The following is a 55,398-nucleotide window of genomic DNA, read 5'->3' as shown; positions in this document are numbered from 1 at the left end:
AGCACCTCCGGGAAGGCCCGGCAGGACAGCGCCGGCGCGGATTCGGGTGCGGACGGCGTGAGTGACGCGCGTAACTCCTGCGCCGCGGGCGAGCCGGCCGGTACGGGTGTCTCGCCGCGCCGGATCCGGCCGCGGATGGTGTGCGCGGTCCCCACCGAGACGCCCGCGTCCCGGGCGATCTCCCGCAGTGGCGCGTCCGGCCGCTCGGCGATGAGCTGCACGGCGAGCAGCCGGCCCCGGGTGCCGTCCAGCGGGTAGCTGCGGCCGTCGGCGCCGATCCGGGTGTTCAGGTGCGCGGATTCCGCGCCTGAAAGCCTGCGCAGGGCGGCCACGGTCTTGCCGGACAGCCCGACGCACGCCGCCACCGCCCGGTCGGAGATCTGCGGGTCGGCGGCCAGGATGCGCCGGGCCGCCGCCTTGCGGTCGGAGAGGGACAGGGGCAGGCCGTGCGCGACGTTCTCCTGCACGGCCCGCCGGAAGGCCTCGTCCGGGCTGCCGTCGAAGTACAGGGCCTCGATGTCGTGACGGCCGCGCAGGACGGCCGCGTGCAGGCGGTGCATGCCGTCGATGACGCGCATGGTGGCGCGGTGCACCAGGATCGGCGGGAGGGCGTCGGACGTCTCCGTCAGCCGGCGGACGTGTTCGGCGTCGATTCCGGCCAGCCGCGGGGAGTCGGCGGGCCGCAGCCGTGTCACGGAGACCCGGTGTACCTGCGGCAGCGGGACGGCGTGGAGAAGGTGCGCAGCACGCGGCGGATCAGCGGTTGTCACGTGGGAACCCCCGATGGCATGTGCGATGGAACGTCGGTATGGCAGGACCGAAACGCAAGCAGTTGTGCCGTGTTCGTGGTTGTTCTGTGACGTTGCCAGGAGCGTAATCGTCCGACGGTCTTTGGCCAAGACTTGGCGGGGATTTTCTGACGGGGGGTTCGCAACCTGTGAGTTGCTTGAAAGGACTAACTGCTCATAAATTGCTGAAGCCTAAAACAGAATGAGCTGGCGGGAGGAGCTGCCGTGGAGCCGGAAAGCGCTCTCAGGTCACCCCGGACGCCGACATTGGAGGCTTATGCAGACACGATTGTTCCCGGTGAAAAGCGCTGGCCCGGCGATGCGGCGATCGCCGGCGCGGCCGACGGCGGCGGAGCCGTCGCGGCCGGTGCGATCCAACTGCTGGAGTGGGACGCCACCGGTCTGACCGAGGGCCTGGACGACCTCGCCGATCTGCTCAACCGGCACGCGCGCACGTACGCGGACGGACGCGGACTCGCTCTGGACACGGCACTCCCGCCGTTCGTGGCCCTGGACTTCGGGCACAGGACAGCCTTGGTGGCGGAGCTGACAGCGCCGGGCCACCCCGAGAAGGAATTCTGGGTGCTTCTGGCCCTCTTCAGCAACATGGCTTACGACTCCGCTGCGCATATGCACACCGCAGACGCCATCGCCCAGGGCCACCCCGGCCTGGCCGCGATGGGGGTCGTACCGCCCGGCCCGGACCGCCTCTGGCGCTTTGACCAGCACTCCTACGGCCGTCGGCTGGCCCGCGTCCACCCCGACACCACCCCCTCAGGGAGCCCGGCATGAACAGTGCGGAGCAGACCGACGTCCTCGTGGTCGGCAGCGGCTTCGGCGGCGCGATCGCCGCCTACCACCTTGCCGCCGGAGGGGCCTCGGTGACCGTGCTCGAACGCGGCCCCTGGCTCACCGCCGAGGACGCCGAGCACGACTACAAGCTCGGCTCCTCCTACACGCGCGGCTTCGACTTCACCGTCGGGGACGGCATGAGCATCCTCGGCGGCAACTGCGTGGGCGGCGGCAGCGTCGTCTACTTCGCCTCCATGCCCCGAGCCCCCCGGTTCGTCTTCGAACGCCGCGGCAGCATCGGCCGCCGGATGTGGCCGGCCGCAGTCAGCCGTGACACCCTGGAGCCCTGGTACGACCGGGTCGCCGAGGCCCTGCCCGTCACTCCGCAGGACTGGCACGACGTCACCTACGCGGGCGGTCTGTGGGCCGCAGCCTGCGACCACGCGGGCCGGACCGCCAACCCGCTGCCCGTCGCCATCGACACCGCCGCCTGCGTCAACTGCAACTGGATGATGGCCGGCTGCCGCTTCGACGCCAAGCGGTCCCTGCTCCTGAACTACCTGCCCGCCGCCGTCGCCCACGGCGCCGTGATCCGCCCGCTGCACGAGGTGCAGGCCATCTCCCGTACGGACGGCGGCGGTTACCGCATCCGCTACCACGTCATCGACGACGAGGACTACCGGATCACCACCGGATCCGGTGCGATCGACGCCAAGATCGTCGTACTCGCCGCCGGGGCCGGCGCCACCCCCGTCATCCTCCAGCGCAGCGAGGCCGGCCTCGGCCCCATGCCGCACGCCGTCGGCCGGTACTTCTCCGGCAACGGCGAACGGCTCAACACCGCGGTCGTGAACGAGGACCGGGTCGCCGAAGTCCTCGGCCTGTCCCGCGGCGAGGGCGCACCCGCCTACGGCGCCAACCCGATCGGCCGCGGCCCCACCGTTGCCAGCTGGGACCGCCTCGACGGCTCGCTGCCCGAGTACTCCCGCTACTCCCTGGAACAGCTCTACTTCCCGCCCGGCCTCGGCACCATCCTCGCCCAGGCCCCGGACGCCGGCGACGGACCCACCTGGTTCGGCCGGGACAAGAAGCGGATGCTCTCCCGCTGGAACTCCTGGCTGACCATCTTCACCATGAGCGAGGACGACAACGAGGGCGTGTTCGGCCCGCCGCCCGCCACCGGAAACGCCATGCGCATCTCCCAGCAGATGCTGGGCCGCGGCAACCTGAGATACGAGCCCACCGCCAACACCCGGCACGGCTGGGCCGCCTCGGACGCCGAGGTCAAGGACATCCTCGAACGCGACGGCATCGCCCGGGTCCGGCCCTGGACCAACGACGTCGTCGGCGCCTACACGGTGCACCCCCTCGCCTCCTGCCGGATGGGCGACGACCCCGCGACGTCCGCCCTCGACGACCGCAACGAACTCCGCGGCCACCCGGGCATCTTCGTCACCGACGGCTCCGCCGTCCCCGGCGCCCTCACCGTCAACCCCGCCATGACCATCGCTGCGGTCGCCGAGCGCGCCGTCCCCGGCATCGTCCGGGCCGCCCGGGAGCGCGGCGTGGCCGTCCGCTACGGGGCACCGGCCCCGGACGGCTCCACCAGCGGACGACGGGGCGTGCTGCCCCTGATCCGGACGTGAACCACCGCACCGGGCTCGACCTGCTCCCCGTACGACGGCTCGTCCGCACCGCGCTGCGCGGGGCCCTGGCCCGGACCCGGTACGTCGCCGTGGTCCGGCCGGAGCACGCCGAAGGCACCGTGGCCGCCGTCTACACGCAGGCGGAACGCGACTTCGGCGTGCTCGCCCCGCCCATCGCCCTGCACGCGGCGGCCCCCGACATCCTGGCCGCGGCCTGGGCGCTGCTGCGCGAGACGCTGCTCGTGCCCGGCCGGGTGGACCGGGCGGCCAGGGAGGCGGTGGCCGCCGCCGTGTCCGAGGCCAACGCCTGCCCGTACTGCGTGGAGGTGCACGGGGCGATGGTGCGCACCATGGCGGGCCGTCAGGGGCCGCCCGGGGGCCCAGGCGCCGCAGGCCAGGACGGACGGATCGGGCGCTGGGTGCGGGGGAGCGGCGGCGGCCCCCCGGCCGGCCCGCCCGGAACCCCGGAGGAACTCCCGGAGTACGCCGGGGTCGCGGTCGCCTTCCACTACCTCAACCGGATGGTGAGCGTCTTCCTCGACGACTCGCCCCTGCCTGCGGCGACCCCGGCGGCCGCCCGCGGCACCGTCATGCGCATGGTCACCGAGGCGATGCGGCCCCGCGACCCGGCCGGCCCGCTGCCCGGCGCCGCCCTGGAGCTGCTGCCGGCGGCGCCGCTGCCCGCCGATCTGGCCTGGGCGGCAGGAAGCCCGTCCGTCGCCGGTGCGTTCGCCCGCGCGGCGGCGGCCGTCGAGGCCGGCGGCGCCCGGGCGCTGTCGCCGGACGCCCGAGAGCTGGTGCGCGCCCGGCTGGCCGCGGCGGACGGCACGGCCCCGGGCCCGAGCCGGGCCTGGGCCCTGGCCGCGGTACGCGACCTGCCCGCGGCGGACCGCCCGGCCGCCCGGCTGGCCCTGCTCACGGGGCTGGCCGCCTACCAGGTCGTACCGGACGACATCACCGAGTTCCGGGCGGCGGCGGACCCGGCCGACGACCGGGCGCTGATCGAACTCACCGCCTGGGCCGCCCTCACCGCGGCCCGCCTCGCCGGCCGGCGCCTGACCCGCTCCGCAACAGGCGAGAAGACACCGCGCTCCCCGTGACCCAGGCTGGACCAGGCCGAGCGGGCCGCCCCCACCCACAGCAGAGAGCGAGAGACGCATGTCCGATCTGCAGAACGTGCTCAAGGACCTGACCACCGCGGCCGACGACACCGAGCGGATGGTGGCCGACCTCACTGAGGAGCAGTGGGCGCTGCCGACCCCGGCGAGCGGCTGGACGGTCGCCGACCAGGTCGCCCACATGTCCTTCATCTTCCGCCTCGCCGGCACGGCGGCCTCGGACCCGGCTGCCTTCGCCGCCATGACCGAGCAGGCCAAGGGCGACTTCGACGGCGCCGTGAACGCCGCCCTGCACGCCTACCCGCGCCACGACCCCGCCGCGCTGCTGGCACGCTGGCGGGCGGAGCGCACCGCCTGCATCGACGCGCTCGCTGTCGTCCCGCCCGGCCAGGTCGTGCCCTGGCTGGTCAACCCGCTGCCGCCGGTCGTGCTCGCCTGCGCCGGGATCATGGAGACCTTCGCGCACGGACAGGACATCGCCGACGCCCTCCGCATCCGCCGGGAGCCCGCCGAGTGGCTGCGCCACCTCGTCGGATTCGCCGTGCTCACCCGGGACTTCGGCTACCAGGCGCGCGGCCTGACGCCGCCCGCCGAGCCGTTCCGGTTCGAGATCACCGGGCCGTCGGGTGAGCTGTGGGAGCACGGTCCGGCCGACGCCGCCGAGCGGGTCTCCGGTCCGGCCCACGACTTCTGCCTGCTGGTCACCCGCCGCCGGCACCGCGCCGACCTGGCGGTGACCGCCGCCGGCCCGGCCGCCGAGCACTGGCTGGACATCGCCCAGGCGTACCGCGGCCCGGCGGGCGAGGGCAGGAAGCCCGGCCAGTTCGCCGACCTCCCCGCCTGAGCTGCCGGACAGCGTCGAGGGCCGAGCCCAACGGGCTCGGCCCTCGACGTTCCGCGGACAGGGGCGCCCCCGCGGGGGATCGAGTGGGCGCCCCTGCCGGTCGTGGGCCCGGTCAGGACGGCAGGTTGACCGGGCTGTTCTGGTAGGCCGCGATGAACCACTGGCCGTCCTGCCTGGCCAGTACCCAGGTCGCCCGGATCTCGCGTTCGGGGGCGACGGTCGTCTCGCCGGGCGCGAGCACCCCGCCCTGAGTGATCAGCACCGCCGTGTCGGCACCCATGAAGCGGAGGTCCTTCGGCGCCCCCACCACCCTGGTGCCCTTGAACGGCCCCGCGTACCCGAAGTCCATGAACCCCTTGACCTCGGCGCGGCCCTTCTTGTAGACGTCCCCGGGGAGGATCATCGTGGCGTCCTCGGTGAACAGGGCGGCGACGGCCGCCGCGTCCTGCGCGGCCCAGGCCGCCATCATGCGCTCGGGGACCTCCGCGATGGCCGCCCGGTCCTTGTCCCTGTTCATGTCCGTCATGCTGTCCTCCACTCAGTCAGACGCTGCCAGTTCGATGATCGAGAGGTGTCCGGCCGGGTGTACGCCGCGTACCGCGAGGCCGGCCCGCTCGCCCAGTACGCGGATCTCGGCCAGGCCGCGCTCCTTGCCGCCGTTGTAGGCGAGCATGCGCAGATCCATTGCGGTGTTCGGCGACTCGCCGTCCCGGCCGATCGCCTCGATGACAAGTACGGCGCCCTTGGCGCCGGCAGCCTCGGCGCACCGGCACAGCAGGGCCGTGGCCGGGTCGTCGCTCCAGTCGTGGAGGACCGCGGACAGGACGTACCCGCCCGCTCCGGCGGGCAGCCGCTCGAAGAAGCTGCCCGGTGCCACGTCTGCCCGGCCGGACAGGCCGCGGTCCGCGAACAGCCGCCGCGCGGCAGCCGCGGGCCCGGGCAGGTCGACGACCGTGCCCCGCAGTTCCGGATGCGCGGCCAGCAGGTGCGCGAGCAGGCCGCCGCTGCCGCCCCCGACGTCCACCACGTGCCCCAGCGCGGCCCAGTCGTACGCCTGCGGGAGCCGCGCGTGCTCCACGGCGACGTGATGGCTCATCAGGGCATCGAAGGAAGCGGACCGTTCCGGGTCGGAGGCCAGGTCTTCCCACAATGCGGCGCCGTGCCGCACCGGATAGGCCGGCTCGCCCGTGCGCACCGAGTGCAGCAGCTCCACGAAGCTCAGGTCCCCCCGGCCGACCGCGCCGGTCAGGTCGAGCCACCGCCGCTTCCCGGCCGGATGGTCGTCGCGCAGCTGCTCCCCGAGCGCGGTCAGGCCGTACCGGCCGGAGCCGGTGTCCCGGGTGAACAGCCCGACGCCCACCAGGTGCCGCAACAGGCGGTCCAGGGCGTCCGGGTGGGCCCCGGCGGCCGCCGCCAGCTCCGCAGCGGTGCGCCGCCCGGCCACGAGGTGGTCCGCCACTCCGAGCGTGGCCGCCACCCGCACGGCCATGGGCGTGGCCAGATCTGCCAGCGTCGTCAGTCCCACGCGCCCTCCCTTCGGCTTTCGTGAGCATAGGGTGAAAGCCGACGGTGGATTTATTCCGGAATGCTGAGGCCGACCGGGACCGCCCTGGCCGTCCCGGCGCGGCGGCATTCTCTGTCCCATGGACGAACCCCGCGTGCTCGACCTCCGCCACCCGCCCCGGACGCCACCGCTGCCCTCGTGCTGGCTGGTGACACCCGATGCCCAGTCGATCGGCGAACTCCTCGCGCCGCGCACCCTGGACGCGGCCGAACAGCGGACGGCCGCCGCCTTCCACAGCGAACAGGAGGGGCTGGGCTACATGACCGCACACGTCGCGCTGCGCACCCTGCTCGGTGCCGCGCTGGGCCGGGCGCCCGAGGCGATCAGGCTGGTGCGCCGGCCCTGCCCGGACTGCGGGGGCCCGCACGGCCGCCCCGCCGTCGGCGGCAGCGCGCTGCACTTCTCCCTGGCCCGTACCGGCGGCCTGGCGCTGATCGCCCTCGCCGCCCGCCCGGTCGGCGTCGACATCGAGCGGGTCCCCGACCCCGACACCGCCGAGCGCCTCGCCTCCGAGCTGCACCCCCGGGAGCGGCACGAGCTGGCCGCCCTTCCGGCCGGCTCCCGCCCCGGCGCCGTGGCCCGGATCTGGGTACGCAAGGAGGCGCACTCCAAGGGCCTGGGGATCGGGCTGGCCCGCCCGCTGGACCTGGACTACGTGGGCGCCGGCCCCCCGCCGCGCCTCGCGGAATGGCAGCTCCACGACCTCGCGGCACCCGCCGGCCACCGCGCAGCCCTGGCCTCGGCCACGCCGTGACGCCGTCCCCGCCCGGACCCGCCGCGTCGGCGACCGGGCGGGCCGGCAGTACGCGGCGCCGGGGCTCAGGGGTGCTGGTGGAGGAACTGCGCGACGGCCTCGTTCACGCGCTCTGGTTCCTGCTCTGCCGGGTAGTGACCGGACTGTTCGCAGACGAGCGGGGTGACGTCGGCCGCGAGGCCGGCCAGCCCTGCTGCGACAGCCGTCCCCATCGCGTGGCGGCCTCCGATCGCCAGGACGGGTGTGGAGACCGGCCGCCGGGCGAGTGCCCCGATGTCGTCGACGTCTTCCGCCCGGGTGCGGTAGTAGGCGAGCCCGGCGTCCAGGACGCCCGGAGCGCTGTACGCCTCGACGTAGGCGTGCAGGACGTCCGGGGCGAGGCCGGCCGGTCCGGCGCTCTGTTGCAGGAAGGCTCCGTAGTACGCCCCTTCCCGCCCGGGTACGAGCTGCTCGGCGAGGCCGGGTGCCCGGTTGAAGGGGCCGTGCCACGCCGGATAGTGGCTTCGGCCGGCCGGGGGGATCTCGACGTCGACCCCGGGAAGGATCTCCTCCTCGACGACGAGCGCACTGACCGACTCGGGAGCTGCGGCGGCCATGAGGTATCCGACCGTCGCACCCCAGTCGTGACCGACGACTGCGTAGCGGGTGACGCCCTCCCGCGCCAGCCGCGTCCTGACCCGTTCCGCAAGTGCCGCCTTGCGGTAGTCGTTCACGTCGGGGGCGGGGGCGGCGCCGAGTCCGGGAAGCGTGACGGGGATCGTGGTGACACCGGCTGCCTCGAGGGCCGGCACCAGGTGTCGCCAGTGACCGGTCGTCACCGGCCAGCCGTGCAGGAGTACCGCCGTCGGGGTTCGGTCGTGGTGCGTCATGATGCCCTTCGCTATGGGTGATGGCTGTGGCGAGAACGCGGTCCCGGCTCCGAGCCCGGTGGTCACCGCCGTCCGGACGGAGTCGGCACGGGTGGTTGCGGGCGGAGCGGGGCCGCGGAGGGTGCAGAGTCCGCGGGCTCGGCATGGCCTCAGTCCCGGTCTCCGTCTGTGAGGAAGGCGAGCAGGACGTGACGCAGATGGGCGTCCGTCCCTGCGCTGCGCCGCCCGGCGACGCCGGAGCGGAACAAGGAGGCTCCTTCCATGAGCATCACGAAGACCTCGGCCCGCCGGCGGGCGGCGTCCGCGGACAGCATGGGGGCGTGGTCGCGGAGGAAGCCGGCCACATGGGTGGCGTACTGATCGTAGAAGGCCCGGACGGCCGCGGCGGCCTCCGGGTCGTGTGCGGCCATGGCCCAGACCTCGGTGAACAGCCTTACGAGAGCCGGGTCGTCGTGGTCGGAGAGGACGCCGTCGAGGAGCGCGTCGACGCTGTTGCCGTCCGGGCGGCCGGTGAGGAGTGCGACCCGTTCCAGTGAGGAGGTGAGGACGCGGTCGAGGAGAGCGGACAGGAGGGCGGAGCGCGACGCGAAGTAGTACTGGAGGTGCCCGAGTCGTACGCCGGCCTCGTCCGCGACCGCCCGCAGTGTGAGTTCGGAGCCTCCGGACGAGGCGAGGATGCGCTCGGCCGCGTCCAGCAGGGCCGTGCGTCGCTGCCTGCCCTTGGGTGTCGGCCGGGAGGTCACGCGGCGACCTCGCCGTGAGCCCGGCCGGCTCCCTCGCCGCAGGCGAGCTCGACGCCGAGGGCCGTGAGAGAACCGATCGCCTGCGCGGGGGAGGGGTGTTGTTCGGGGAAGACCGGTCCTCGGGGGGCGGGGAAGCCGTCGGTGCCGAGGACGCGGCGCAGGCCCAGCACGGCACCGACCGCGGTCAGGTGGTGCTGTCCGAGGGGGTCGGTGACGGTCGTGGTGCGGGTGCGCCCCCGGTGGGAGACGTCGACGCGCACCTGGGCCGTGCCGCCCTCGCCGGGCGCGTGGAGGACAGCCCGGCGCACCGGAGTCCATCGGTCACCGGATGCCCAGCGGAAGAACCCCGTCCTGCGCAGTGCGAGGAGTGCGCGGGTCGTGGCCGGGGAGCTGAAGCCGATGCGGGTGGCAGCCGTGGTGGCCCCGAGGGTCATGGGGAGGGTGAACTGTTCCGGGGTGTCGATGCGCGCGACGCGTACCGGCGCACCGCCGATGCCCACGGTCCGTGTGTCCGTGAGCGGCGTTGCCGGCCGGCGTACACCCCCCTCGACCACCTCGAAGTCCACGCCCAGCCGGTCCATGAACTCGACGGAATCCGCACCTGCCCGGTCGGCCGTGTCCCAGCGCACCGCGATCTCGATCCGTTCGGCGCCGCCCAGGTCCGCCGCGAGCGCCGCCGCCACCAGACTGCTCACCCCGCCCATCCATGCGGAGGAGAACAGGACGGGCGACTCCGGGCGGAGCAGCGCGGTGAGGGCGGCGGCCCGCTGCAGCCGGCTCGTCCAGCGCGTGATGTCGACGTAGGGGACGCCCCCCGCCACCGCCGCGCGCAGCACTCGGTCGTCAGGGTCGTTGACCGAGCTGATGACGGCCCGTACGGCCGCCCGGAAGGGGGCCGGGTCCGCCAGGTCCCAGGCGCGCGCCTCGCCCCCGAGGGCAGCCGCCAGGGACCGGCCCTTGTCGGGGGAACGCCCCGTGAGCAGGACCGGAGTGTCCACGGCGGCCATCCGGGCGATCTCGGCCCCCACGGTGCCGTACCCGCCGGTGATCAGTACGGGGCCTGAGGGGTCCAGGCGTACTTCGTCCATCGATTCAGTGATCATGTCCGTCATTATAGGTCGTGCGACCTAGAAAATTGCGCGGCGATGCCGGGTGGCCGCGGGGCAGTCCCGGATTCCCGCCGGGTTCCCTCTTACGACGCCTCCCGCCTGGCGGATCGTCCGCCGAGGGTGCGTGCCGGGCGTCGCGACGCCGTCGGGGCAACTCAGTACAGGCCCTGGGAGGTCCAGACGGTGCCGCGGGCCTCGTACTCCAGCATGGCTTCCAGGCCGAGCGCGGCGTCGACGCCCAGTTCGCGGCGGACCAGCCACAGGGCGAGGTCCAGGCCGGAGGTGACGCCGCCGGCGGTGACCAGGTCGCCGTCGTCGACGACCCGGGCCTTCTTCAGCACGCCGCCCTGCTCGGCGAGGTCGGGCTGCGCCCTGTGGTGGGTGGTGGAGGGGCGGCCGCGGGTGAGACCGGCGGCGGAGAGGAGCATCACGCCGGTGCACAGGCCGGCGATGGTCAGTCCCGGTCGGCGGGCGGCGGCCAGGGCCCGGGGCAGGGCGCCCCGGCGGATCTCGGCCCAGACGCCCGGGTCCTCGCGGCGGGCGTAGCCGCCGCCGGGCACGACCAGGAAGTCTGCCTCCTCAGGGGCCCAGCGGTGGTCGGCGCGGAGCCTGGTGCCGAAAGCGGCGGTGACGGTCCTGGGGCCGTCGAGGGCGACATAACGCACCTGGACGTCGCGTTCGGTGAAGTGGTCGGAGGCCGAGAGCACCTCGTAGGGTGCGGCGAGGTCGAGTTCCTCGACGCCTTCGAACAGGACGACCTGGGCGCGCAAGGGGGCGCGGTGGCCGGATCCGGACGACGCGGCGGTTCCGGTCGCGGTGGTCGCGGCCGTGGTCGTGGCGGTGGGGACGCCGGTCGCGAGGCCCGCGGCGGAGAGGGCGGTCGCGGTGCGCAGCAGGGTGCGTCGGTTCACGTGAAGCTCCTGGGCAGGTGGTCTGCGGTCGATCGAAGGGGTCAGCCGGCGAGCGGTTCGTCGGCGAGATAGGGCGGGGCGGGGTCGTACTGGATCTCCCGGCGCACCGCCCGGGCGTGCTCGCGGCCGTGCAGGCGCCCCGCGAGCCACAGCGTGCTGTCGATGCCGGCGGACACTCCCTGGCTGGTCAGCAACCGGTCGTCCACGACGTACCGGGCGTCGGAGACGACGGTGACGTCGCCGCGGGCCCTCAGCGCCTCCTCGTACTGCCGGTGGGTGGCGACCCGGCGGCCGCGCGCCGGGCCTGCCGCATGCAGGAGGAAGGCGCCGGTGCAGACGCCGACGACCCATTCGGCCCGCGCGGCCTGGGCGCCGATCCATGTGGTGACGCGCGCATTGTGCGGTTCGGTCTCGCGGGCGCCGGATCCGCCGGGGACCAGCAGCACGTCGAGCGGGGGGTGGTCGTCCAGCGTGTGGTCCGGCAGGACGCGCATCCCCTTGGCGCAGTGGACGGGATCGGGGCGTTCGGCGAGGAGCAGGGCGCGGTCCGCCCCTTCCCGGAGGAGGGCGGAGGTGGTGAGGACCTCCCAGGGGCCGGCGAAGTCGAGTTCCTCGGCGGTGTCGAAGAGAAGGATGCCGTAGGTGGCCATGGAGAAGCCGTTCGTGTCGGGTGCGGTGCGTACCGGTGGAGGCAAGCGGGGGAGGGGGCGAGGGCGTGACCGGACGCGGCACCGGTCAGGCGGTGTTCACGATGCCCCGGCGCTGGTACTCGAGGACTTCCTCGGCGAACAGGGCCGTGTCGGCTCCGAAGAACCGCTCGATCAGCCAGATGCCCAGGTCGATGCCCGAGGTGACGCCTCCGCAGGTGACGAGGTCACCGTCGTCGACGACCCGGCCGCCGACCACACGGCCGCCCTGCGCCCGCAGATCGTCCAGGGCTGTGTGGTGCGTCGTGCAGCGGCGCCCGGCCGTCAGGCCCGCGGCGGACAGCAGCAGGGTGCCGGTGCACACCGCGCCCAGGACGAGGCCGTCCCGCCGGGCGGCCGCGAGTGCCCGGGGCAGGGTGCCGCGGCGGATCTCTCGCTGGATGCCGGAGCCCTCGCCGTACCCTCCGCCGGGCACGATGATCACGTCGGCGGATCGCGGCGACCAGGCGGCCCGGCAGACGATCTCCATCCCGGAAGACGTCGTCACCCGGCGGGTTCCGTCCGCGGTGACGAACGACTGTGCGAGGCGTTCCTCGCCGACGATGCCGAACACCTCGATGTGACCGGCGAAGTCCTGTTCCTCCACGCCGTCGTAGAGCACGGTGTGGACGCGCAGGGGGCGCGGGCGCCGGGGAGTTGCGGACGGGGAAGGCATGCAGGGGCCTCCGTGGCAGGGGAACGTGGTGGGCTCCCGGCTCGGGCCGGGAAGCGAGAACACGTCCAGTCTTCCGACGGGCGCCGACCGGCGACACCGGCGCGCGTGCCCATGGTGCGCAAGATACGGCCAGGCCCAGGCCCAGGCCCAGGCCCCGGCCCAGGCCCCGGCCCAGGTCCGGTGCCGTCAGTGGCGGAAGGCGGCCCGGTACGCGGACGGGGTCGTGCCGACCTGGCGGGTGAAATGGTGGCGGAGGGTCTCGAGCGAGCCGAAGCCGGTCGCCTCCGCGATACGTGTCAGGGGCAGCCCCGTCGTCTCCAGGAGCTCCCTCGCGCGCTGGACGCGCTGGGCGAGCAGCCAGCGCAGCGGCGTCGTACCGGTCTGGGCGCGGAAGTGGCGGGCGAGACTGCGCCTGCTCATCATGGCGTGCGCGGCGATGTCGGCCAGGGAGAGCGGTTCGCCGAGCTTGCCGCGCATCCACTGAAGGGTCTCGCCGAGGTCGGCGGAATCCGTCCCGGGCGCACGGTACTCGATGAACTGCGCCTGCCCGCCCGTGCGCTGGGGTGGCATCACCAGCATCCGGGCGGCCGCCGCCGCGGCCGCCGCGCCGTGGTCGCGGCGGACCATGTGGAGGCACAGGTCCAGGCCCGCGGCGATGCCGGCCGACGTGAGCACCGCACCCTCGTCCACGTACAGCACGGAAGGGTCGACGCTGGTCCCCGGGAACCGCTCGGCCAGGGCGTCGGCGAACCGCCAGTGTGTGGTCGCCCTGCGTCCTTCCAGGAGTCCGGCGTGCGCGAGGGCGAAGGCCCCGGTGCAGATGGAGGCGACACGGGCTCCGCCGGCCGCCGCCTCCCGCAGCAGTCGTACCGCCCGGGGATCCGGCGTGCCGTCCGCGGGGATGCCGGGCACGACGACCGTGTCCGCGGCCGGCACCTCGTCCCACCCGTACGAGGAGGAGACCCGGAACGGTGCCGTGGGCCCGGCCGTTGCCACGGTGTCGCGGTCGACGCACACGCGGACGTCGTAGGAGGGTGATCCGTCGGGACCGGTGACGAGCGCGAACACCTGGCAGGGGATGGCGAGATCGAAGGCCGACACCCCGTCGAGCGCGAGAATCGCAACAATGTGCATGCGTCCGAGGCTATGTGTGCCCCGCACGCTTCGGCGTCGCCCCGTGAGAGGGAGCAACTCCGCTGTGCCGCGCCCTTGCCGCTCGGCAGCCGGCGCAGACCCCGGTGAGCTCCAGGGTGTGTTCGACGTCCGCGAAGTCCGACGAACGCACGACGGCTGCGACCCATTCCTCGACGGCATCCGTGTCGAGCGGCTCGTGGCGGCGGCAGCGGCGGCACAGGAGGTAGTGGCAGTGGCCGGCGTCGGGGCGGCGGTACCGGTAGAGCCGCTCGCCGGCCTCGTCGCGGACGACGTCGGCGGCACCGGACCGCTCCAGGGCCTGGAGTGCGCGGTACACGGTGGTGAGGCCGACGCGGACCCCCGACTCGCTCATCGTCCCGTGGAGCTCCTGTGCCGAGACGAACACGGCGTGGCCGGCCAGCGCCTTCTCCACGGCTGCGCGCCGGCGCGTCGTGCGCCGGTTCGTCCCCGGTGGTGTGACGGTCATGGCCGACCCCCTGCTGGAGCTGTTCCGGTTCGGTGGAGCCCACCGCGTGCCGGGCCCTCGGCTCGCGGTGGGCCTCCCGCTCAGTCCCCGTCGGGTGCCGGGGAGCGGGCCGCGAGGCGGGCGAGGACGAGGGCCACGAGGGTCAGTCCGCCGAGGGCCGCCGCCGTTCCCGGGAAGCCGCCGAGGGCCAGGCCGACGCCACCCAGTCCGGCGCCGAGGAAGACGCCGAAGCTCATCCCGGCGGCGTTGACGCTCAGCGCCGTGCCGCGCATGGAGCCGCAGCGCCGTACCAGCAGGGTGGTGACACAGGCCGCGGCCGTCGCGTGGCCGGCGCCGACCAGAGCGGTGAGGGGCAGGGCCAGCCACAGGGTACGGGTGAAGAAGACCCCGACGAGTGCGGCCAGTGCCACGAGCAGCCCGAGCGTCATCAGGCGTTCCGCCGGGATCGTCGCTCTGCCGGAGCTGAGCAGTCGTCCGGCGAGCAGGTTGCCGAGGAAGAAGGCGGTACCGCTGAGCGTCCACACGATCGCGAAGGGCTCGGGTGCGAGTCCGAACCGCTCGTCGTAGAAGGCGGCGAGGTAGGCGAGGTAGCCCATGAACGCGGCCGTCCGCAGCAGGGCGACGAGGATGAGCGGCACCACGCCCGGCAGGGCGCCGAGAAGTCGGAAGGACTCCAGGTAGCCGGGCCGCTCCGTCTTCTCGGCGGCCTCCGTCCCGGTCTTCCGGCGGCCGCGCAGGAGGAAGTAGAGGGCGAGGGCGGCGCAGATCGCGGCGATGGCCCACAGGTCGCCCTGCCAGCCCCACACCAGGGCGGGCAGGGCCACGAGCGGCGCCGCGAGCAGCGCGGTCAGCGACTGGGTGGCGGTGATGAGGGTGGCGGCGCGGCCGGCGGCCGCGTCGTTGTCGAACCGGTCCGCCGCGGCGGCGGTCAGCGCCGGGTTGAGGACGGCCGTGCCGGCGCCGACCAACAGGCAGAACGCCGCCAGCAGCAGGAACTCGCCGCTCGCACCGAGCGCCGCCGAGACCGCGAGCACCGCGAGACCGCCCGCGGCAGCCCGTTCCCGGCGTACGCGGTCGATCAGCGGCGCGAGGGCGGTGCCCACCGCGAGGGCGGCCAGGCCGCCGAGCCCGCGCAGCTGCCCCAGCGCGGCGACGCCGCCGCCGGAGGCTTCGGCCATGGGGACGAGGAAGGTGCTGTAGACGGTGAAGGGCACCAGGCCGATGGCGGAGGCCAGCATGAAGGGCCACAGGACGCGGGTCATCGCCAGGTCACCGGGTACGGACGCGGTCTCCGTGTCCGTACCCGGGCCGCTCTCGTTCTCCGGTTGCGCTCCGTCGGTCGGCGCCGCCGCTTCCGGGGATTCGGTCTCGCTGTTCATGCCCGCTCCGTCCGGTACCGGTACAGCGTGGTGGTGTCGGCGCTGAACTGGGAGAAGGGGAACGGTTCGGCGGACAGCGCGGTCACACCGGTGCCCAGGAAGGCGCGCGCGACGGCGCTGCCGGTCTGGGCGTACACCACCAGCGGGAGGTCCTGCTTGCGGCAGTGCTCGGTGATCCGGTCGAAGCTGCCGTTGACGAGGGTCATGCCGGTGGCGACGACTGCGTCGGCCTCCGCCAGCACCTGGTCCATGTCGTCGGTGACGGGGTCGCCCCAGTTGGTGGTGCGCAGGTTGAAGTCGCAGGGCAGCGGGACGCCGCCCCGCTCACGTATCGCGGCGACCAGCGGGTTGACGACGCCGATCAGGGCGACCTTGGATCGCGGCGCGATGTCGAGGAGCCCGGCGACGGCCGCGTCCCTCGCCTCGGCCCGCACCTCCGGCGTGCCGGTCGGCAGAGTGACGGCCTCGGCGTCCTCCGCATCGCGGTGCGGGCGTACGCGTCCGAGGTAGGCGTCGAGGGCGGCGATGCGCACCGGTGCCGACTCGTGGCGTATCAGGGTGTCGAGGGTGTGTCCGGAGGCGTTGGCGCAGAAGTCCGGGGCGATGTCGCCGGCCTCGAAGGAGCAGGCGCCGTAGGAGTCCCCGGAACGAAGGAGCACGTACTGGTTGCGGTAGGTGACCTGGCTGCCGGCCAGGCGGGTGGTGTGGTGGACCCAGAAGGCGCTGGTGACGGCCAGCCGGCCGGGGAGCGGCCCGAAGGCCCCGTCCAGGACGGCCTGCTGGAGTTCCGGTACGGACCGCGGGGGTGCGGGAGACATGGCTGTTTCCTTCTCGGATGGGTACGGCGGGGAGGGGGCGGCACGCGATGCGGGCGCCCGGGGGCAATGGGGGGCATCAGCACCGAGCCGGCCGGGGCCTCGACGGACACCGCACCACGGACGCCGGTGCGCGCGGCGCCGGCCAGGAGACCGGTGGGCTCGGCCCGCGGGGCCGGACCGGCGCGATGGCTGCCCGGCACGGTCTGGGGCGCGTGCGCGAGTGGTGAGAGTGAGGCGGGGGGCTGTAGCCCCCTCGCCGTGGACGCTAGGCCCTGTCGTCAAACTCCCGTCTGCCCCACGGCGTCTGGCACGCACTCTCGCCGCACCGGGCGAAAACCGACGTACGTCCAGTACGACGGCTTCCGCCCGGCACGCCGAGAGCACGCACCAGACGCCGCAGGGCCGCCCTTCGGGCGACGACGCGAGTTTGACGACAGGGCCTAGGCCGACTCGGCCGTGAGGACGGGCGCGCCACGCAGCAGCCCGCTGTCGGCCGGGGGCCAGTCCATGGCGGACCACGGGTGCTTGAGCTCCCCCTGTACCGCCACCTCGTGGGGCCGCATGGCGCCGAGCCCCCGCGCTTCCGCGTGGTTGGCGTAGGCGCTGTCGACGTAGCGGTGCCCCGTGTCGGCGGCGAGGAAGACGTACGTACGATCGGCGTCCCGCTCTCGCTCCCAGAGCGTCGCCAGATACGCGGCGCCCGCGGAGAGACCGGCGAAGATGCCGCTGGCCCGGAGGAGTTCGACGGCGCCGGACATGGCGTAGTCGAAGTTGACCCAGTGGACGCGGTCGTACAGGTCGTGTCGGACGTTCTGGAAGGGGATGGAGCTGCCGATTCCGGCGATGATCATGTCGGGGTCCGAGACGTGCTCGGCGCCGAAGGTGACGCTGCCGAAGGGCTGGACGCCGACGAGGGTGACGTCGCGGCCGGCCTCGCGCAGGCAGGTGGCGATGGCGCCGGTGGACGCGCCGGTGCCGACGCCGCCGACGAGCGACAGGGGGCCCTCCGGAACTTCCTTGCGGACGAGGTCGGCGATGTCGCGGTAGCCGAGGTAGTGGATGGCGTCGTGGTACTGCCGCATCCAGTGGTAGTGCGGATTCTCCTGGAGCAGTTCTCTGATCCGCTGGACACGGAGGTTCTGGTCGAGGCGGAGGTTCTTTGAGGGGCGGACCTGTTCGAGGGTGGCGCCGAGGATCTCCAGCTGGACGCGGAGCGTGCGGTCGACGGTGGTGGAGCCGACGATGTGGCAGTTGAGGCCGTACCGGTGGCAGGCCAGGGCGAGGGCGTGGGCGTAGATGCCGCTGGAGCTGTCCACGAGGGTGTCACCGGGTTTGACCTGTCCGGTCTCCAACAGGTGGCGCACCGCACCCAGGGCCGAGTACAGCTTCATGGTCTCGAAGCGTAGGCAGATCGCGCCCGGCGGGACGGTGACGACGTCCGGTTCCTTGACAGCCTCGGCTATGTGCTCGTGCATGTCCTTGTCCTCCCGGTCAGGCGGCGGCGTGGCGGATGAGCTTGAACAGGTACGCCTGGCAGTCGTCGCCCTCCCAGGTCTGGCGGTGCAGCACCGCGGGGCGGAATCCCGCGTCGATGCCGTGTCCGACGATCCGCTTCAGCTCGGCGGTGTTGGACACGATCAGGTAGATCTCGCCGTCCGGGGCGAGCAGGTCGCGGGTGGCGATCTGGTCGAAGAAGCGCAGGACGATCTCGGCGCCCACGCACACGTTCCGGACCACGGTCGGGTCGTCGCTCGTCCGCGCGCTGACGGCGGGAGGGTTGAAGGTGATCACGTCCAGCCGCGCGGAGTCCGGGAACTCCTCGAAGAGGTTGGACACCAGCGGCCGGAAGACGGTGTCGGTCCGGTCCCCGACGATGCGCCCGTAGTGGGCGGCGGCGGTGGCCACGCTGTCCGGATGGACGTCGACCGCGTAGACCTCGCGCGCCCCGAGGGTGCCGGCGATCACGGCCTCGACGCCGAGACCGACGCCCATCGCCGCGTAGGCGCGGCCCTTGACCGGGATCGTGCCGTCCAGGAGGCGGTCGTGGACGATGCGGCTGGTGTCGCCCGGCTTGAAGACCCCCGGCGGCAGGGTGAAGGTCCAGCCGTTGTACGCGTACGCCCGCTCGGTGTGGATGTCGGACTTGGAGCCGCTGTTGATGGCCAGGATCTCGTCCCGGGACAGGGTGTCGGGCAGGGAGTCCAGCAGCGCGCGCACGTCGTCCTGGGACGCGGCGGTGCCGCCGGTGGTCCGGTCGGTCATGGCTCCTCCATGGGTCGGATGGGAAGGGAATTCGGGGGCTGAGAACGCGGTGCGGTCGGAGTGGCCAGGCCGTTCGCGGCCGACGGCGTACCGCTCTCGCTCGTACGCGGCGCCGTCCGGGACCGTCGTACGCCATGGCAGCGAGCGGTGCGGAGCCCCCGGCGAGCCGATCGCACCGGCACGCGTTCGGCTGGACCGGCAAGGCTGCGTGTCGTGCGGGGCGCAGCGGTCGCGGCTGCGGGATGTGCGGGGGCGGAGAAACCTTTCGCTGTGCCCGAACCGACCGCGGGGGAGGCTGGTTCGGACCACTCTGGCGGCGCGGCGTCAGCGAGAGGGCCGACGGCTCGCCGGCATCGGCCGACGGCGCCTGATGCCGACAGCCCCGGTGCGGGCGGGTGGGGCTCGGCGGCTGCGAAGGGCGGACATGCTGCTCCCGGGAGATCACGAGGTGGCCCCGCACCACGCCGCTGGACGGAGCGGAACGGTGCGGGGCCCGAGCAGCATGAAGCATTATGAAAATGATTGTCAACATCAGCTGATGGCCCCTCATGGAGTGTGGGTGTCCGCGCCCGGTCGCCATGCGTGCGCGACGGCTTCGGTGCAGTAGGTCTAGTAGTGATTATCGTTTTCATATACGCTCCCGCTGTCATTCCGCTGTCAGCCGGGACCGGAGCCCGTACGGAACCGCACGACGCGGCCGCCAGATCGGCAGGAGGCGAGGAGGATCCCAACCGACTTCTCCAAGTCCGAGTGGGGCCGCGGACACCGGCGTGTGTGCGTTCCGTGTTCCGTCGCGCTCCGACGCCTCGGCCGGAACGGAGCGACTGCTGGGACCGGTACGGCCCGGCGGTCGGATGACCGCGGCGGTCTGGGCCCGGGACGCGCTCGTTCCGCTGACCTGCGGTCCTCAAGGTCTTCGCCGAGAACACCCGCCGTCTGCGCCGCATCGCGCTCGACGCCATCGGACGGCTCCCCGAGGACGACAAGCCCCTCCGCCCGCGCACTCGACGGCATGACCCCGCCGATCGACCTGCCTTGAGCGGGCCACCCCCACAGGCGGCTGCCACCCGCCCCATCAGCACGTTCCGTTCGATCTGGAAGGCCGAGTCCTATGTCACCGCCAGCAATCACCGCGCCATCGGCGGGCAGCGCCGCCGATACGCCGGCCGGCGAGGCGCCCCCCGAACCCGCGAGGGGGGTGAGGGGCCGGCTCGCCTCCCGCAAGGGCCTGGCGCTTGCCTGCGCCGTCCTGTTCGCCCTTCTCCTCGTCTCGATCGTGGTGGCCATCGGTCTGGGCGCCGCCGTCATCACGCCGGGTGAGACCGCCCGTTACCTGTGGGCGGCCGTGAGCGGCGGCCGCATCGCCGCGGACGAGGTGACCACGTACCAGATCATCTGGGAGATCCGTACGCCGCGGGTGCTGCTCGCGGCGCTCGTGGGGGCCGGGCTGAGTGCCATCGGCGTGGCCATCCAGGCCATGGTGCGCAACGCGCTCGCCGACCCCTTCGTGCTGGGCGTCTCCTCGGGAGCCTCCGCCGGGGCCGTTGCCGTCACCGTCACCGGAGGACTGGCGGCGCTGGGCATCTACGCGGTGTCGGCCGGTGCCTTCATCGGGGCCCTGGTCGCGTCCCTCCTCGTCTACGCGGCCTCCTCCAGCCGGGGCTCGCTCTCGCCGCTGCGTCTCGTCCTGACGGGCGTCGCCATGTCATTGGGCCTTCAAGCGGTGATGAGCCTGCTGATCTACTTCGCGCCGGACAGCGAGGCGACCAGCATGGTCCTGTACTGGACCATGGGCAGCTTCGGCGCCGCGAACTGGGGTGCGCTCCCGGTCGTCTCGGTGGTCGTCCTTCTCGGCCTGGTCGCGCTGTACCGGTACGGCCGGGCGCTGGACGTCCTGGCCCTCGGAGACGAGACGGCCGCCAGCCTGGGCGTCAGCCCCGACCGGCACCGCAAGGCCCTGCTCGTCCTGGTCTCGCTCGTGACCGGAGTGATGGTCGCCGTCAGCGGCGCCATCGCCTTCGTCGGACTGGTCATGCCCCACGTGGTGCGCATGGTCGTCGGCGCCACCCACGCGCGCGTGCTGGCCGTCGCACCCCTGGCCGGAGCGATCTTCATGGTCTGGGTCGACCTGGTGTCCCGGACGCTGGTCGCGCCGCGCGAACTGCCCCTGGGCGTCATCACCGCCCTCGTGGGGGTGCCGGTCTTCGTCACGCTGATGCGGCGCAAGGGCTACCTGTTCGGAGGCCGCTGAGATGGACCTCAGACTCGACGGGCTCTCCGTCGTCACCGACGGCCGCAGCCTGGTGCGCGACCTGTCCCTGAACGTGGCGAGCGGCCGGGTCGTGGGCCTGGTCGGGCCCAACGGAAGCGGCAAGTCCACCGCCCTCCGGTGCGTGTACCGCGCGCTCCGACCCAGCTCCGGCACCGTCTGGGTGGGCGAGGAGGACCTCTCCCGCCTGACGGTGCGCCGCTCCGCGCAGGTCATCGCGGCCATGACCCAGGACGGCGCTGTCGATCTCGACTTCACGGTCGAAGAGGTCATCGCCCTCGGACGTACTCCGCACCTTCAGGGCAACCAGGCGCTCAGCCCCCGGGAACGGGAGCTGTGCGAACGCGCGATGGACCGGCTCGACATCCGCCACCTCGCCCGGCGCGGAGTCCTGACGCTCTCGGGCGGGGAGCGCCAGCGTGTCCTGCTGGCCCGGGCTCTCGTCCAGGAGCCGGAGATCCTGGTGCTGGACGAGCCGACCAACCACCTCGACGTACGCCACCAGGTCGAACTGCTCTCGCTCCTGCGCGGCTCGGGACTCACCGTCCTGGTCGTGCTGCACGACCTCAACCTCGCCGCGGCCGCCTGCGACCGCATCGGGGTCCTCCGCGAGGGCCGCCTCGTCACCGCCGGCACGCCCGGGGACGTGCTCACCCCCGAGCTCGTCCACGAGGTCTTCGGCGTCAAGGCCAGCATCGTCTCCCACCCGCTGACGGGTGATCCCCAGCTGTTGTACTCGCTCAACCCCTCCCCGTGAAAGGCACCACAAGCATGTCCATGACCCGATCTCCCCGCTCGGTGCGGCAGCGCGCCGTCCTGGGCTCCGCGCTCGCGGCCGCGCTGCTGCTCAGCGGCTGCGGCGCCGAAGTGGAGACAGACGCCAAGGCGCCCGAGACGGTCACCGTCAACAGGTGCGGTGAACCGGTCGAATACACCGTCCCCAAGCGCGCCGTGGCGTACGAAGGCGGAAGCGCCGACAAGCTGTTCAGCCTCGGCCTGGTCGATCACGTGCACGGCTACGTGATGCCGCCGGCGAACCCGCCGGTAACGGAGTCTCCGTGGGCGAGCGACTACGCCAAGGTGAAGATGCTCAGCGACGACCTCCTCAACAAGGAGATCGTGGTCGAGGCCAAGTCCGACTTCGTCCTGGCCGGCTGGAAGTCGGGCTTCAAGGACGAGCGGGGCATCACCCCGGAGATCCTGGACAAGCTCGGCATCCAGAGCTTCATGCACAGCGAGAGCTGCTTCAACTACCCCAATTACCCCGAAAAGCACACGCCGTTCGAGGCGCTTTACACGGACCTCGAACGACTGGGCAAGATCTTCCGAGTCGAGAAGAAAGCGGAAGAGGTCATCGGCGGACTGAAGAAGCGGGTGGAGGCCGTCAAGGCGAAGGCGCCCAAGGGCGATCCGGTCCCGGTCTTCCTCTACGACTCGGGCACCGACCAGCCCTTCACCGCGGGCAACCAGGTCCCGCCCGACGACATCATCAAGACCGCCGGCGGCAGGAACGTCTTCGACGGCCTCGACCAGCGGTGGACCCAGGTGAACTGGGAGGCCGTCGCCAAGTCCGAGCCGGAGGTCATCATGATCCTCGACTACGGGGACCTGCCCGCCGAGAAGAAGATCGACTTCCTGAAGAACTCCCCGCACACGAAGGGGCTGCCCGCCGTCAAGAAGAACAACTTCTTCATCCTCGACTACAACGAGGGCATCAGCGGGCCGCGCAACATGGACGGTCTGGAGAAGTTCGCGAAGTACCTGGGTGGGCTGAAGAGCTGACCGAGTTGCGGTGCGCCTGGGCCGTGTCCGATCCGCACGGCCCCGGTTCTCCGGGCGGCAGGGCTGCGGCCCCGCAACCCGGCGACCGCCCACCGCACCGGACACGCGCCCCCGGCGCGTGAGCGCGTTGCCGCGGTGGACGTACAGGCGTGCCCCCGGAGCGGCCGGGGGCACGCGCTGGTTTCCGCTTGTCAGAAGAGCGAGTACAGCAGCTTGTCGGGAGATCCGCTGCCGGCGCTGTCCATGACTGCGCTGGTGGCGTTGGCGGTGAGGGCGCCGCCGGCCTGGGCCGGGCCGGCCTCGGGGTCGGCGGCGAGTGATGGACGTGGGTGAGGCCGGCGTCGTGCGCGGCGGCGAGATCGCGCGCGGGGCTGTCGGCGGACGCCGCCGGCCTCTCAGGCGTCCGCGTGCGGCCTCTGCGGCCCCTCGCGGGCCCGCAGGGTGCCGCACGCGGACGGAGCGACCCTGAAGGGTCATGGCATTCGTTCCCGATTGCCGGGCAGCGGTTCGTGTGCGCGAGGGCTGCCCGCTCGGGTCGAACGGCCGGTGGAGCGGGCTGCTACCAGGAGGACTTGGTCACTCCCGGCAGGAAGCCGGCGTGCGCCTGCTGTCGCACCCGTACCCGTGAGAGGCCGAACTTGCGCAGGTGGCCGCGGGGCCGGCCGTCGACGCTGTCGCGGTTGCGTACGCGGGTGGCACTGGCGTTGCGGGGCTGTCGGCGCAGCTCCGCCTGGGCGGCCTCACGCTCGGCCGTGGTGGAGGAGGGGCGGCGGATGATCTCCTTGAGTTCCGCCCGCCGGGCGGCGTACCGCTCGACGGTCTCCTTGCGCTTCTCGTTCTGCGCGATCTTGCTCTTCTTCGCCATCAGACCTTTCCTCCCCGCGCGCGGATCCGGGCCACGGCGGCCTCGATGCCGATCGTGTCCACCGTTTTGACCGCCCTGGCGCTCAGGGTGAGGCGGACGTGCCTCCCCTCGCTGGGCAGCCAGTAGCGCTTGCGCTGGATGTTCGGGTCGAAGCGGCGCGAGGTGCGCCGGTGGGAGTGGGAGATGTTGTTGCCGAAACCCGGCTTGGCGCCGGTCAGTTGGCAGTGGGCCGACATGGGTGCAGCCGCCTTTCTCGCAGGGGGCGAGTGTTGGTAATGGAAATCATTGCCATATAGTACCTGTCATGGCACGCAACGAGATCCGCCCGGTCATCAAGCTCCGCTCCACGGCGGGCACCGGGTTCACCTACGTCACCCGCAAGAACCGCCGGAACAACCCGGACCGCCTCACCCTGCGCAAGTACGACCCGGTCGTCGGCCGGCACGTCGACTTTCGCGAAGAGCGCTGACCCTGCCCGCCCACGGCCCCACCTGCCCCTACGCCGCCTGAAAGGCCCTGCCATGAAGCCCGGAATCCACCCCGCCTACGAGCCCGTCGTCTTCCGCGACTCCGCCTCCGGCACTGCTTTCCTCACCCGCTCCACGATGACCAGCGACAAGACGATCGAGTGGGAGGACGGCCGCACCTACCCGGTCGTCGACGTGGAGATCTCCTCCGCGAGCCACCCCTTCTACACCGGCACCGCCCGCGTCCTCGACACGGCCGGCCGCGTCGAGAAGTTCCAGCGCCGCTACGGGGCCCGCTGATGGGCCGGGAACCCGGACTGCCCGTCGTCATCGTCGCCGGCCTGCACGCCGAGGCACGGGCCGAGGTCGTCGACCGCCTCCTGAACGCCGTCCCCGGGAGCGTGGCGTTGCACCACGACCTGGCGGGCGCCTCCGACGGCACCGTGCTCCGGCTGATCCGCGATGCCGCAGGTACGGTCTCCCGCGGTGAGACACCGCTGGTGAACGACTGCGCGTGCTGTGCCCTGCGCGAGGACCTCGTCCCTGAACTCGAGCGCCTGGCTGACGGCGGCCTGACCCGCCTCGCCGTCGTCGAGCTGTGGGACTCCGTCGAACCGAAGGCCATGGCCGAGGTGATCGCCGGGCATGGCGGAGACCGCCTGACCCTCACGAACGTGATCACCGCCGTCGATCCCGCACTCGTCCTGCCCTGCCTCGTCAACGGCGACGACCTGTCGGAAGCCGGCCTCGCGGCCGCCGCCACCGACCAGAGGACCGTCGGGGACACCTGGGCCCGCCAGCTGGAGTACGCGCCCGTCCTCGCCGTCGTCGACAACGACGAGGCCGACGACGAGGACCGCGCCCTCCTCGCGCAGCTCCACCCCACCGCCCGGCGCGTGCCGGCCGACTCCGGCGAACTCGCCGAGGCCGCCCTCGCCGGCTTCGACGTCGAGGCCGCGGCCGCCGCCCAGCACCCCGCGTGCGCGCTGCTGCCCCAGGAGGCCGACGAGGCCGGAGTCACCACCTTCGTCTGGCGCCGCCACCGGCCCTTCCACCCGGAACGGCTCTACCAGGCGCTCGAGGACCTGTGCTGCGCCGCCGCCCGCAGCCGCGGCCGGTTCTGGCTCGCCGACCGGCCCGACACCCTGCTCGCCTGGGACGCGGCCGGCGGAGCGCTCTGCGTGGAGAACGCGGGCCCGTGGCTGGCGTCCCTGCCCGACGCGGCCTGGGAGATGGTCCCGCCCATGCGCCGGGCGGCCGCCGCGCTCGACTGGCACCCCGACCACGGCGACTGCTGCCAGCACCTCGTCTTCACCTCGCCCGGCCTTGACCGCGACGGCCTGGGGCGCCTCCTCGACTCCTGCCTCCTGACGGATGCCGAGTACGCCTCGGGGCGGGAGGCGTGGAAGCACCTGCCCGCCGCGTTCGACGCCCTCCTCGACGCAGCCTGACACCCACCCGAACACGCCCCGTCCACGGCCGCTGCTGCCGGGACGGAAACCTTCCTGCAAGGAGACGCCGCCATGGCCCGACGAACCGACCCCCGCAAGCCCGTCAAGTCCCGCCCCAACCCGCTCGACGCGGCCGGGATCACGTACATCGACTACAAGGACACCGACCTGCTGCGGAAGTTCATCTCCGACCGCGGCAAGATCCGCAGCCGGCGCGTCACCCGCGTGACCGCCCAGCAGCAGCGTGCCCTCGCCGCCGCCATCAAGAACGCCCGCGAGATGGCCCTCCTGCCGTACGCCGGCCGCTGACCGGCGTACGAGAGGTCCGGTGGAAGGACCGCCCGCCCCGGGGGGGCGATCAACGTGATCGCCCTTCCGCAGAAGTGGCGCACGGCCCCTCCCTCGCCTGCTGCCCCCGCTGCGCCGGTCATGGCGTCACGTCGACCTCGACCAAGGCCGAGCACGGACCACACCCGGAGCTCGGAGTCCCGGTCGGGTGCGTGTGCGCAGCGCACCCGGCGAGAGCAGCGAGGGCAGTCGGCGCATCACACGGGTCGCTGCGATGCCGTAGGCGATGCCGAAGACCAGGGAGGCGAGAAAGGCCACGTGCCTGGAGAACCCGTCGATCAACGGGAAGATCTGCCAGTGGGTCAGGTAGATGTACAGGGAATGGGTGGCCAGGAGGCCGGCGACCTGGTTGACGCGTTCGCGGCTGGGGAGGGACGGTACCCAGACGAGCAGGGCGAACGTGGTGATGATGATCGCTTCTCGCCCGGGGTCGCCGGGGAAGAAGCCGGGCACCGTGCCCAGGGCGGCGGCCGTGACCACGATCCTCTGGTTTCTGGACCCGGCTTTCGCCGCAGCCCAGCCGAGCGCGAACAGCCAGAAGACGGTGACCGCGTCGGGCATGTGGGTGCGGTCGGGGAGCCCGAGCAGGTCGTAGCGGGTCAGCAGCCCGAGAGCGGCGAGCGCCAGGGGCAGGCCGTAGGGGAATCGGCGTTCTGCCCGGTCCGCCAGGGGGAGCGCCAGGAGGGCCACGGCGACGACGAGGATGTAGACCAGTGCCTCGACGAACCAGAAGTGCATGCCCGTTTTGCTGTCCTCGGGCCCCAGCACGCTGTCGAGGAGGGCGAGGTTGGCCAGGGTGTAGTCGTTGTTGAGGAGGAGTACGAAGCCGATCCAGATCATGGTCGGCACCGCGACCCGCGCGATGCTGAGGCAGGCGCGCCGGACGCGTTCGCCGCGTTCGGCGGTGGTGAGGTGGAAGCGGGCGAAGTTGTAGCCCGCGATGGCGAGCAGCAGGTGTGCTCCGCCCTTGATGCCGAAGACGTGGATGTGCGATCCGACGATGCAGAAGATCGCCACGGCGCGCAGGGCGACGCTGGTGTCGAGTGTCCGCCTGCGTGCGGGGATCTCTCCCTCCGGCGGCCTGAGTTCCCGGATCGGAGTGGTGTGCCAGTCGGTCGGCAGGTGGCCGAGCCGCTCTTCGAGGTGGAGAGACATCTCGACGTACGAGAGGGAGTCGCCGCCCAGGCTGACGAAGGTGCTGTCCTGCGTCACATCGGCCCGGTCGAGTATGCGTGCGTAGAGCCGGCACAGGTCTTCCGGGCCGCTGCCCGGGCCCTGTGCAGACGGGCCGGGGTCGGCCGGGTGGGCCAGTTCCCGTACGGCGCGGTAGTCGGGCTTGCCCGTCGGCAGGCGGGGAAGGTCCGCCAGGACGTGGACCCGGACCGCCCGGGCCGGGAGGCCGCACTCGCTCGTCACCAGGTTCCGTATCCGCCGCGCGTCGGAGGCGTGGGCACCCGCAGCACCGGCACCGACGGCGGCCACGGACAGCGCGGTGTCGTCGCCGGTGCACAGCGCGGTGACCCCGTGCCGTGCGAGCATCGCCTCGACCTGGGCGGGGTCGATGCGCAGGCCGAGGATCTTTACGAACCGGCTGCGTCGGCCGACGATCTCGTACATGCCTTCGGGGGTGCGCCGCGCGATGTCGCCGGTGTGCAGCTCCTCCGTGGTCCGGCCCAGAGCGAGGTCGTCGGGGGTACGGGCGTAGCCGAGCATGACGTTCGGCCCTGTGTAGACGAGCTCTCCGGTGTCCTCTTCGGGCCAGTCGGGCAGCGGTTCGAGGCGGAAGGAGCCACCGGGAATCGGGACTCCGGCCGCCCCGGGGTGGGTTTCCGCGAGGTCGGGCGGCAGGTAGGCCATGCGGGCCGTCGCCTCGGTCTGCCCGTACATCGCGAACAGCTCCCAGCCGGCGGCGCGGCCGAGAGCCGCGTAGTGCCGGACCCGGTCGGGTGCGAGCCTGCCGCCGGCCTGGGTGACGTAGCGCAGGTGGGGCAGGTCCATCGAGGCGAAGCCGACCCGGTCGAGCAGGTCGAAGGTGTACGGGACCCCTGCGAAGGTCGTCCCGCGGGCGCTGCGGAACAGTTCCCAGAAACAGCTGTCGGCGACCGAGAGATCGGTGAGGATCAGTGCGGCGCCGCGCAGCAGATGGCTGTGGATGACGGACAAGCCGTAGCAGTAGTGCATCGGCAGAGTTGTCGCCGCGCGGTCGGTGTCCCGGATTCCCAGGTACTCGGCTATGGATTCCGCGTTGGCCTGAAGATTTCCGTGCGACAGCCGCACGAGTTTCGGTGAACCCGTCGATCCGGAAGTGCTCAGCAGCAGAGCGAGATCCGGGTGCAGGTCATGCGCCGAGACGGGGCGCCGCTCGTCGAGTGCCCACTGTCCGCCGTCCGGGTGTGCCACGACGTCCGGGTCGTAGGCGTCGATGAGTGACTGCACGGCTTCCGGGTGGTCGCCCGGCACCAGCAGGACCGGATGCCCCGCCGAGAGTGCCGCCAGGTGGACGACGAGCGCCTCGACGGTGTTGGCGCCGACCACCAGGACCAGGCGGCGCGCAGGACCCAGGCGATCGGCTGTCGCCTCCACCCGGGCGGCGAGCTCGCGGTAGGTCACCGGGCCGTCGGCGGTGATCACCGCGGTGCGGTCGTGATGGGCCGCGAGAGCGCGGGCGAACGGAACGGTCTTGGTGCCGGGGAGCAGGGCGGGAGGGGCTGTCACGAGCGCATCTTAGGAAAGCCTTACCTCATGGGGTAGTCACAGGAAAGTCACGGCCGGGGGCGTGGAAGATCCATAAGGAATTCCCAGGTAGGGTCGGCTCCGCCGAACCCCCGCCGAGGCCGAAACGTTGCGTGCGTCACTCTTGACCTTTAGGTTAGCTTTACCTTACTTATAGGACGTTCATAGATTCTCACTGCACGTGCAGGAAGGCTTCCCATGCGACGCCCCTCGGTTCGACGTCTGACCGCGCTCCTCGCGGCAGCGCTTCTCCTCCCCGCCGTCGCCGCCTGCGGCGTCGACGAGGACGACGCCGGGCTCGTGATCTACTCCGGCCGCAACGAGAAGCTGGTCAAACCGCTCCTCGACGACCTCGAGAAGGCCGTCGGCACCACGGTCGCCGTCCGCTACGGCGAGAGCGCCGAACTCGCCGCCCAGATCCAGGAGGAGGGCGACAAGACCAAGGCGGGCCTGTTCTTCTCCCAGGACGCCGGCGCCCTCGGCGCCCTCTCCGCCAAGGGCCTGCTGGAGAAGCTGCCGCAGGCGTCGCTCGACAAGGTCGACCCGGCCTTCCGCGGCAGCGCGGGCGACTGGGTGGGCACCTCCGGGCGCGTCCGCGTCCTCGCGTACAACCCCGGCCAGGTGTCCAAGGTTCCTGACACCGTGCACGACCTGGTCAAGCCGGAGTGGAAGGGCAAGATCGGCTACGCCCCGACCAACGCGTCCTTCCAGGCCTTCGTCACCGGCATGCGCGTCCTGGAGGGAGACGACGCAACCCGCGCCTGGCTCAAGGGGCTGAAGGCCAACGAGCCGAAGGTCTACGAGAACAACCTCAAGGTCCTCGACGCTGTCGGCAAGGGCGAGGTCTCACTCGGCCTCGTCAACCACTACTACTGGTACGAGCAGGTCGCCGAGAAGGGCGAGAGCAAGGTCAAGGCGAAGATCCACTTCCTGCCGGGCGGTGACCCGGGCGCCCTCGTCAACGCGGCCGGAGTCGGCATCCTCAAGGGCAGCGACCAGGCCCCGGTGGCGCAGAAGGCCGCCGACTTCCTGCTCTCGGAGAAGGCGCAGAAGTACTTCGCCGAGGAGACCAAGGAATACCCGCTGGCCGCCGGCGTCACCAGCACCGTCAAGGACCTGCCTCCGCTGGCCTCCCTCGACGCCCCCAAGATCGACCTGGGCAAGCTGGAATCGCTGCAGGAGACCCTGAAGATGCTTCAGGAAGCCGGGATGGTCTGACCCGCATGCACTCCACGGATCCCGTCGCAGCGGCGGATCCCGCAGTGCGCCCGGCAGGCGCCACCGCGCCGGCCGGGCGGCTGCGTGCCGGGCGCCGCCCGCCCGCCGCCCTGCTCCTTCCCGCGGCCCTCGCCGCGGTGTTCGCGCTGCTGCCGCTCGGCTACCTCGCCGTCCGCTCCCTGGAGCGCGGTCCCGCCTTCGCCTGGGACGCCATCGCCGACGAGCGCACCGCCCAACTGCTCGGCCGCAGTCTCGGGCTGGCCGCCGTCGTCGTGTCGGCCTCCCTGGTGCTGGGCGTGTCCCTGGCCTGGCTCACCGCACGGACCGACCTGCCCGGCGCCCGGACCTGGGCGGTCCTGGTGACGCTGCCCCTGGCCGTGCCGAGCTACGTCGCCGCCTTCACCTGGCTGTCGGTCTTCCCCGGCCTCGCGGGCTTCGGCGGCTCCGCCCTCGCGCTGACACTGGTGAGCTTCCCGTACGTCTACCTGCCCGTCACCGCCGTACTGCGCGGGGCCGATCCGGCACTGGAGGAGGTCTCCCGCTCGCTCGGCCACGGGCCGCTGCGGACCTTCCTGCGCGTCACGCTGCCGCAGGTGCGTCCCGCCGCGGCCGGGGGATCCGTACTGGTCGCGCTCTACGTGTTCTCCGACTTCGGCGCCGTCTCCCTGATGCGCTACGACACCTTCACCCGCGGCATCTACACCTCCTACCGGGCCAGCTTCGACCGCACCCCGGCCGCCGCCCTCAGCGTCGTCCTCGTGGTGATGACGATCCTGCTCGTGGCTGCCGAGGCCCGTACACGAGGCCGCGCGGGACAGGCCAGGACCGGGACCGGCACGGCACGCCCCGCCGCCCCCGCGCCGCTCGGCCGGTGGCGGATGCCGGCCCTGACCTGGTGCACGGCGGTCGCAGCCATCGCCGTCCTCATGCCGCTGGCCACCCTCGGGTACTGGCTCGCCGTCGGCAATTCCGCCACGTGGGACCCTGCCGCGCTCCTCGACACCGCCGGCACGACCCTCGGCGTCGCCGCCGCGGGAGCCGTGCTCACGACCCTCCTCGCCCTGCCCGTCGGGGTGATCGCCGCGCGGCACCGGGGCCGGACGGCGCACCTGCTGGAGCAGTCCGCCTACGCCGGACACGCCCTCCCCGGCATCACCGTCGCGCTGTCCCTGGTCTTCTTCGCGGTCCGCTACGCCGACCCGCTCTACCAGGAACTCCCGCTGCTGGTCTGCGCGTACGCCGTGCTCTTCCTGCCCGTCTCGGTGGCAGCGACCCGGGCCGCCGTACTGCAGTCCCCGCCGGTGCTGGAGGACGTCGCACGCTCGCTCGGCCGCAGCCCCCTGCGCGTGCTGCGCGAGATCACCGTGCCGCTCGCCGCACCCGGGGTCGCCGCCGGCGCCGCCCTGACCTTCGTCGTGTGCATGAAGGAACTCCCCGCGACCCTCCTGCTGCGGCCGACCGGAATGGACACCCTGGCCACCCGGCTCTGGACCGAGACCGGCACCGGATCCTTCGCCGCCGCGGCCCCCTACGCCGCGGCGCTGATCCTGCTGGCGGCCATCCCCTCCTACCTCCTCGGACGGCACCGCACATGACCGACGTACAGATCACAGGAGTATCGAAGTCCTACGGCCCGGACGCTCCTGTCCTGCGCGGACTCGACCTCACCGTCCCCGCCGGCACCCTGGCCGCCCTCCTCGGCCCCTCCGGCTGCGGCAAGACCACCCTGCTCCGCATCGTCGCCGGCTTCCTGCGCGCCGACGCGGGTACCGTCACCGTCGGCGGACGCACCCTGTCCGGCCCCGGTGTCCACCTTCCCCCCGAGCGCCGCCGTATCGGCATCGTCCCCCAGGAGGGCGCGCTCTTCCCGCACTTGAGCGTCGCCCGCAACGTCGCCTTCGGGCTGACCGGCCACGACCGCGCCGCACGCCGAGGCCGCACCGAGGAGATGCTCGAACTCGTCGGCCTCGGCGGCCACGGCGACCGCATGCCGCATGAACTGTCCGGCGGCCAGCAGCAGCGCATAGCGCTCGCCCGGGCCCTGGCGCCGGAACCCGCACTGGTCCTGCTGGACGAACCGTTCAACGCCCTCGACAGCGCTCTGCGCGCCGGTGTCCGGGCAGATGTCCGAGCCGCCCTGCGCGCCACCGGAGCCACCGCCCTGCTGGTCACCCACGACCAGCAGGAAGCCCTCTCCACCGCTGACCTGGTCGCGGTCGTCCGCGAAGGCCGCGTGGCCCAGTGCGACACACCGCAGGAGGTCTACCGCCGGCCGGCCGACCCCTGGGTGGCCCGATTCGTCGGCGATGCCGTGCTCATCCCCGGCACCACCGACCACGGCACCGCGACGACGGTGCTCGGCCGCCTTCCCCTCGCATCGCCCCCCGCGGGCCGGAGCGAGGGAACCGTCCTGCTGCGGCCCGAGCAGCTCCAGCTCACCGGAACCGCGACAGCTGCCCAGGGAACCGTGACCGACGTGACCTTCTACGGCCACGACGCCATGGTCACCATCTCCGTCGACGGCCTGGAGAGCCCGGTCGACATCCGGGTCGCCGGTCCCGTCGCCGTACGGCCGGGTCAGCGCACCGGCATCCTCGTCAAGGGCGAGGCCACACTGCATCCATGAACCGGAGGGGCTCCGTCGCCGGGGCGCACGCGGGTGGTCAGTGTGATCAAGGGCGCCCCTGTGCGCCCTCGGCCGGGAGCAGCGCTGCCCAGTGCGTGGTCGGCATGGGCCGGGGAGCATGTCCTCCTCATGCGCGGAAGCCTCCGGCCTCGGCTCCCGGACATGTCGCCAGCGGGTGAGATCCACGAGGTACCGGCAGTGCGGATCGTCCGCGCCGTCGGGTGTCCGCCACTCCTCCCCGAGCAATGAGGGAAGTGCGGGGAGGAGGGCGGTCAGTGCACCGCCCGGCCGGACACCGGCGGCGATCACGCCGGCTGCCTCGTCGCTGTCCATGTAGAGGCGCAGAAGACCTCCTTCCCGGAACAGGAATCCGCGCAGCCGTGCCGGGGGCTGTTCCTCGGACGGACGGGCCAGGCATCGCAGGAGGGCGGCAGCCCAGTCGTCCTTGGTGAAGGGTGCTTCCACCACCTGTGCCGGGTCGACGAGACAGAGGTCCATTCCCATGACGGAGGCGACCCTGTCGGAGGCGTGTACGGAATGGTGCCCGCTTGCGCCTCGTGACCGGGGGTGTCGGCGGTGGTGCGCGCGCCGAAAGCCCTCACGTGGGCGCCTGGCGATGCGTCGGAAATGTCGGCCATCGGTCAGCATGAGTCCTGAAAGAGCTGGGGGAAGCTGACCGAAGACGCGAATCGTTGTAGGCTCCGGGGACCGCCCTTGACCTGCGGAAAGCGGGCAGGGAGCAGACATTTCGGGAGTTTTCTCATGCTTCGCACCATGTTCAAGTCCAAGATTCACCGGGCTACGGTCACGCAGGCCGACCTGCACTATGTCGGGTCCGTGACCATAGACGCCGATCTGCTCGACGCCGCCGATCTGCTGCCCGGGGAGCTCGTGCACATCGTTGACATCACCAACGGTGCCCGGCTGGAGACCTACGTCATCGAGGGGGAGCGCGGGTCCGGCGTGATCGGGATCAACGGGGCTGCCGCGCATCTCGTGCATCCCGGCGATCTCGTCATTCTGATCAGCTACGCCCAGGTCGACGACGCCGAGGCGCGGGCGATGCGGCCGCGCGTCGTGCACGTCGATGCCGACAACCGGATCGTCGAGCTGGGAGCGGATCCCTCCGCGCCCGTGCCGGGCAGTGACCAGCAGCGCAGCCCCCACGCCGTGGCGGCCGGCTGAGGCGGTCGGCGCCTTTGGCGGCTCCGTCACGCCGGACGGCCGTGTCCGGAGGCGTGGGTCCGTGAATCGGGGGAAGGTGGGGCGTATGCCGATCCACGTCCCTGCCGAGCAGACGCAGCCGCCCGTCCCGGAGCCGACTCCGGTGCCGCCGCCGCCCACGCCCGGGCCGGGGCCCGGGCCGTTCCCCGATCCGGAGCCCGTGCCGCGGCCGGATCCGCCGGTGCCGCCGCCGTTCCCCGAGCCGGATCCGGTGCCCCCGCCGCCCGGGCCCGCGCCGGTTCCGCAGCCCCCGCCGCCCAGCTGACCTGCGCCGAGCCGCGGCGGAGCCCTTCCGGCTCCGCCGCGGCAGCCGCGCGTCAGGCGGTGGTCTCCGTGCGGTCACCGCTCCAGAGGGTGTGGAACGACCCCTCGCGGTCCGTGCGCCGGTAGGTGTGCGCCCCGAAGAAGTCCCGCTGCCCCTGCGTCAGCGCCGCAGGCAGCCGCTCCGCGCGCAGCGCGTCGTAGTACGAGAGCGACGCCGCGAACGCCGGGACCGGGATGCCGCCGGCCACCGCGGCCGCCACCACCGCACGCCAGTCGTCCTGCGCCGCGCCGATCTCCTGGGCGAACCCGGCGTCGGCGAGCAGGCCCGGCAGGTCCGGCCGGGCGTCGTACGCGGCGCGGATCCGGTCGAGGAACGCCGCCCGGATGATGCAGCCGCCGCGCCACAGCGAGGCCACCGCCCCCAGGTCGATGCCCCAGCCGTACTCCTCGCTGCCCGCCCGGATCTGGTGGAAGCCCTGCGTGTAGGAGACGATCTTCGAGGCGTACAGCGCCTGCTCGACCTTGGCTGCGAACGCGTCCGCGGCCTCCCCGGCCAGCGGCTGCGCGGACGGGCCCGCCAGCCCCCGCGAGGCCGCCCGCAGCCCGGCGTGGCCCGAGACGGCGCGGGCGAAGACCGCCTCCGCGATGCCGGACACCGGAACGCCCAGGTCCATGGCGGTCTGCACCGTCCAGCGGCCGGTGCCCTTCTGCTCGGCGGCGTCGGCCACCACGTCCACGAACGGCTTGCCGGTGGCCGTGTCGACGTGCGCGAGCACCTCCGCGGTGATCTCGATCAGGTAGGAGTCGAGCCGGCCCCGGTTCCACGTCCGGAACGTCTCCGCGATCCGCGCGGGGGAGTAGCCGGCGACCTCGCGCAGCAGGTGGTACGCCTCCGCGATCAGCTGCATGTCCGCGTACTCGATGCCGTTGTGCACCATCTTCACGAAGTGCCCGGCGCCGTCCGGGCCCACGTGCGAGGTGCACGGCGTGCCGTCGGCGGCCTTCGCCGCGATCCGCTCCAGCATCGGGCCGAGGGCGTCGTACGACTCCGGCGACCCGCCGGGCATGATGCTCGGTCCGAGCAGCGCGCCCTCCTCGCCGCCCGAGATCCCCACGCCGACGAAGTGGATGCCCCGCTCGCGCAGTTCGCGCTCGCGCCGCCGCGTGTCCTCGAAGTGCGCGTTCCCGCCGTCGATGACGACGTCGCCGGGCTCCAGCAGCGGGGCGAACTCACGGATCACCGCGTCCGTCGGCTCGCCCGCCTTCACCATCACGATCAGCCGGCGCGGCCGCTCCAGCGCGTCGACGAACTCCTTCGCGGACTCGGCCGCGACGAAGTCGCCCTCGTGCCCGAACTCCTCCACCAGGGCACGGGTCTTGGCGGCGGTCCGGTTGTGCACGGCCACGGTGAAACCGTTGCGGGCGAAGTTCCGGGCGAGGTTGCTGCCCATCACCGCGAGCCCGGTGACACCGATCTGGGCGGTGCTGCTCATGCGTGCGCTCCTTGGTGCTTCGATGTGCGGGGACCACCGACGCTACCGCGGCGCGGCCCCCGGCGGATCGCCCGCCACCCGGGACAATGTCAACTTGCCCTGCTGTGCGCCCTGTTGCGCCCCTTGTCACGGCCGTGACCGGACCGTTAGGTTTGGCGCTCACCGATGTCTTCGATGGGGGCTCCCAATGGGTGTACGGGGTCGGCACCGCCGGTACCAGCCGAGCAGCATCAACCGCGCCTCGCTCGCCGTCACGGCGGGCGGCGCCGGCATCGCGCTCCCGCTGATCGGCGCCGGGACCGTCCACGCCGCGTCCGCGGAGACGTGGAGCAAGGTCGCCGAATGCGAGTCCGGCAGCGACTGGCGGATCAACACGGGCAACGGCTACTACGGCGGGCTCCAGTTCAGCCAGACGACGTGGCGCGCCTTCGGCGGCACCCAGTACGCGCCCCGCGCCGACAAGGCGACCCGGGAGCAGCAGATCGCCGTCGCGGAGAAGGTGTTGAAGGGGCAGGGGCCGCAGGCCTGGCCCACATGCGGGAAGCAGGCGGGCCTCACCCGCGGCGGCCCCGCCCCCGACCTGTCGCCGCAGGGCGGGGCGAAGGCCACCGTCCAGGTCGTCAAGGTGCAGGCGCAGCCCGCCGGGAAGGCCGCGGCGCCGCCCGCCGCACCCCGGCCGACCGGGACGTCGGTCCTGCCGAACCCGTACGTCGTGGCCCCCGGCGACTCGCTGTCCTCGATCGCGGTCCGGCAGCACGTCGAGGGCGGCTGGCAGGCCCTGTACGAGACCAACCGCACCACCGTCGGAGCCAACCCGGACCTGATCTTCCCCGGGCAGCGCCTCACCCTGCGCATCACCGCCGCCCCGCCCGCGCAGAACCCGGAGAAGCCGCCGCGCACCGCCGAACCGGTCAAGCCGGTCGCGCCCGCGGCACCGCCCGCCGGCGAGCAGGTCGCCAAACCCGCCGAGAAGCCGGCGCAGAAGCCCGCGGAGAAGCAGGCCGCCAAGCCCGCCGACAAGGCCGCGCCCAAGCCGGCCCCCGCGCAGCAGAAGCCCGCGGAGAAGCCCGCGTCAGCGCCGAAGCAGCAGACCGGCGGCGGATACGTCGCCCCCGTCGACGCCTCCGTCGGCACCCGGTACAAGGCCAGCGGATCCTCCTGGTCCAGCGGCTACCACACGGGCGTCGACTTCCCCGTCGCGACCGGTACGTCCGTCAGGTCCGTCGGCCCCGGCCGCGTCGTCTCCGCCGGCTGGGCCGGTGCGTACGGCTACCAGGTGATCGTCCGGCACACCGACGGCCGGTACTCCCAGTACGCCCACCTGTCGGCCCTCGGCGTGAAGGCCGGGCAGGACGTCTCCGGCGGCCAGCGGATCGGCCGCTCCGGATCGACCGGCAACAGCAGCGGGCCCCACCTCCACTTCGAGGTGCGGACCGGACCCGGCTACGGCTCCGACATCGACCCGCTGAAGTACCTCCGCGCCCACGGCGTGGGCATCTGACGAGGCCGTGTGCGGCGGCGCGGCGGCCGTGAGCACGACCAGGCCGGCCGCCGCCACCGCGGCGCCGGCCAGCGCCCCCGCCGTGCCCGCCGCCCCGTACCGGAAGCCCTCGCCGAACAGCGTCAGCCCGACCGCGGCCGCCACCACCGGGTTGACGACGGTCAGCGTGGCCAGCGGCGCGGCCAGTCCTGCGCCGCGGTAGGCGGCCTGCGACAGCAGCAGCCCGCCGCAGGCCAGGACCGCGACGGCCGCCGCGTCCGGCCAGCGGCCGGACGCGGAACCCCGTACGACGCCCTCGGCGAGCGCCTTCGTGAACACCGACGCCATCCCGAACGCCGTGCCCGCCGCCACGGCGAGCAGCACGCTCCGCAGCACCGGCCGCCGCACCCCGTGCGCCGCCGCGAACAGCACCGACACCGCGGCGGCCGTCGCCGCCAGCAGCAGCGCCCGCTCGCCGGCCACGGGCAGCCGGTCCGCGCCCCCGTCCGGGTTCCCGCCCGTCAGGGCCAGCAGCCCGGCCAGCCCGGCCGAGGCCAGCAGGGCCCCGCGCCACGCTGCCGCAGTGGCCCGCCGGCGTACGAACACGGCCGCCATCGGCAGCGCGAACACGATCGTCAGGGCACCCAGCGGCTGCACCAGGCTCAGCGGCCCGTACGCGAGCGCCACCACGTGCAGTACGGCGCCGAGGCCGTTCAGCGCGACGGCCGCCCACCACTCCGGCCGGCGCACCGGCGCGTACGCCCGCTCCTGGCCGCGCGCCGCGACCCGCTCCTGAACGATCGCTCCGCCCGCGTACGCGACCGCGGACACCAGGCACAGCAGCAGCGACAGCCCCAGGGCACTCATGTATCCCACAATGCCGCGCCGGGGACGCCTATTCCTCCCCCTGGAGGACCACATCGACCCTGCTCAGGGCGTACTGCGAAAGGATGACGCGGCCCCGCCCGCACTCCCCGCGCAGTACGCCCGCGGTGACCGCCCGGACGCGGTGAGTGAGCCCCCGCGGCACGGGTTTGGTTCCCGGCCCGCAGCATCCGTACAGTTGCCGTTTTGAGGACTTCCGCAGCAGGCGGATGCGGACGAGTGACCAAGGAACGGCAGCGGCCATGACGGCGACCGAGACCGAGACCGAAGACATCCAGGCGTACGGGCCGGGCATCGACCCCGAGCGCATGGCCGTCTGCCTCAGCGTGCTCGACGAGCTCGACAAGCTCGACATCGACCACCCCGACGCCGTCGCCGTGCGCCGGGCCACCGCCGGGATCTACCGGACGGTGAAGCAGCGCCGCCGCCAGGAGCGCCGCGCCGCGAAGACCGCCAACGACAAGGCCGTCACCGAGGCCACCGCGACGGGCTCGGCGCAGCGCATCGACGACGAGACCGAGGGCATCCTCCCGACCTCCGTCACCGAGGCCGGCCGGATCGCCGGCATACTCCAGCGCCCCCGCTCCTGCTATGTCTGCAAGACGCGGTACGTCGAGGTCGACTACTTCTACCACCAGCTCTGCCCGCCGTGCGCCGTCGAGAACCGCACCCGGCGCGAGGCCCGCGCCGACCTCGCGGGCAAGCGCGCGCTGCTCACCGGCGGCCGGGCGAAGATCGGCATGTACATCGCGCTGCGGCTGCTGCGCGACGGCGCCCACACCACGATCACCACGCGCTTCCCCAAGGACGCCATCCGCCGCTTCACGGCGATGGAGGACTCGGCGGACTGGATGCACCGCCTGGAGGTCGTCGGCATCGACCTGCGCGACCCGGCGCAGGCCGTGGAGCTGGCCGACCGCGTCGCCGACGCCGGACCGCTGGACATCCTGATCAACAACGCGACGCAGACGGTGCGCCGCCTGCCCAGCGCGTACGCCGCGCTGGTGGACGGAGAGGGCGCCCCGCTGCCGGCCGGCGAGCTGCCCGCGCACCACGTCATCGGCGCCTTCAACTCGGGTGCGGTCGACGGCCTGGCGGCGCTGCCCGTCGGCGTGAGCGGCCTGGAGGCGCAGAAGGTCGCGGACCTGGCCCTCGTCGCGGGCAACGCCAGCCTGGAGCGGCACCTGGACGGCACCGCGATCGACGCGGGCGGCCTGCTCCCCGACGTCGTCGAGAGCAACACCTGGGTGCAGACCATCGACCAGATCTCCCCGGTGGAGCTGCTCGAAACCCAGCTGTGCAACTACACCGCGCCGTTCATCCTGATCAGCAAGCTCCGTCCGGTGATGGCCGAGGCCGCCCGCAAGGCCGCCAGCGGGCGGGCGTACATCGTCAACGTCTCCGCGATGGAGGGCGTCTTCAGCCGCGGCTACAAGGGCGCCGGGCACCCGAACACCAATGCCGCCAAGGCGGCGATGAACATGGTGACGCGGACCAGCGGCCAGGAGATGTTCGAGGCGGACCGGATCCTCATGACCTCCGTCGACACCGGCTGGATCACGGACGAGCGCCCGCACTTCGACAAGCTGCGGCTGGCCGAGGAGGGCTTCCACGCCCCCCTGGACCTGGTCGACGGCGCCGCCCGCGTCTACGACCCCGTCGTCCGCGGCGAGGCAGGCGAGGACCTGTACGGCGTCTTCCTGAAGGACTACGCGCCCGCGAAGTGGTGACGCGCGCCACCGCCCGCCCCGCGACAGCGCCCCGGCCCCTCCTCCCGAGGGGCCGGGGCGCTGTCGCATTCCCGCTCCGGGAAGGCCCCCCGCGACGGCGGGACCGCCCCAAAGGGCAGACCTCGCCGCAAAGGTGACACACAAACCCGGGAACCGAGCGGATATTCGCGCCATTGGGGTGGATTTTGCCAATCTACCGAGCGGGTGCCTGCTCAGATGTGTACTCTGTGGGGACACGCTAGAGCCCCACCCAGGCCACGCTCCACCATGGCGCCACCGCGTCTTGAAACTCTCCATTCTCCATACCCGATGCGGTTGGCCGCCGGGTCAAGCGACACCGAAGGAGTGCGCGGTGACAGAGACGAAGACGAAGTCCGACGAGCTGCTGGAGCGCACGGGGTGGCAGGGCCGCCCCCACAGCGACGAACTGGGCAGCCTCGAGGTCTGGGCCCGCTCGGCCCCGATCCGCCTCGCCGGATACGAGGACGACCTCGCGGAATCCCACATCCTGCCCGGCATCGACTAGCCGGGCAGCGATCCCGGAACCGCCCCTCCGGCCGTCACAGGACAGCACGACGGCAAGGGGGCGGAGCACGGCTCGGCGGGCGGAGGCAGACGTGCCGCCGCCCGGGGCCGGGCAAGCGGAGTTCCCGGTTCGCGTCCGCCGTCGGCGTCATCGCCGAGAGCGATCACGGCTTCCGCCGCCGCGCCGGCCCCCGGCACGCTGGCCGCATGACGAAACTGCTGATGCTCGGCGGAACCGAGTTCGTCGGACGCGCCCTCACCGACGACGCCCTCGCCCGGGGCTGGGACGTCACGGTCTTCCACCGCGGCCGCCACGCCCCGCCACCCGGCACCCGTGCCGTACACGGCGACCGCACCGCCCCCGACGGCCTCGCCGCCCTCGCCGCGCCCGAAGCGGGCGAGTGGGACCTGGTCGTCGACACCTGGTCCGGCGCCCCCACCGCGGTCCGCGACACCGCGCGCCTGCTGCGCGGCCGCGCCGGCCACTACACCTACATCTCCAGCCGCTCGGTCCACGCCTACCCCGGGGACGGGAACGCCGCCGAGGACGCCCCCCTCGTCGACGGCTCCCCGGACGCGGACGCAACCGCCTACGCCGAGGACAAGCGCGGCGGCGAGATCGCCGCCACCGACGCCTTCGGCGACCGCGCCCTCCTCGTCCGGGCCGGCGTGATCCTCGGCCCGTACGAGAACGTCGGCCGCCTCCCCTGGTGGCTGGGCCGCACCGCCCGCGGCGGCCCCACCCTGGCCCCGGGGCCGAAGGACCTGCCGCTTCAGTACATCGACGTACGCGACCTCGCCAGCTGGACCCTCGACGCCGCCGCCGCCGGCCTCGGCGGCCCGTACAACGCCGTCTCGCCCGCCGGCCACGCCACCATGGGCACCTTCCTCGAAGCCTGCGCGGCCGCCACCGGCGGAGGCGCCGAACTGCGCTGGACCGAGGCCGCCCGGATCCTGGACGCCGGCATCGAACCCTGGACCGAGCTGCCCGTCTGGCTCCCCGAGGGCGATCTGCACGCCCACATGTTCGGCGCGGACGTCTCCCGGGCGCTCGCCGCCGGCCTGCGGTGCCGTCCCGTCGAGGAGACCGTCGCCGACACCTGGGCCTGGCTCCGCTCCGTCGGAGGCACCGCCCCCCTGCGCCCCGACCGCAGCGCCAAGGGCATCAGCCCCGAGAAGGAGGCCGCCCTACTCGGACTCTGACCGCTCTCCGGCCCCGCCCGAGGCGGACACCACCGAAAGACGGGTCGGGGGCAGGTACTCCCTTAGCAGGCTTCGATGCCACCACGCCCCCGTCTCGCGCAGCTCCCGCCAGGTGGTGAACCGGTACCGGTACAGCCGGGCCCGCACGTAGACGGGCGGGGCGCCGGGGAAGGGATTGCGGCGGATCAGCCGCAGCGTGTCCCGGTCGCCCTCCAGCAGCCGCTCCACGAACGGCCCGAACCAGTCCCGGGCGTAGCCGGGGGAGAGCGCTGCGAACCACATGAGCCAGTCGAGCCGCAGGTGGTACGGGGCGAACTGGCGGGGGATCCGGCGCGGATCCCCCGGCTTGCCCTTGAAGCCGTACTCCCGCCACTCCCCGTCCTCCCGCGGCACCGCGTCCGGGGTTCCCTCCACCACGACCTCGTCGCGGACCCGGCTCACCGTGCCGAAGGCCCCGTACGTGTTCACCAGGTGCAGGGAGTCGAAGGAGCGGTTCATCACCTGCCGCCGGGAGACCATGTTGCGCACCGGATGCCTGCTCAGCACCAGCACCAGCAGCGTCACCGCGCACACCAGCACCGCGAACCACACCGGCGGCGGTGCGGAGGCCGCGGCCGGCGGCGGGCCGGCGACCGGGGTGAAGTCGACCGCCGGCAGCGCGAGCGTGATCGTCAGCCAGTTCAGCCACGCGAAGTTCCCGGAGAGCACCAGCCACAGCTGCGTCGCCACGATCGCGCAGGCGGCGTACGAGGCGATCGGCTGCGGTGCGAACAGCAGCACCGGCACGACCAGTTGCGTGACGTGGTTGGCGGCGCACTCCACCCGGTGCAGCGGCTTCGGCAGGTGGTGGAAGAACCAGCTCAGCGGGCCGGGCATGGGCTGCGTCTCGTGGTGGTGGTAGAGGCAGGTCAGCTTCCGCCAGCAGGCGTCCCCCCGCATCTTGATCAGTCCGGCCCCGAACTCCACCCGGAACGCCACCCACCGCAGCAGCCACAGCACCAGCACCGGCGGACCGGTCTCGGCGTTGCCGAGGAACACCGCGAGGAAGCCTGCCTCCAGCAGGAGGGACTCCCAGCCGAAGGAGTACCAGGTCTGGCCCACGTTCACGATCGACAGGTACAGCGCCCACAGCACCGCCCACATCGCCATCGCCGCACCGAGCGGCACGGCGTCCCCCGCGCCGGCCGCCAGCGCCGCGGACAGGGCCGCCCCCGTCCACGCGCAGCCGGCGAAGAACCGGTCCGAGTAGTGGAGTTGGAACAGGCTCGGGGCGCGTTTGAAGGGCACGAAACGCACGTACCGCGGGACCGGCAGCATGCCGCGGCTCCCGATCAGGGCCCGGAACTGGAGGGCGGCCGCCAGGAAGGCGACGAGGTAGACGCCGGCGAGGGCCCGCTGGAAGACCAGCCGGCCCAGCCAGAGGTCGGGCGCCGTGAACCAGTCCATCACCCCCAGTATCGGCCGGTTCAGGCCGGGGCGGCCAGCCTGCGCAGGGCCCGGCCCAGGCGGCGGGCGTAACAGCGCTGGAAGAGGGGGACCAGAGGGCCGGCGGCCCGGGTGTACCAGCGGGCCGGGCGGCTGAAGGCGGTCACCTCGAACCACACGCTGCCGTCCCGGTCGAGGAGGACCAGGAAGGACTCCTCACCCTCTTCGGGGTGGCCGGCCAGGGTCCCGTAGGCGAAGCCGGTCCGGGCGGGCTCGTACGCCGTCCAGACGACCTCGCAGGGCGCCTCGATCCGCAGTGGGCCCCAGCCGAGCCCGACCGCGACACGGCTCCCCGGCCGGACGGCGCCGTGGCCGCAGCGGACCGCCGCGCCCGCGGCGCGGTGCGCGCCGAACGTGGTGAGCGCGGCCCCGGCCGCCTCGAAGACGGCGCGGCCGCGGCCGAGCCGGATGCGGTGGCGGAGGTGGTGGTACCGGTCGGGCAGGGGCAGCGAGGCTGTGGCGCCCCGCTCCGGGTAGGTGAGCGCGGGGCGGGCCGCCCCGCTGAGTCGGGTCATCGGATCGTCTCCTCCGTCTGGCGGCGCGGTCTGCGTCTGCCCCGGCCGCCGGCGGCGCTCCCCGAGGTGCGGGCCGGAGGCCGCCAGGCGGCGCCGCGCCGCGCCCCGGGCGCGCGAGACTCCCGCGCTTTGAACGTGTTCAGCTCCTGTTGCGACCCTACGGGAATGTCTGAACGCGTTCAAGAGCGGCTCTCCCGGGTGCCTGCGCACCGCCCGGGGGAGGCCGTGCCCCCGGCTGCGGGCGCTCCGGTTGCGGGGCTCGCCTGCATGCGGCAGACAGGAGGGAGCATCCGGGGCGAACAGGGAGAAAACCGTGCACGAGCCGACACCCCGTCAGGCGCCGCGTCGTCACACACCGGCCCGCGCAGCCCTTTTGACGCTGCTCGGCCTCGCCGCCGCGGCCTGCGGCGGCGGCGAAGAGCCCCCCGCGCCGGCCGGCCCCGAGAACCAGGAGATCCACCTCCAGCCCGTCGGCTCGGCGGGCCCCGACCCCTTCACCCCCTCCTCCGCCACCGCCGAATCCGCCCCGGCCCAGCCCCCGCTCCCCAACCCGACCGGCCGCGGCATCCGCACCGTGGGCGGTGCCACCCCCGGCCTCTACGGCGGCACCAAGCGCCTCGGCAGCTGTGACGTCGAACAGCAGCTGCGCGCCCTGACCGGCGACGAGAACAAGGCCCGCGCCTTCGCGGCGGCCTCCTCCGTCCAGGAGTCCGGGCTCCCCGAGTTCCTTCGCGGGCTCACTCCTGTCGTGCTCCGAGCCGACACCCGCGTCACGAACCACGGCTTCCGCGACGGCGGCGCGTACGGCTTCCAGGCGGTCCTCCAGGCCGGCACCGCCGTCCTCGTCGACGCGCAGGGCATGCCCCGGCTACGCTGCGCCGGCGGCAGCCCGCTGCTCCCCCCGCTCAGCGCGAAGGGGACCCCTGCCGTCAAGGGCGAGCGGTGGAACGGCTACCAGCCCAACCAGGTGATCGTGATCGAACCCACCGCCCACCCGCTCGCCGGCCTCGTCATCGCCAACGTCGCGGACAACACGTGGATCGAGCGGACCACCGGCGACGACGGCGCCCAGGACCGCTCCCCGCGCGCCATGCCCGCGTACGACCCCGCCGACGGCATCCCCGTCGGCGCCGCGCCGGCCACCGCCCCGGCCGCCCCGGCCGCCCCGCCCGGTACTCCCGGACTGCCGCCCGGGGAGAGCGTGCCGGGCGGGCAGGACGCCCCGCAGCGCACCCCGTCCCAGCCGGGCCTGCCGGCGGACGGCTCGGCCGAGTGGCCCGCCGACGGTTCCGCCGGGGCGGATCCGGCGGCGGGCGACGCCGGCGACCTGGCGCCGTGGCCGGGCGGGGACGACGCCGCCGCGGACGGGGGAGACCTCTACGACCCGAACGCCCCCGACGCCGAAGCCGACGCGGCCCTGACCGACCCGGGCGCCGACCCGTGGGCCGCCGACACGTACGGCATGCAGACCGGCGGCGCGGACTCCTACCCGAGCGACGCCTACTCCGCCGACTCCGCCGATTCCTATTCCACCGACTCCTACGGCGCCGACTCCTACAGCACCGGCGCCGACGGCGCCGGCATCCACGAGACCGACTCCCTCGACGGCGCGGCAGGCGCCCCCGGCGCCGCAGCGGTGCCGGATCCGGACCCGGCCGGGGTGCCCGCCGCCGGGGCCGCGACCGCCGCGGTTCCCGCCGCGGACCCGGGGGGCGCATGACCCGCCCCTGTGTCATGGTGGACCGGTGCCGACCACCGTATCGCTGCCGGACGACTGGCCCGCACACCCGGACCGGTCGCTCTCGCTCAACCGCATGGGCAGCTTCGACTGGGACCTGTCCACCGGCCTGATGCACCTGGACACGGCCGGCCTCGACGTGTTCGACACCCCCGCGGAGGAGTACGACGGCCGGCCCGAGTCGCTCGCCGCCCGCGTGCCCGAGGGGGAGTCCTCCCGCCTCTTCGACCTCGTCTCCCACGCCCTCAAAGGCGACGAGGACAGCTACGGCGCCTACTTCCGGATCCGCTGCCGCGACGGCCGGCTGCGCTGGACCCACACCCAGGGCCGCGTCATGCGCGACCCCGACGGCCGCCCCCTCCGGATCATCGGCATCGTCCGCGACGCCACCGAGGAGCTCAGCCACTCGGCCGAACGCCTCGGCCTCGACGAGGAGCGCCGCCGCCAGACCTCTGTGGTCGAGAGCACCACCGCGGCCCTGGCCCACGCCCGGACCGTCAAGGACGTCATCGACGTCATCGGCGACGCCCACGGCCTGGAGCGGCTCGGCTCCATGGGCATGGTCATGGGGCTGGTCGAGGCGGGCCGCATCCACCTGGTCGCCGAGGGCCCCTCGGGCAGCTTCGTCCCCGGCACCCGCTACACCCGCGTCGACGAGAACTACCCGATGAGCGAGGTGGTCCGCTCCCTCCAGCCGCGCTTCCTCGACTCCGCGGAGGAGTTCGCCGAGGGCTACCCCGGACTCTGGGCGAAGATCTCGTACATGGACATCTCGGCGGCCGCGTACCTGCCGCTGATCGCCCAGGCCCGCCCGATCGGCGCGATCGGCCTGCTCTACCAGGACAAGGACGGCTTCACCCAGGACGAGCGGAACCTCCTCGTCGCCCTGGGCAGCAGCATCGCCCAGAGCCTCCAGCGCGCCATGCTGCTGGAGCAGGAGCACGACCTCGCCGAAGGCCTCCAGCAGGCCATGCTGCCGCGCCGGATCCCCGCCGTCCCCGGCGGCGACATCGCCGTCCGCTACCGCTCCGCCCGCATGGGCCAGGACATCGGAGGGGACTGGTACGACGTGATCCCGCTGCCCGGCGGCCGCGTCGGCGCCGTCATCGGGGACGTCCAGGGCCACGACACGCACGCCGCCGCCGTCATGGGCCAGCTGCGGATCGTGCTGCGCGCCTACGCCGCCGAGGGGCACTCGCCGGGCACCGTCATGGCCCGGGCCTCGGTGTTCCTGCACGAACTGGACACCGACCGCTTCGCCACCTGCACCTACGTCGAGGCCGACCTGTCGACCGGCGTCCTGCAGATCGTGCGCGCCGGGCACATCGACCCGCTGCTGCGCACCCGCGACGGCGACTGCCGCCGGCTGGACGTGGAGGGAGGGATGCCGCTCGGCCTCTCGGCGGAGTTCGGCCGCCTGGAGTACCCGGTGACGACGGTGGAACTCGACCCCGGCGAAACGATCCTGCTGTGCACGGACGGCCTCGTCGAGCATCCCGGAGCGGACCTCGACGACGGGGTGCGGCTGCTGACCGGGCTGGTCCGCAGCGGCCCGGAGGACCTCCAGCGGCTCGCGGACCGGCTGTGCGAGGTGATAGACGAGCGCGGCGGCGACGACGACATGGCGCTGCTCCTGCTGCGGCGCCGCGTGGAGGAGGCGGCGGCGCAGGGCGGCGGCCGGCTCCAGCAGCACGTCGCCCCCGGCGACCCGGAGGCCCTGGTGTCGGCCCGCCACATGATCGGCGCGGCGGTCCGCGCCTGGGGCGCGCGGGAGCGCTCCGACGAGATCGAACTCGTGGCGGACGAGCTGATCGTCAATGCCCTGATGCACACGGACGGCCCCGCGATCGTCACCCTGCGGGTCCTGAGCGGCCCGGTCCGCCGGCTCCGGGTCGAGGTGGAGGACCGCTCCAGCGCCCTGCCGCGCCGACGGGAGGCGGGCGAGGCGGGGGTGTCCGGGCGGGGGCTCATGCTGGTGGACCGGCTGGCGGACGTGTGGGGCGTGGAGGCGCGGGGCAGCGGCAAGTGCGTCTGGTGCGAGTTCCTCCTGGCCTGAGCCCGAGCCTGGGCCCGAGCCCGCGGTCGCGGTCGCAGGCCGTGTCCGGTCGCGCATCGGCGGCCGGATGGGCAGGCTGGGGGCATGCCCGAGCTGCCGGAGGTCGAGGCCCTCAGGGAGTTCCTCGACGAGCACCTGCCCGGGAGGGTCGTCGCACGCGTCCTCCCGCTCGCCGTGAGCGTGCTGAAGACGTACGACCCGCCCCTGTCCGCCCTGGAGGGGCAGGAGGCGGGTCCCACCGCCCGGTACGGCAAGTTCCTCGCCCTGCGGATCGGGGAGCTCCACCTGGTCACCCACCTGGCCCGGGCCGGCTGGCTCCGCTGGCAGGACGCCCTCCCCGACCGGCCGCCGCGCCCCGGCAAGGGGCCGCTCGCCCTGCGCGTCGCCCTCGAAGGCGGCGGCGGCTTCGACCTGACGGAGGCGGGCACCCAGAAGCGCCTCGCCGTGTACGTCGTCCGGCACCCGGCGGAGGTGCCCGGCATCGCCCGCCTGGGGCCGGACCCGCTGGCCGAGGACTTCGACCGGGACGCGTTCGCCGCGCTGCTGGCGGGCGAGCGGCGGCAGATCAAGGGCGTCCTGCGCGACCAGGGCGTCCTCGCCGGCATCGGCAACGCCTACAGCGACGAGATCCTCCACGCGGCCGGGGTGTCCCCGTTCAAACCGGCCTCCGCCTTCGACGAGGAGCAGACCACCCGCCTGTACGAGGCCGTCCGGGACACCCTGCGCGAGGCGGTCGGCCGGGCCCACGGCGTCGCCGCGGGCCGGCTGAAGGCCGAGAAGAAGAGCGGCCTGCGGGTCCACGGCCGGGACGGCGAGCCGTGCCCGGTGTGCGGCGACACCATCCGCTCGGTGTCGTTCGCCGACTCCTCCCTCCAGTACTGCCCCACGTGCCAGACCGGCGGCAGGCCGCTCGCCGACCGCAGGCTCTCCCGCCTCCTCAAATGACCTCCGCCCGCGCCCGCCGCTGCGTAGACTCCCGCACCATGCAGGACCCTCCGCCGCAGCCGTACGGGGAGGCGGCGGCGCCCCGGCGGGAGACCGTCACGGGGGTGCCGCGCGCCGCCCGCCGCCGTGCTCCCGCGTACACCCCGGCGCGCTCGGAGATCTGCGAGCAGACCAGCCTCGGCACGACGTACGTACGCGCCCTCATGCGCAGCCAGCTGCGCGCCGGGCTCGGGGCGGTGGCCGCGCTGGCACTGGCGGTGGGGGTGCTTCCGCTGCTGTTCGCGCTGCCCGGGGCGGTGCCCGGCCCGCTGGTGTGGGCGGTCCTCGGGGTGGCCGCCTATCCCGTGCTGTGGCTGATCGCCCGGTGGTACGTCGGGAGGGCGGAGCGCAACGAGGCCGATTTCGCAGGCCTGGTGCTGGACCCGGCCGACCCCCCGCCTGCGCGGCGGCGCCCGTAGCGGGCGGCGGGGCCGCGGTCCGGTCAGAAGAGGTGCATGGCCAAGTGGCCCAGGGGGAGGCCGAGTTGCCAGGCGGGCGTCCACACGCGGGCGTTCTCGTCGAGGCCCTGGTACGGCTCGGGCCCGCCCGGCCGGGCCGCGTCGATGTTGGTGGCGAAGAGCTCCGTCCGGTCCAGCCAGCGCCAGGCGGCGCGGGCGAGTTCGAGGTCGGGGTCCTCGCCGCGGCCGCTCTCCCGGGCCTCCTCGCCCAGCGCGAGGAACCGGGTGTGGACCCAGTCGCGCCAGGGGTGCCCGTACGCCGTCAGCGACATCCACTCGTCGAGCTGGGAGACCACGCGGATCCCGGACAGCTCGCCGGCGGCGTCGGAGAGGTAGATGGTCAGGGCGAGCGTGTCCCGGCCGGCGCGGAACTCCAGGGTGCCGGCCGGGATCAGCCGGCCCGTGCGCAGCAGTTCGTCGGCGATGTACTCGGCGTACAGCCACGCCATGGGCACCGCAAGCCCGCCGTCACTGGTGCCGTTCGTACCCTCGGGCTGCACCGTTCCACCTTCTCCCGCGTGTCGAGCTTCCCGTCCGTGGGTACCGAGCCTTCCTCTCCCGGCTTGCGCCGTGGGGGATGTTTACTCAACTTGAACGGTCTGCGGCCTGTTTCCGCGCACTTCGTGTCCGATCCGCGTGCATTCGGATCGTTTCCCCGTGCGGCGGCCGGGCCGCGGCGCGCTCAGGCGCCGAGCCCGTACCCGTACCCCTGGAGGCCCTGGCGGAGGGCCCGCAGCGCGTAGTGCGTGCGGGACTTGACCGTTCCGGCGGGGATCCCCAGCTCGGCGGCGGCCTCGGCGACCGAGCGGTCGCGGAAGTACACCTCCAGCAGCACCTCCCGGTGCTCCGGCCCCAGCGAGCCGACGGCGCGCCGGACGTCGATGGCCGTCACGGACCCCGCCACCCCGTCCTCGGGGGCGGGCGCCTGCTCCAGGGCGTCCGCGTCGACCTCCTGCGGCCGCGAGAGGCGGGCCCGGCGGGCGTCGATCGCGAGGCGCCGCGCGACGGTGAAGAGCCAGGGCCGCATGGACGCATGGCCGCTCGCCAGCGCCTCCGGGTGCTGCCAGGCCCGTACGAGCGTCTCCTGGACGAGGTCCTCGGCGCGCTGGGCGTCCCCGGAGGTGAGCCCGAGCAGCAGGCCGAACAGGGCCCGCCCGTGTTCGCGCTGGAGTTCGGCCAGCGCCTCGGGGGCCGTGCGCGCAAGGGTGGGGGAGAGGGGCACGAGGGCCTCCTTCCTGGGGCCGTCCGGGTCCGACGCACCCACCCTCACCTGCGCCGGGCGCCCCGTGAACCGTCAGGCAGCGGTCTTGCGCCCAAGCGCCCGGGACGCCCGGTGGGCGGCCGCCCGGGCCGGTGAGCGGTCGCCGAACGGTCGAACGGTGCGGTGAACGGCCCCCTGTCGGTGTGGCCGGCGGTGCGGTCGGGATGCGGCCGTGGATGCGGCCGGCCGGCTCCTTCCGACGCGCAGCACCTCCCTCCATGAATTAAAAGGTGATCAGATAGTCGTATTAATTGGAGAGAGAGTGGCGCCCATGACCCCGCGCACCCGCAAGGCCCTCGCGCTCCTGTCCGCCGCCCTGCTGTCGGCTGCCACCGCGGCCGCCTGCTCGGCCGGACGCACCCCGCCCGCCCGCCTCGGCGACGCACACCCCCCGCCCTCCCGCGCCGCCGGCCCGACCGCGACCCCCGCACGCGGATTCACACTCGTCGCGAGCGGCGACGTCCTGCCACACGACTCGGTCATCAAGCAGGCCGCGGCCGACGCCGACGGGGCCGGCCACGACTTCCGGCCGATGTTCTCCCACGTCAAGCCGCTCGTCTCCGCCGCCGACCTCGCCCTGTGCCACATGGAGACCGTCTACGGCCCCGACGGCGGCCCCTTCACCGGCTACCCCGCCTTCCAGTCCCCGCCCGAAGTCGCCGACGGCCTCAAGGACGCCGGCTACGACGGCTGCTCGACCGCCTCGAACCACACCCTCGACGCCGGAGCCGAAGGCGTGGCGCGCACCCTCGACCGCTTCGACCGGGTCGGCCTGCGCCACGCAGGATCGGCCCGCACGGCAGCCGAGGCGGCCGCACCCACCCTCTACACCGCGGGCTCGGCCACGGTCGCCCACCTCGCCTACACGTACGACACCAACGGGTACCCGATGCCCGAGGGCAGGCCGTGGGCCGTCAACCTCATGGACAAGGACAAGATCGTCGCGGACGCCCGGGCGGCCCGCACGGCCGGCGCCGACGTCGTCCTGGTCAGCCTGCACTGGGGCACCGAGTGGCAGACCGCGCCGGACGAGCGGCAGCTCTCCCTCGGCAGGGAGCTGACCGCCTCCCGGACCGGCGGCCGCCCCGACATCGACCTGATCCTCGGCACGCACGCCCACGTCCCGCAGGCCTACGAGAAGGTCAACGGCACCTGGATCGTCTACGGCATGGGCGACCAGGTCGCCGGCGAGATGTTCAACCACTCCGGCGACCGGGACCTGCGCGGCAACTACGGCTCCCTCGCCCGCTTCACCTTCGCCCCGCCGGCCGCGGCAGGCGGGCGCTGGCAGGTCGCCAAGGCCGAGTTCGTCCCCCAGATGATGGACCTGTCCGCCGGGAAGGTCGTCAACCTGCCGGCCGCCCTCGCCGAGGACCCCGACGACACCGCCTACCGCCGCGCCCGCGACACCGTCAGCGAGGCGGTCCTGGGCCGCGGCGCCGCCGCACACGGCCTCACCATGGGACGCTGACCGGGCCGCCCCCGGCCGGGACGGGCACGCTCCCCGCCCCGCACCCTCCCGGGGGACCGGCTGCTCGCCGCGCGGACCGCGGCCCGGCTCCCTAGAGTGCGAACCATGAGTGCCACGACGGAGCAGACCCGGGGGACCCGGAACCGCTTCCTGAACCGGGTTCCCGACGGGTTCGCCGCGTTCTTCGGCGCCCTCGGCCTGTTCTGCGCCGTCCTGGCGCTCTCGCCGGCGCTGCGGTACCTGCTGCGGCACGTCGTCCGCTTCCTCGACGACTACGTGGTCCCCGTCAGCGAGAACCTCGCCTACGCGGTCTTCCTCTTCCTCCTCGCCGCCGCGCTCGGCACCCGCAAGAAGGTCGCCTGGTGGATCGTCGTCGCCTACCTGGTCCTGCTGGTCGCCGTCGACGTCCTGCTCCTCGCGGACGGCTGGTACTGGATCGGCGGCCCCTCCCTCGTCATCGCCGTCGCCGCCCTGGCTCTGCTGACCGCCGCCCGCAGCGAGTTCTACGCCGCCTCCCGCCCCGGAGCGTTCTGGCGGGCCCTGCTCGTCCTCGGGCTCGGCCTGCTCGCCGCCGTCCTTCTCGGCTGGGCGCTCGTCGCCCTGTTCCCCGGCACCCTGCCCCGCGGCCAGTGGCTGGACTGGGCCGCCAAGCAGGTCTTCGGCGGCCTGTTCTCGGCCCGCGAGTTCGGCGGCCGGCCGCCTCGGCCCCTGTCCTTCCTGCTCGGCCTGTTCGGCGCGCTCGCCCTGCTGGGCGCCGCAGCCACCCTCTTCCGCTCCCAGCGCATGACCGCAGCCCTCCACGGCGACGAAGAGCCCCGCATCCGCGCGCTGCTCGGCGCGTACGGCCGCTCCGACTCCCTCGGCTACTTCGCCACCCGGCGCGACAAGGCCGTCGTCTTCGCCCCCAACGGCAGGGCCTGCGTCACCTACCGCGTCGAGGCGGGCGTCTGCCTCGCCAGCGGCGACCCGGTGGGCGACCCGGCCGCCTGGACCCCGGCCATCGACGCCTGGCTCGCCGTCGCCCGCCGCCACGGCTGGCAGCCCGCCGTCATGGGCGCCTCCGAGGACGGCGCCACCGCCTACGCCCGGTCCGGGCTCAGCGCCCTCCAACTCGGCGACGAGGCCATCCTGCACGTCGCCCACTTCGACCTCGACGGCCGCGACATGCGCGTCACCCGCCAGGCCGTGAGCCGCGTCCGCCGCGCCGGGGCCACCACCTCCATCCGCCGCCACTCCGCTCTGTCCGACGAGGAGATGCAGCGCATCATCGACCGCGCCGACACCTGGCGCGACACCGAGACGGAGCGGGGCTTCTCCATGGCACTCGACCGGCTCGGCGACCCCGCCGACGGCGACTGCCTGCTCGTCGAGGCCTTCGACGCCGACGGCGAGCTCATCGCCCTGCTGTCCTTCGTCCCCTGGGGCAAGGACGGCATCTCCCTCGACCTGATGCGCCGCGACCGCAACGCCCCCAACGGCGTCATGGAGTTCATGGTCGCCCAGCTGTGCGCCGCCGCCCCCGGCCTGGGCGTGCGCCGGATCTCGCTGAACTTCGCCGTCTTCCGCTCCGCCTTCGAGGAGGGCGGCCGGATCGGCGCCGGCCCCGTCCTGAGACTCTGGCGCCGGCTGCTGCTGTTCTTCTCCCGCTGGTGGCAGCTGGAGGCCCTCTACCGCTCGAACGTCAAGTACGGCCCCGAGTGGTACCCGCGGTTCCTCTGCTACCAGGACGCCGGCTCGCTCGCCCGGGTCAGCCTGGCCTCCGGTATCGCCGAGGGCTTCGTCTCCGTGCCCAGCCTGCGCAAGCTGTGGGGCAACGGCCACCCCAAGGGCGTCACCGCCCCCGCGAACACCGCCGGGCTGCCCCCGCTCGACACCCTCGGCCTCGACACGGCCGACGGGCAGGGCGGCCCGGCCCTCCCGGCCGAGCGGCTGCCCGAGCAGGTCCGCGTCCGCCACGCCAAGCTCGACCGGCTGCGCGCCGCCGGCGTCGACCCCTACCCCGTCGGCATCGCCGCCCGCACCCACACGGCGTCGGAGCTGCCGACCGCCCACCCCGGCCTGCCGCCCGGGGCCCGCAGCGACGGCCCCGCCACCCTCGCCGGGCGGATCATGGTCGTCCGCGACCTCGGCGGCGTCGTCTTCGCCGTCCTGCGCGACTGGTCCGGCGACATCCAGCTGATGCTCACCCGGGACGAGAGCGGCCCCGCCGTCCTCGACTCCTTCACCTCCCAGGTCGACTTCGGCGACCACGTCACCGCCACCGGCCGCATGGGGGCGAGCAAGTCCGGCGAGCCCTCCCTCCTCGTGGAGTCCTGGCAGCTCACCGGCAAGTGCCTGCGCCCCCTGCCCGACAAGCGCAAGGGCCTCGCCGACCCCGAGGCCCGCGTCCGCCGCCGCTACCTCGACCTCGTCGCCAGCCCCGAGGCCCGCGACGTCGTGCGGGCCCGCTCGACCGCCGTACAGGCCCTTCGGCACGGCCTGCTGGAGCGCGGCTTCCTGGAGGTCGAGACCCCGATGCTCCAGCAGATCCACGGCGGCGCCAACGCCCGCCCCTTCCGGACCCACATCAACGCCTACGACCTCGACCTGTACCTGCGCATCGCACCCGAGCTGTACCTCAAGCGGCTGTGCGTCGGCGGCATGGAGAAGGTCTTCGAGATGGGCCGCACCTTCCGCAACGAAGGCGTCTCCTACAAGCACAACCCCGAGTTCACGATGCTGGAGGCCTACCAGGCCTTCGCCGACTACGACGTGATGCTCGACCTGACCCGCGAGCTCATCCAGGGCGCCGCCACCGCCGCCTTCGGCTCGCCGATCGCCCACAAGACCGGCCCCGACGGCAGGCTGGCCGTCCACGACATCTCCGGCACCTGGCCCGTCAAGACCCTGTACGGAGCGGTCAGCGAGGCCCTCGGCGAAGCCGTCGACGCCGACACCCCGGAAGCCGTGCTGCGCCGGCTGTGCGACCGCGCCGGGGTGCCCCACACCCCCGCCGACACCCGCGGAGACATCGTCCTGGAGATGTACGAGCGGCTCGTCGAGGAGAAGACCACCCTGCCCACCTTCTACAAGGACTTCCCCACCGACGTCTCCCCGCTGACCCGGCAGCACCGGCGCGATCCGCGCCTGGCCGAGCGCTGGGACCTCGTCGCCTTCGGGACCGAACTGGGCACGGCCTACTCGGAGCTGACCGACCCCGTCGAGCAGCGGCGCCGGCTCACCGCCCAGTCGCTGCTCGCCGCGGGCGGCGACCCGGAGGCGATGGAACTCGACGAGGACTTCCTCGACGCCCTGGAGTACGCGATGCCGCCCACCGGCGGGCTCGGCATCGGAGTGGACCGCCTCGTCATGTTCCTCACCGGTCTGACGATCCGCGAGACGCTGCCGTTCCCGCTCGTGCGGCGCGGCTGATCGGGTGAGGGCGCGCGGCCTCCTCCGCGCTTCTCGACATCCCGGCCGGTCTCGTTGATACGTAGGAGTAATGAAAAATGACGAGCCGACAGTCGGGCGGCGCGTACTCCTGCGCACCGCAGTCTTCCTCGGGATCGCCACGGCCTCCGGACTCCTGGCCTCCGGCGAGTCCGGCCCGCCCGGCACCGGCGCCGCGGGCGGAACCCCCCGGGGCGGGGGAGCCGCCGGAGCCGCGGGCGCCGCCGGACCCGGCCCGGGGGGCGCGGCCGGGCCCGGAGGAGTCCCCGCCGTCCGGCCGCAGACCCCCGGCCGCACCTCCTACCGGCTGGCCCCCATGACCGCCGAGGCGCCGGTGCGCCCTCCGGCCGCCAGGCCCGCTGTCCGCACCCGGCCCATCCTGGAGCTCGACCCGGCCGCGGCCGCCCGCAGCTCGATGGTCCTCACCTTCGACGACGGCCCCGACCCCCGCTACACCCCCGGCATCCTCGACACCCTCGCCCGGTACGGCGTCCGCGCCATGTTCTTCGTGTGCGGCGAGATGGCCGCCGAGAACCGCGACCTGGTGCGCAGGATGGCCGCGGAGGGCCACCTCATCGGCAACCACACCTGGTCCCACCCCCTCATCCCCAGCCTGAGCAGGCCCGGCCTCGCCTCCGAGATCGGCCGGACCAGCGAGGTCGTCGAGAAGACCGTCGGCGCCCCGCCCCTGTGGTTCCGGGCGCCGTACGGCGCATGGAACCGGGCCGCCTTCGAGATCGGCGCCGAACTGGGCATGGAGCCGCTCGCCTGGACCGTCGACAGCCTCGACTGGACGGAACCGGGCACCTCCGTGATCGTCTCCCGCGTCCTGAGGGGCGCCGCACCCGGGGTGATCGT

Annotated in this window: 50 protein-coding genes and 1 pseudogene (2 of these 51 only partly in view); 27 read left to right on the top strand and 24 right to left on the bottom strand. The window is 73.3% G+C overall.

Annotated features, from left to right (window positions below; all coding sequences use genetic code 11):
• On the bottom strand, positions 1-695 hold the 5' portion of the coding sequence (locus MUK52_RS03430) for a ParB/RepB/Spo0J family partition protein (RefSeq protein ID WP_284574551.1). Its footprint begins 217 nt before the window's first position; 695 of the gene's 912 nt are visible here — the first part of the coding sequence; its start codon is at positions 693-695; the stop codon falls past the left edge of the window.
• Positions 696-1,055: 360 nt separating this feature from the next.
• Between MUK52_RS03430 and MUK52_RS03425 the strand changes: the two genes are divergently transcribed.
• From MUK52_RS03425 to MUK52_RS03410, 4 genes are read left to right on the top strand one after another with little or no spacing between them, the layout of a single operon-like run.
• Positions 1,056-1,580, top strand: a complete 525-nt coding sequence (locus MUK52_RS03425) for a DUF5987 family protein (protein ID WP_246042504.1) — start codon at positions 1,056-1,058, stop codon at positions 1,578-1,580.
• On the top strand, positions 1,577-3,226 hold the full coding sequence (locus MUK52_RS03420; RefSeq protein ID WP_114055277.1) for an FAD-dependent oxidoreductase: 1,650 nt from the start codon (positions 1,577-1,579) through the stop codon (positions 3,224-3,226). The genes MUK52_RS03425 and MUK52_RS03420 overlap by 4 nt, the downstream gene beginning before the upstream one ends.
• Positions 3,223-4,326, top strand: coding sequence for a carboxymuconolactone decarboxylase family protein (locus MUK52_RS03415; protein WP_284574547.1), 1,104 nt, complete (start codon positions 3,223-3,225; stop codon positions 4,324-4,326). Before MUK52_RS03420 ends, MUK52_RS03415 begins: the two co-directional genes overlap by 4 nt.
• A 58-nt stretch (positions 4,327-4,384) precedes the next feature.
• A complete protein-coding gene (locus tag MUK52_RS03410) occupies positions 4,385-5,188 on the top strand; it encodes a TIGR03084 family metal-binding protein (protein ID WP_114055278.1) in 804 nt (267 codons plus the stop codon).
• Positions 5,189-5,300: 112 nt separating this feature from the next.
• Here the strand turns inward: MUK52_RS03410 and MUK52_RS03405 are convergent, their stop codons facing one another.
• Complete coding sequence (locus MUK52_RS03405) at positions 5,301-5,714, bottom strand: SgcJ/EcaC family oxidoreductase (RefSeq protein ID WP_114055279.1); 414 nt, start codon at positions 5,712-5,714, stop codon at positions 5,301-5,303.
• 12 nt (positions 5,715-5,726) lie between these two features.
• Complete coding sequence (locus tag MUK52_RS03400; RefSeq protein WP_342777103.1) at positions 5,727-6,713, bottom strand: methyltransferase; 987 nt, start codon at positions 6,711-6,713, stop codon at positions 5,727-5,729.
• A 118-nt stretch (positions 6,714-6,831) separates the two neighbouring features.
• Here MUK52_RS03400 and MUK52_RS03395 point away from each other — a divergent pair, with 118 nt between their 5' ends.
• Positions 6,832-7,506, top strand: coding sequence for a 4'-phosphopantetheinyl transferase family protein (locus tag MUK52_RS03395; RefSeq protein ID WP_114055281.1), 675 nt, complete (start codon positions 6,832-6,834; stop codon positions 7,504-7,506).
• Positions 7,507-7,571: 65 nt separating this feature from the next.
• Here MUK52_RS03395 and MUK52_RS03390 read toward each other — a convergent pair whose 3' ends face one another.
• The 12 genes from MUK52_RS03390 to MUK52_RS03335 all read right to left on the bottom strand — a co-directional run bounded on the left by MUK52_RS03390 (position 7,572) and on the right by MUK52_RS03335 (position 18,580).
• Positions 7,572-8,375, bottom strand: a complete 804-nt coding sequence (locus tag MUK52_RS03390) for an alpha/beta fold hydrolase (RefSeq protein WP_284574543.1) — start codon at positions 8,373-8,375, stop codon at positions 7,572-7,574.
• A 149-nt stretch (positions 8,376-8,524) separates the two neighbouring features.
• Positions 8,525-9,118 carry a TetR/AcrR family transcriptional regulator gene (locus MUK52_RS03385; protein ID WP_284574541.1) on the bottom strand — a complete coding sequence of 198 codons (594 nt, stop codon included), beginning with the start codon at positions 9,116-9,118 and terminating at the stop codon, positions 8,525-8,527.
• A complete protein-coding gene (locus MUK52_RS03380; protein WP_114055284.1) occupies positions 9,115-10,206 on the bottom strand; it encodes a saccharopine dehydrogenase family protein in 1,092 nt (363 codons plus the stop codon). Before MUK52_RS03380 ends, MUK52_RS03385 begins: the two co-directional genes overlap by 4 nt.
• 176 nt (positions 10,207-10,382) lie before the next feature.
• The gene (locus MUK52_RS03375; RefSeq protein ID WP_114055285.1) at positions 10,383-11,138 is read right to left on the bottom strand and encodes a DJ-1/PfpI family protein; all 756 of its coding nucleotides are present in this window, start codon (positions 11,136-11,138) and stop codon (positions 10,383-10,385) included.
• A 41-nt stretch (positions 11,139-11,179) separates the two neighbouring features.
• Complete coding sequence (locus MUK52_RS03370) at positions 11,180-11,788, bottom strand: DJ-1/PfpI family protein (RefSeq protein ID WP_284581640.1); 609 nt, start codon at positions 11,786-11,788, stop codon at positions 11,180-11,182.
• A gap of 85 nt (positions 11,789-11,873) precedes the next feature.
• Complete coding sequence (locus tag MUK52_RS03365; RefSeq protein ID WP_284574538.1) at positions 11,874-12,500, bottom strand: DJ-1/PfpI family protein; 627 nt, start codon at positions 12,498-12,500, stop codon at positions 11,874-11,876.
• A 186-nt stretch (positions 12,501-12,686) separates the two neighbouring features.
• A complete protein-coding gene (locus tag MUK52_RS03360; protein WP_284574536.1) occupies positions 12,687-13,634 on the bottom strand; it encodes a GlxA family transcriptional regulator in 948 nt (315 codons plus the stop codon).
• A gap of 10 nt (positions 13,635-13,644) precedes the next feature.
• Entirely contained in the window at positions 13,645-14,121 is a 477-nt protein-coding gene (locus tag MUK52_RS03355; RefSeq protein WP_284574535.1) for a Fur family transcriptional regulator, read from the bottom strand.
• Positions 14,122-14,201: 80 nt separating this feature from the next.
• Entirely contained in the window at positions 14,202-15,500 is a 1,299-nt protein-coding gene (locus MUK52_RS03350) for an MFS transporter (protein WP_284574534.1), read from the bottom strand.
• Positions 15,497-16,318, bottom strand: coding sequence for a Rossmann-like domain-containing protein (locus MUK52_RS03345; protein WP_114055290.1), 822 nt, complete (start codon positions 16,316-16,318; stop codon positions 15,497-15,499). Before MUK52_RS03345 ends, MUK52_RS03350 begins: the two co-directional genes overlap by 4 nt.
• A 440-nt stretch (positions 16,319-16,758) precedes the next feature.
• A complete protein-coding gene (locus MUK52_RS03340) occupies positions 16,759-17,793 on the bottom strand; it encodes a pyridoxal-phosphate dependent enzyme (RefSeq protein WP_114055292.1) in 1,035 nt (344 codons plus the stop codon).
• Between the two features lie 16 nt (positions 17,794-17,809).
• Positions 17,810-18,580, bottom strand: coding sequence for a class I SAM-dependent methyltransferase (locus MUK52_RS03335; RefSeq protein ID WP_114055293.1), 771 nt, complete (start codon positions 18,578-18,580; stop codon positions 17,810-17,812).
• Between the two features lie 1,111 nt (positions 18,581-19,691).
• On the opposite strand from MUK52_RS03335, the gene MUK52_RS03330 reads away from it, so the two are divergent.
• From MUK52_RS03330 to MUK52_RS03320, 3 genes are read left to right on the top strand one after another with little or no spacing between them, the layout of a single operon-like run.
• Positions 19,692-20,831, top strand: a complete 1,140-nt coding sequence (locus tag MUK52_RS03330; RefSeq protein WP_114055294.1) for a FecCD family ABC transporter permease — start codon at positions 19,692-19,694, stop codon at positions 20,829-20,831.
• A gap of 1 nt (position 20,832) precedes the next feature.
• Entirely contained in the window at positions 20,833-21,606 is a 774-nt protein-coding gene (locus tag MUK52_RS03325; protein WP_114055295.1) for an ABC transporter ATP-binding protein, read from the top strand.
• A 14-nt stretch (positions 21,607-21,620) separates the two neighbouring features.
• On the top strand, positions 21,621-22,631 hold the full coding sequence (locus tag MUK52_RS03320) for an ABC transporter substrate-binding protein (RefSeq protein ID WP_284574531.1): 1,011 nt from the start codon (positions 21,621-21,623) through the stop codon (positions 22,629-22,631).
• Between the two features lie 559 nt (positions 22,632-23,190).
• Here the strand turns inward: MUK52_RS03320 and rpsN are convergent.
• Together rpsN and rpmB are read right to left on the bottom strand one after the other, a co-directional pair.
• Positions 23,191-23,496, bottom strand: coding sequence for a 30S ribosomal protein S14 (gene rpsN, locus MUK52_RS03315; protein WP_114055297.1), 306 nt, complete (start codon positions 23,494-23,496; stop codon positions 23,191-23,193).
• On the bottom strand, positions 23,496-23,732 hold the full coding sequence (rpmB, locus tag MUK52_RS03310; protein ID WP_114055298.1) for a 50S ribosomal protein L28: 237 nt from the start codon (positions 23,730-23,732) through the stop codon (positions 23,496-23,498). Before rpmB ends, rpsN begins: the two co-directional genes overlap by 1 nt.
• Positions 23,733-23,800: 68 nt before the next feature.
• On the opposite strand from rpmB, the gene rpmG reads away from it, so the two are divergent.
• The 4 genes from rpmG to rpsR all read left to right on the top strand — a co-directional run bounded on the left by rpmG (position 23,801) and on the right by rpsR (position 25,723).
• Complete coding sequence (gene rpmG / locus MUK52_RS03305) at positions 23,801-23,965, top strand: 50S ribosomal protein L33 (RefSeq protein WP_114055299.1); 165 nt, start codon at positions 23,801-23,803, stop codon at positions 23,963-23,965.
• A gap of 52 nt (positions 23,966-24,017) precedes the next feature.
• Positions 24,018-24,263: a type B 50S ribosomal protein L31 gene (locus MUK52_RS03300; protein WP_114055300.1), complete on the top strand. Its 246-nt coding sequence runs from the start codon at positions 24,018-24,020 to the stop codon at positions 24,261-24,263.
• Positions 24,263-25,414, top strand: coding sequence for a CobW family GTP-binding protein (locus MUK52_RS03295; protein ID WP_284574529.1), 1,152 nt, complete (start codon positions 24,263-24,265; stop codon positions 25,412-25,414). The genes MUK52_RS03300 and MUK52_RS03295 overlap by 1 nt, the downstream gene beginning before the upstream one ends.
• Before the next feature lie 72 nt (positions 25,415-25,486).
• On the top strand, positions 25,487-25,723 hold the full coding sequence (rpsR, locus tag MUK52_RS03290) for a 30S ribosomal protein S18 (RefSeq protein WP_114055302.1): 237 nt from the start codon (positions 25,487-25,489) through the stop codon (positions 25,721-25,723).
• 126 nt (positions 25,724-25,849) lie between these two features.
• On the opposite strand, the gene MUK52_RS03285 is transcribed toward rpsR, so the two are convergent.
• Positions 25,850-28,477, bottom strand: a complete 2,628-nt coding sequence (locus MUK52_RS03285; protein ID WP_284574528.1) for an AMP-binding protein — start codon at positions 28,475-28,477, stop codon at positions 25,850-25,852.
• A gap of 216 nt (positions 28,478-28,693) precedes the next feature.
• On the opposite strand from MUK52_RS03285, the gene MUK52_RS03280 reads away from it, so the two are divergent.
• From MUK52_RS03280 to panD, 4 genes are all read left to right on the top strand, one after another.
• Positions 28,694-29,713 carry an iron ABC transporter substrate-binding protein gene (locus MUK52_RS03280; RefSeq protein ID WP_284574527.1) on the top strand — a complete coding sequence of 340 codons (1,020 nt, stop codon included), beginning with the start codon at positions 28,694-28,696 and terminating at the stop codon, positions 29,711-29,713.
• Between the two features lie 5 nt (positions 29,714-29,718).
• The gene (locus tag MUK52_RS03275; protein WP_284574526.1) at positions 29,719-31,308 is read left to right on the top strand and encodes an ABC transporter permease; all 1,590 of its coding nucleotides are present in this window, start codon (positions 29,719-29,721) and stop codon (positions 31,306-31,308) included.
• Complete coding sequence (locus MUK52_RS03270) at positions 31,305-32,339, top strand: ABC transporter ATP-binding protein (RefSeq protein WP_114055306.1); 1,035 nt, start codon at positions 31,305-31,307, stop codon at positions 32,337-32,339. Before MUK52_RS03275 ends, MUK52_RS03270 begins: the two co-directional genes overlap by 4 nt.
• A 762-nt stretch (positions 32,340-33,101) precedes the next feature.
• Complete coding sequence (gene panD / locus MUK52_RS03265) at positions 33,102-33,524, top strand: aspartate 1-decarboxylase (RefSeq protein ID WP_284574525.1); 423 nt, start codon at positions 33,102-33,104, stop codon at positions 33,522-33,524.
• A 356-nt stretch (positions 33,525-33,880) separates the two neighbouring features.
• Here panD and gnd read toward each other — a convergent pair whose 3' ends face one another.
• The gene (gene gnd / locus MUK52_RS03260) at positions 33,881-35,320 is read right to left on the bottom strand and encodes an NADP-dependent phosphogluconate dehydrogenase (protein ID WP_284574524.1); all 1,440 of its coding nucleotides are present in this window, start codon (positions 35,318-35,320) and stop codon (positions 33,881-33,883) included.
• 187 nt (positions 35,321-35,507) lie between these two features.
• On the opposite strand from gnd, the gene MUK52_RS03255 reads away from it, so the two are divergent.
• Entirely contained in the window at positions 35,508-36,821 is a 1,314-nt protein-coding gene (locus tag MUK52_RS03255; protein ID WP_162793187.1) for a transglycosylase family protein, read from the top strand.
• A gap of 96 nt (positions 36,822-36,917) precedes the next feature.
• Here the strand turns inward: MUK52_RS03255 and MUK52_RS03250 are convergent.
• Positions 36,918-37,667, bottom strand: a pseudogene (locus MUK52_RS03250) (DMT family transporter); the annotation flags it as partial.
• 260 nt (positions 37,668-37,927) lie between these two features.
• Here MUK52_RS03250 and MUK52_RS03245 point away from each other — a divergent pair.
• From MUK52_RS03245 to MUK52_RS03235, 3 genes are all read left to right on the top strand, one after another.
• Positions 37,928-39,415: an SDR family NAD(P)-dependent oxidoreductase gene (locus MUK52_RS03245; protein ID WP_284574522.1), complete on the top strand. Its 1,488-nt coding sequence runs from the start codon at positions 37,928-37,930 to the stop codon at positions 39,413-39,415.
• Between the two features lie 352 nt (positions 39,416-39,767).
• Positions 39,768-39,941 (top strand): hypothetical protein, encoded by a 174-nt coding sequence (locus MUK52_RS03240; protein WP_174250382.1) that lies wholly within the window; start codon positions 39,768-39,770, stop codon positions 39,939-39,941.
• Between the two features lie 206 nt (positions 39,942-40,147).
• Positions 40,148-41,143 carry an NAD-dependent epimerase/dehydratase family protein gene (locus MUK52_RS03235; RefSeq protein ID WP_284574520.1) on the top strand — a complete coding sequence of 332 codons (996 nt, stop codon included), beginning with the start codon at positions 40,148-40,150 and terminating at the stop codon, positions 41,141-41,143.
• Here MUK52_RS03235 and MUK52_RS03230 read toward each other — a convergent pair.
• A complete protein-coding gene (locus MUK52_RS03230) occupies positions 41,129-42,589 on the bottom strand; it encodes a lipase maturation factor family protein (protein WP_284574518.1) in 1,461 nt (486 codons plus the stop codon). The genes MUK52_RS03235 and MUK52_RS03230 overlap by 15 nt on opposite strands.
• A 20-nt stretch (positions 42,590-42,609) precedes the next feature.
• Positions 42,610-43,143 (bottom strand): DUF1990 domain-containing protein, encoded by a 534-nt coding sequence (locus MUK52_RS03225; protein WP_284574515.1) that lies wholly within the window; start codon positions 43,141-43,143, stop codon positions 42,610-42,612.
• Between the two features lie 313 nt (positions 43,144-43,456).
• Here MUK52_RS03225 and MUK52_RS03220 point away from each other — a divergent pair, with 313 nt between their 5' ends.
• From MUK52_RS03220 to MUK52_RS03205, 4 genes are all read left to right on the top strand, one after another.
• Complete coding sequence (locus tag MUK52_RS03220) at positions 43,457-44,863, top strand: DUF6777 domain-containing protein (protein ID WP_284574514.1); 1,407 nt, start codon at positions 43,457-43,459, stop codon at positions 44,861-44,863.
• 7 nt (positions 44,864-44,870) lie between these two features.
• A complete protein-coding gene (locus MUK52_RS03215) occupies positions 44,871-46,937 on the top strand; it encodes a SpoIIE family protein phosphatase (protein WP_502963617.1) in 2,067 nt (688 codons plus the stop codon).
• Between the two features lie 84 nt (positions 46,938-47,021).
• Positions 47,022-47,882 (top strand): Fpg/Nei family DNA glycosylase, encoded by an 861-nt coding sequence (locus MUK52_RS03210; protein ID WP_114055341.1) that lies wholly within the window; start codon positions 47,022-47,024, stop codon positions 47,880-47,882.
• 38 nt (positions 47,883-47,920) lie between these two features.
• Positions 47,921-48,340, top strand: coding sequence for a hypothetical protein (locus MUK52_RS03205; protein ID WP_174250383.1), 420 nt, complete (start codon positions 47,921-47,923; stop codon positions 48,338-48,340).
• Positions 48,341-48,363: 23 nt separating this feature from the next.
• Here the strand turns inward: MUK52_RS03205 and MUK52_RS03200 are convergent, their stop codons facing one another.
• Positions 48,364-48,828, bottom strand: coding sequence for a hypothetical protein (locus MUK52_RS03200; RefSeq protein WP_162793331.1), 465 nt, complete (start codon positions 48,826-48,828; stop codon positions 48,364-48,366).
• Between the two features lie 233 nt (positions 48,829-49,061).
• A complete protein-coding gene (locus MUK52_RS03195) occupies positions 49,062-49,601 on the bottom strand; it encodes a sigma-70 family RNA polymerase sigma factor (RefSeq protein ID WP_114055343.1) in 540 nt (179 codons plus the stop codon).
• A gap of 310 nt (positions 49,602-49,911) precedes the next feature.
• Here MUK52_RS03195 and MUK52_RS03190 point away from each other — a divergent pair, with 310 nt between their 5' ends.
• From MUK52_RS03190 to MUK52_RS03180, 3 genes are all read left to right on the top strand, one after another.
• The gene (locus tag MUK52_RS03190) at positions 49,912-51,111 is read left to right on the top strand and encodes a CapA family protein (RefSeq protein WP_114055344.1); all 1,200 of its coding nucleotides are present in this window, start codon (positions 49,912-49,914) and stop codon (positions 51,109-51,111) included.
• Positions 51,112-51,216: 105 nt separating this feature from the next.
• Positions 51,217-54,522 carry a bifunctional lysylphosphatidylglycerol synthetase/lysine--tRNA ligase LysX gene (gene lysX, locus MUK52_RS03185; RefSeq protein ID WP_114055345.1) on the top strand — a complete coding sequence of 1,102 codons (3,306 nt, stop codon included), beginning with the start codon at positions 51,217-51,219 and terminating at the stop codon, positions 54,520-54,522.
• Positions 54,523-54,592: 70 nt separating this feature from the next.
• Positions 54,593-55,398: the 5' portion of a polysaccharide deacetylase family protein gene (locus MUK52_RS03180; protein ID WP_114055346.1), read on the top strand. 118 nt of this gene lie beyond the right edge of the window; 806 of the gene's 924 nt are visible here — the first part of the coding sequence; the start codon lies at positions 54,593-54,595; the stop codon falls past the right edge of the window.

Origin of the sequence: Streptomyces sp. 2P-4, from assembly GCF_030167965.1 — a bacterium.
Lineage (GTDB): Bacteria > Actinomycetota > Actinomycetes > Streptomycetales > Streptomycetaceae > Streptomyces > Streptomyces globosus_A.
This window is presented reverse-complemented; position numbering and strand designations above follow the sequence as displayed.

What these genes read in the sequence shown, in the direction of transcription:
- MUK52_RS03420 (WP_114055277.1), top strand. Translation starts at nt 1,577, where the DNA reads ATGAACAGTGCGGAGCAGACCGACGTCCTCGTGGTCGGCAGCGGCTTC.
- MUK52_RS03410 (WP_114055278.1), top strand. Translation starts at nt 4,385, where the DNA reads ATGTCCGATCTGCAGAACGTGCTCAAGGACCTGACCACCGCGGCCGAC.
- MUK52_RS03405 (WP_114055279.1), bottom strand. Translation starts at nt 5,714, where the DNA reads ATGACGGACATGAACAGGGACAAGGACCGGGCGGCCATCGCGGAGGTC.
- MUK52_RS03395 (WP_114055281.1), top strand. Translation starts at nt 6,832, where the DNA reads ATGGACGAACCCCGCGTGCTCGACCTCCGCCACCCGCCCCGGACGCCA.
- MUK52_RS03390 (WP_284574543.1), bottom strand. Translation starts at nt 8,375, where the DNA reads ATGACGCACCACGACCGAACCCCGACGGCGGTACTCCTGCACGGCTGG.
- MUK52_RS03380 (WP_114055284.1), bottom strand. Translation starts at nt 10,206, where the DNA reads ATGGACGAAGTACGCCTGGACCCCTCAGGCCCCGTACTGATCACCGGC.
- MUK52_RS03370 (WP_284581640.1), bottom strand. Translation starts at nt 11,788, where the DNA reads ATGGCCACCTACGGCATCCTTCTCTTCGACACCGCCGAGGAACTCGAC.
- MUK52_RS03365 (WP_284574538.1), bottom strand. Translation starts at nt 12,500, where the DNA reads ATGCCTTCCCCGTCCGCAACTCCCCGGCGCCCGCGCCCCCTGCGCGTC.
- MUK52_RS03360 (WP_284574536.1), bottom strand. Translation starts at nt 13,634, where the DNA reads ATGCACATTGTTGCGATTCTCGCGCTCGACGGGGTGTCGGCCTTCGAT.
- MUK52_RS03355 (WP_284574535.1), bottom strand. Translation starts at nt 14,121, where the DNA reads ATGACCGTCACACCACCGGGGACGAACCGGCGCACGACGCGCCGGCGC.
- MUK52_RS03350 (WP_284574534.1), bottom strand. Translation starts at nt 15,500, where the DNA reads ATGAACAGCGAGACCGAATCCCCGGAAGCGGCGGCGCCGACCGACGGA.
- MUK52_RS03345 (WP_114055290.1), bottom strand. Translation starts at nt 16,318, where the DNA reads ATGTCTCCCGCACCCCCGCGGTCCGTACCGGAACTCCAGCAGGCCGTC.
- MUK52_RS03340 (WP_114055292.1), bottom strand. Translation starts at nt 17,793, where the DNA reads ATGCACGAGCACATAGCCGAGGCTGTCAAGGAACCGGACGTCGTCACC.
- MUK52_RS03335 (WP_114055293.1), bottom strand. Translation starts at nt 18,580, where the DNA reads ATGACCGACCGGACCACCGGCGGCACCGCCGCGTCCCAGGACGACGTG.
- MUK52_RS03330 (WP_114055294.1), top strand. Translation starts at nt 19,692, where the DNA reads ATGTCACCGCCAGCAATCACCGCGCCATCGGCGGGCAGCGCCGCCGAT.
- MUK52_RS03325 (WP_114055295.1), top strand. Translation starts at nt 20,833, where the DNA reads ATGGACCTCAGACTCGACGGGCTCTCCGTCGTCACCGACGGCCGCAGC.
- MUK52_RS03320 (WP_284574531.1), top strand. Translation starts at nt 21,621, where the DNA reads ATGTCCATGACCCGATCTCCCCGCTCGGTGCGGCAGCGCGCCGTCCTG.
- rpsN (WP_114055297.1), bottom strand. Translation starts at nt 23,496, where the DNA reads ATGGCGAAGAAGAGCAAGATCGCGCAGAACGAGAAGCGCAAGGAGACC.
- rpmB (WP_114055298.1), bottom strand. Translation starts at nt 23,732, where the DNA reads ATGTCGGCCCACTGCCAACTGACCGGCGCCAAGCCGGGTTTCGGCAAC.
- rpmG (WP_114055299.1), top strand. Translation starts at nt 23,801, where the DNA reads ATGGCACGCAACGAGATCCGCCCGGTCATCAAGCTCCGCTCCACGGCG.
- MUK52_RS03300 (WP_114055300.1), top strand. Translation starts at nt 24,018, where the DNA reads ATGAAGCCCGGAATCCACCCCGCCTACGAGCCCGTCGTCTTCCGCGAC.
- MUK52_RS03295 (WP_284574529.1), top strand. Translation starts at nt 24,263, where the DNA reads ATGGGCCGGGAACCCGGACTGCCCGTCGTCATCGTCGCCGGCCTGCAC.
- rpsR (WP_114055302.1), top strand. Translation starts at nt 25,487, where the DNA reads ATGGCCCGACGAACCGACCCCCGCAAGCCCGTCAAGTCCCGCCCCAAC.
- MUK52_RS03280 (WP_284574527.1), top strand. Translation starts at nt 28,694, where the DNA reads ATGCGACGCCCCTCGGTTCGACGTCTGACCGCGCTCCTCGCGGCAGCG.
- MUK52_RS03275 (WP_284574526.1), top strand. Translation starts at nt 29,719, where the DNA reads ATGCACTCCACGGATCCCGTCGCAGCGGCGGATCCCGCAGTGCGCCCG.
- MUK52_RS03270 (WP_114055306.1), top strand. Translation starts at nt 31,305, where the DNA reads ATGACCGACGTACAGATCACAGGAGTATCGAAGTCCTACGGCCCGGAC.
- panD (WP_284574525.1), top strand. Translation starts at nt 33,102, where the DNA reads ATGCTTCGCACCATGTTCAAGTCCAAGATTCACCGGGCTACGGTCACG.
- gnd (WP_284574524.1), bottom strand. Translation starts at nt 35,320, where the DNA reads ATGAGCAGCACCGCCCAGATCGGTGTCACCGGGCTCGCGGTGATGGGC.
- MUK52_RS03255 (WP_162793187.1), top strand. Translation starts at nt 35,508, where the DNA reads ATGGGTGTACGGGGTCGGCACCGCCGGTACCAGCCGAGCAGCATCAAC.
- MUK52_RS03245 (WP_284574522.1), top strand. Translation starts at nt 37,928, where the DNA reads ATGACGGCGACCGAGACCGAGACCGAAGACATCCAGGCGTACGGGCCG.
- MUK52_RS03235 (WP_284574520.1), top strand. Translation starts at nt 40,148, where the DNA reads ATGACGAAACTGCTGATGCTCGGCGGAACCGAGTTCGTCGGACGCGCC.
- MUK52_RS03230 (WP_284574518.1), bottom strand. Translation starts at nt 42,589, where the DNA reads ATGGACTGGTTCACGGCGCCCGACCTCTGGCTGGGCCGGCTGGTCTTC.
- MUK52_RS03225 (WP_284574515.1), bottom strand. Translation starts at nt 43,143, where the DNA reads ATGACCCGACTCAGCGGGGCGGCCCGCCCCGCGCTCACCTACCCGGAG.
- MUK52_RS03210 (WP_114055341.1), top strand. Translation starts at nt 47,022, where the DNA reads ATGCCCGAGCTGCCGGAGGTCGAGGCCCTCAGGGAGTTCCTCGACGAG.
- MUK52_RS03205 (WP_174250383.1), top strand. Translation starts at nt 47,921, where the DNA reads ATGCAGGACCCTCCGCCGCAGCCGTACGGGGAGGCGGCGGCGCCCCGG.
- MUK52_RS03200 (WP_162793331.1), bottom strand. Translation starts at nt 48,828, where the DNA reads ATGGCGTGGCTGTACGCCGAGTACATCGCCGACGAACTGCTGCGCACG.
- MUK52_RS03190 (WP_114055344.1), top strand. Translation starts at nt 49,912, where the DNA reads ATGACCCCGCGCACCCGCAAGGCCCTCGCGCTCCTGTCCGCCGCCCTG.
- lysX (WP_114055345.1), top strand. Translation starts at nt 51,217, where the DNA reads ATGAGTGCCACGACGGAGCAGACCCGGGGGACCCGGAACCGCTTCCTG.